The organism is Nitratireductor indicus C115 (assembly GCF_000300515.1).
Lineage (GTDB): Bacteria > Pseudomonadota > Alphaproteobacteria > Rhizobiales > Rhizobiaceae > Nitratireductor > Nitratireductor indicus.
The window spans coordinates 1-56,613 of record NZ_AMSI01000002.1 but is presented as its reverse complement, the minus strand read 5'-3'; the positions used below and the strand labels follow the sequence as shown (position 1 = coordinate 56,613).

55 protein-coding genes, 1 tRNA gene and 1 pseudogene (1 of these 57 only partly in view) are annotated in these 56,613 nt (G+C 59.5%); 22 read left to right on the top strand and 35 right to left on the bottom strand.

The genetic code is table 11. The features are described 5' to 3' along the window. Positions 1-151, bottom strand: partial view of a UbiH/UbiF family hydroxylase gene (locus tag NA8A_RS02890; protein ID WP_009755853.1) — the beginning only. The gene continues 1,070 nt to the left of window position 1, outside the view; 151 of the gene's 1,221 nt are visible here — the first part of the coding sequence; it begins with the start codon at positions 149-151; its stop codon lies off the left edge, out of view. A gap of 267 nt (positions 152-418) precedes the next feature. Between NA8A_RS02890 and pcsA the strand changes: the two genes are divergently transcribed. The 6 genes from pcsA (at position 419) to NA8A_RS02860 (ending at position 6,842) form a co-directional block, all read left to right on the top strand. Continuing rightward, complete coding sequence (pcsA, locus tag NA8A_RS02885; RefSeq protein WP_009755852.1) at positions 419-1,165, top strand: phosphatidylcholine synthase; 747 nt, start codon at positions 419-421, stop codon at positions 1,163-1,165. 173 nt (positions 1,166-1,338) lie between these two features. Beyond that, positions 1,339-2,910: an ABC transporter ATP-binding protein gene (locus NA8A_RS02880; RefSeq protein ID WP_009755851.1), complete on the top strand. Its 1,572-nt coding sequence runs from the start codon at positions 1,339-1,341 to the stop codon at positions 2,908-2,910. After that, a complete protein-coding gene (locus tag NA8A_RS02875; protein WP_177203408.1) occupies positions 2,910-4,016 on the top strand; it encodes an ABC transporter permease in 1,107 nt (368 codons plus the stop codon). Before NA8A_RS02880 ends, NA8A_RS02875 begins: the two co-directional genes overlap by 1 nt. Continuing rightward, positions 4,009-4,923: an ABC transporter permease gene (locus NA8A_RS02870; protein WP_009755849.1), complete on the top strand. Its 915-nt coding sequence runs from the start codon at positions 4,009-4,011 to the stop codon at positions 4,921-4,923. The genes NA8A_RS02875 and NA8A_RS02870 overlap by 8 nt, the downstream gene beginning before the upstream one ends. 43 nt (positions 4,924-4,966) lie before the next feature. Beyond that, positions 4,967-6,043 (top strand): BMP family ABC transporter substrate-binding protein, encoded by a 1,077-nt coding sequence (locus NA8A_RS02865; protein WP_009755848.1) that lies wholly within the window; start codon positions 4,967-4,969, stop codon positions 6,041-6,043. 163 nt (positions 6,044-6,206) lie between these two features. Next, positions 6,207-6,842: a glutathione S-transferase family protein gene (locus tag NA8A_RS02860; RefSeq protein ID WP_040671742.1), complete on the top strand. Its 636-nt coding sequence runs from the start codon at positions 6,207-6,209 to the stop codon at positions 6,840-6,842. 91 nt (positions 6,843-6,933) lie between these two features. On the opposite strand, the gene speE is transcribed toward NA8A_RS02860, so the two are convergent. Both speE and speD read right to left on the bottom strand, forming a co-directional pair. Further along, a complete protein-coding gene (gene speE / locus NA8A_RS02855; protein WP_009755846.1) occupies positions 6,934-7,797 on the bottom strand; it encodes a polyamine aminopropyltransferase in 864 nt (287 codons plus the stop codon). Continuing rightward, positions 7,794-8,273, bottom strand: a complete 480-nt coding sequence (gene speD / locus NA8A_RS02850; RefSeq protein ID WP_009755845.1) for an adenosylmethionine decarboxylase — start codon at positions 8,271-8,273, stop codon at positions 7,794-7,796. Before speD ends, speE begins: the two co-directional genes overlap by 4 nt. A 218-nt stretch (positions 8,274-8,491) precedes the next feature. Between speD and NA8A_RS25000 the strand changes: the two genes are divergently transcribed. The 6 genes from NA8A_RS25000 (at position 8,492) to NA8A_RS02820 (ending at position 13,872) form a co-directional block, all read left to right on the top strand. Beyond that, positions 8,492-9,631, top strand: coding sequence for a hypothetical protein (locus tag NA8A_RS25000; protein WP_143088125.1), 1,140 nt, complete (start codon positions 8,492-8,494; stop codon positions 9,629-9,631). Continuing rightward, positions 9,628-10,062: a toxin-activating lysine-acyltransferase gene (locus NA8A_RS02835; RefSeq protein ID WP_009755842.1), complete on the top strand. Its 435-nt coding sequence runs from the start codon at positions 9,628-9,630 to the stop codon at positions 10,060-10,062. Before NA8A_RS25000 ends, NA8A_RS02835 begins: the two co-directional genes overlap by 4 nt. Before the next feature lie 193 nt (positions 10,063-10,255). Beyond that, positions 10,256-10,486 carry a hypothetical protein gene (locus tag NA8A_RS24995; protein ID WP_074896937.1) on the top strand — a complete coding sequence of 77 codons (231 nt, stop codon included), beginning with the start codon at positions 10,256-10,258 and terminating at the stop codon, positions 10,484-10,486. A gap of 52 nt (positions 10,487-10,538) precedes the next feature. After that, complete coding sequence (locus tag NA8A_RS02830; protein WP_009755841.1) at positions 10,539-10,766, top strand: hypothetical protein; 228 nt, start codon at positions 10,539-10,541, stop codon at positions 10,764-10,766. A gap of 108 nt (positions 10,767-10,874) precedes the next feature. Then, on the top strand, positions 10,875-12,557 hold the full coding sequence (locus tag NA8A_RS02825; RefSeq protein WP_009755840.1) for a peptidase domain-containing ABC transporter: 1,683 nt from the start codon (positions 10,875-10,877) through the stop codon (positions 12,555-12,557). Further along, the gene (locus NA8A_RS02820; protein WP_009755839.1) at positions 12,544-13,872 is read left to right on the top strand and encodes an HlyD family type I secretion periplasmic adaptor subunit; all 1,329 of its coding nucleotides are present in this window, start codon (positions 12,544-12,546) and stop codon (positions 13,870-13,872) included. The genes NA8A_RS02825 and NA8A_RS02820 overlap by 14 nt, the downstream gene beginning before the upstream one ends. A 15-nt stretch (positions 13,873-13,887) precedes the next feature. Here NA8A_RS02820 and NA8A_RS02815 read toward each other — a convergent pair whose 3' ends face one another. Together NA8A_RS02815 and NA8A_RS02810 are read right to left on the bottom strand one after the other, a co-directional pair. Then, on the bottom strand, positions 13,888-15,681 hold the full coding sequence (locus NA8A_RS02815) for a PHA/PHB synthase family protein (protein ID WP_009755838.1): 1,794 nt from the start codon (positions 15,679-15,681) through the stop codon (positions 13,888-13,890). A gap of 154 nt (positions 15,682-15,835) precedes the next feature. After that, positions 15,836-16,435 carry a TetR/AcrR family transcriptional regulator gene (locus NA8A_RS02810; protein WP_040671668.1) on the bottom strand — a complete coding sequence of 200 codons (600 nt, stop codon included), beginning with the start codon at positions 16,433-16,435 and terminating at the stop codon, positions 15,836-15,838. A gap of 68 nt (positions 16,436-16,503) precedes the next feature. On the opposite strand from NA8A_RS02810, the gene NA8A_RS02805 reads away from it, so the two are divergent. After that, positions 16,504-16,932 carry a VOC family protein gene (locus NA8A_RS02805; protein WP_009449485.1) on the top strand — a complete coding sequence of 143 codons (429 nt, stop codon included), beginning with the start codon at positions 16,504-16,506 and terminating at the stop codon, positions 16,930-16,932. A gap of 23 nt (positions 16,933-16,955) precedes the next feature. Here the strand turns inward: NA8A_RS02805 and NA8A_RS02800 are convergent, their stop codons facing one another. The 3 genes and pseudogenes from NA8A_RS02800 to NA8A_RS02790 form a co-directional block, all read right to left on the bottom strand. Further along, positions 16,956-17,750 (bottom strand): hypothetical protein, encoded by a 795-nt coding sequence (locus NA8A_RS02800; protein WP_009449483.1) that lies wholly within the window; start codon positions 17,748-17,750, stop codon positions 16,956-16,958. Beyond that, positions 17,747-18,661: an ABC transporter ATP-binding protein gene (locus tag NA8A_RS02795; RefSeq protein ID WP_009449482.1), complete on the bottom strand. Its 915-nt coding sequence runs from the start codon at positions 18,659-18,661 to the stop codon at positions 17,747-17,749. The genes NA8A_RS02800 and NA8A_RS02795 overlap by 4 nt, the downstream gene beginning before the upstream one ends. Before the next feature lie 122 nt (positions 18,662-18,783). Next, a pseudogene (locus NA8A_RS02790) lies at positions 18,784-19,226 on the bottom strand (DUF1801 domain-containing protein). A gap of 85 nt (positions 19,227-19,311) precedes the next feature. Between NA8A_RS02790 and NA8A_RS02785 the strand changes: the two are divergent. Further along, the gene (locus NA8A_RS02785) at positions 19,312-19,941 is read left to right on the top strand and encodes an FMN-binding negative transcriptional regulator (RefSeq protein ID WP_009449479.1); all 630 of its coding nucleotides are present in this window, start codon (positions 19,312-19,314) and stop codon (positions 19,939-19,941) included. A gap of 181 nt (positions 19,942-20,122) precedes the next feature. On the opposite strand, the gene NA8A_RS02780 is transcribed toward NA8A_RS02785, so the two are convergent. The 8 genes from NA8A_RS02780 to NA8A_RS02745 all read right to left on the bottom strand — a co-directional run bounded on the left by NA8A_RS02780 (position 20,123) and on the right by NA8A_RS02745 (position 28,493). Next, positions 20,123-20,593: a YbaK/EbsC family protein gene (locus NA8A_RS02780; RefSeq protein ID WP_009449478.1), complete on the bottom strand. Its 471-nt coding sequence runs from the start codon at positions 20,591-20,593 to the stop codon at positions 20,123-20,125. A 17-nt stretch (positions 20,594-20,610) separates the two neighbouring features. Continuing rightward, positions 20,611-21,429: an MBL fold metallo-hydrolase gene (locus NA8A_RS02775; protein WP_009449477.1), complete on the bottom strand. Its 819-nt coding sequence runs from the start codon at positions 21,427-21,429 to the stop codon at positions 20,611-20,613. Next, positions 21,426-22,232: a TatD family hydrolase gene (locus NA8A_RS02770; RefSeq protein WP_040671664.1), complete on the bottom strand. Its 807-nt coding sequence runs from the start codon at positions 22,230-22,232 to the stop codon at positions 21,426-21,428. Before NA8A_RS02770 ends, NA8A_RS02775 begins: the two co-directional genes overlap by 4 nt. A gap of 5 nt (positions 22,233-22,237) precedes the next feature. Then, entirely contained in the window at positions 22,238-23,839 is a 1,602-nt protein-coding gene (metG, locus tag NA8A_RS02765) for a methionine--tRNA ligase (protein ID WP_276274352.1), read from the bottom strand. 69 nt (positions 23,840-23,908) lie between these two features. Beyond that, entirely contained in the window at positions 23,909-24,952 is a 1,044-nt protein-coding gene (locus NA8A_RS02760) for a DNA polymerase III subunit delta' (protein WP_009449474.1), read from the bottom strand. Next, positions 24,945-25,628, bottom strand: a complete 684-nt coding sequence (gene tmk, locus NA8A_RS02755; RefSeq protein ID WP_009449472.1) for a dTMP kinase — start codon at positions 25,626-25,628, stop codon at positions 24,945-24,947. Before tmk ends, NA8A_RS02760 begins: the two co-directional genes overlap by 8 nt. A 198-nt stretch (positions 25,629-25,826) precedes the next feature. After that, positions 25,827-26,981, bottom strand: coding sequence for a D-alanyl-D-alanine carboxypeptidase family protein (locus NA8A_RS02750; RefSeq protein ID WP_009449471.1), 1,155 nt, complete (start codon positions 26,979-26,981; stop codon positions 25,827-25,829). A gap of 276 nt (positions 26,982-27,257) precedes the next feature. Then, positions 27,258-28,493: a septal ring lytic transglycosylase RlpA family protein gene (locus tag NA8A_RS02745; RefSeq protein ID WP_143088123.1), complete on the bottom strand. Its 1,236-nt coding sequence runs from the start codon at positions 28,491-28,493 to the stop codon at positions 27,258-27,260. 405 nt (positions 28,494-28,898) lie between these two features. Here NA8A_RS02745 and NA8A_RS02740 point away from each other — a divergent pair, with 405 nt between their 5' ends. Continuing rightward, a complete protein-coding gene (locus NA8A_RS02740) occupies positions 28,899-29,897 on the top strand; it encodes a DUF808 domain-containing protein (protein ID WP_009449469.1) in 999 nt (332 codons plus the stop codon). 11 nt (positions 29,898-29,908) lie between these two features. Here NA8A_RS02740 and NA8A_RS02735 read toward each other — a convergent pair whose 3' ends face one another. From NA8A_RS02735 to pdxR, 4 genes are all read right to left on the bottom strand, one after another. After that, entirely contained in the window at positions 29,909-30,979 is a 1,071-nt protein-coding gene (locus NA8A_RS02735; protein WP_009449468.1) for a linear amide C-N hydrolase, read from the bottom strand. A gap of 111 nt (positions 30,980-31,090) precedes the next feature. Further along, complete coding sequence (locus NA8A_RS02730) at positions 31,091-31,846, bottom strand: Stf0 family sulfotransferase (RefSeq protein ID WP_009449467.1); 756 nt, start codon at positions 31,844-31,846, stop codon at positions 31,091-31,093. Positions 31,847-32,049: 203 nt separating this feature from the next. Next, positions 32,050-32,139, bottom strand: a tRNA-Ser gene (locus tag NA8A_RS02725). 109 nt (positions 32,140-32,248) lie between these two features. Then, positions 32,249-33,697, bottom strand: a complete 1,449-nt coding sequence (pdxR, locus tag NA8A_RS02720) for a MocR-like pyridoxine biosynthesis transcription factor PdxR (protein ID WP_009449466.1) — start codon at positions 33,695-33,697, stop codon at positions 32,249-32,251. A gap of 97 nt (positions 33,698-33,794) precedes the next feature. Between pdxR and NA8A_RS02715 the strand changes: the two genes are divergently transcribed. From NA8A_RS02715 to mazG, 5 genes are all read left to right on the top strand, one after another. Further along, complete coding sequence (locus NA8A_RS02715; protein ID WP_009449465.1) at positions 33,795-34,499, top strand: glutamine amidotransferase; 705 nt, start codon at positions 33,795-33,797, stop codon at positions 34,497-34,499. Next, positions 34,496-35,215: an MOSC domain-containing protein gene (locus NA8A_RS02710; protein ID WP_009449464.1), complete on the top strand. Its 720-nt coding sequence runs from the start codon at positions 34,496-34,498 to the stop codon at positions 35,213-35,215. The genes NA8A_RS02715 and NA8A_RS02710 overlap by 4 nt, the downstream gene beginning before the upstream one ends. After that, entirely contained in the window at positions 35,212-36,507 is a 1,296-nt protein-coding gene (gene glyA, locus NA8A_RS02705) for a serine hydroxymethyltransferase (protein ID WP_009449463.1), read from the top strand. The genes NA8A_RS02710 and glyA overlap by 4 nt, the downstream gene beginning before the upstream one ends. A 2-nt stretch (positions 36,508-36,509) precedes the next feature. Beyond that, positions 36,510-37,355, top strand: a complete 846-nt coding sequence (pdxY, locus tag NA8A_RS02700; RefSeq protein WP_240532726.1) for a pyridoxal kinase — start codon at positions 36,510-36,512, stop codon at positions 37,353-37,355. A 169-nt stretch (positions 37,356-37,524) separates the two neighbouring features. After that, complete coding sequence (mazG, locus tag NA8A_RS02695; RefSeq protein ID WP_009449460.1) at positions 37,525-38,343, top strand: nucleoside triphosphate pyrophosphohydrolase; 819 nt, start codon at positions 37,525-37,527, stop codon at positions 38,341-38,343. 28 nt (positions 38,344-38,371) lie between these two features. On the opposite strand, the gene hflX is transcribed toward mazG, so the two are convergent. From hflX to dusB, 9 genes are all read right to left on the bottom strand, one after another. Then, on the bottom strand, positions 38,372-39,682 hold the full coding sequence (hflX, locus tag NA8A_RS02690; RefSeq protein WP_009449459.1) for a GTPase HflX: 1,311 nt from the start codon (positions 39,680-39,682) through the stop codon (positions 38,372-38,374). 57 nt (positions 39,683-39,739) lie between these two features. Then, on the bottom strand, positions 39,740-39,988 hold the full coding sequence (gene hfq / locus NA8A_RS02685; protein WP_009449458.1) for an RNA chaperone Hfq: 249 nt from the start codon (positions 39,986-39,988) through the stop codon (positions 39,740-39,742). A gap of 151 nt (positions 39,989-40,139) precedes the next feature. Continuing rightward, positions 40,140-41,006 carry a D-amino-acid transaminase gene (locus NA8A_RS02680; protein WP_009449456.1) on the bottom strand — a complete coding sequence of 289 codons (867 nt, stop codon included), beginning with the start codon at positions 41,004-41,006 and terminating at the stop codon, positions 40,140-40,142. A 105-nt stretch (positions 41,007-41,111) separates the two neighbouring features. Then, the gene (trkA, locus tag NA8A_RS02675) at positions 41,112-42,488 is read right to left on the bottom strand and encodes a Trk system potassium transporter TrkA (protein WP_009449455.1); all 1,377 of its coding nucleotides are present in this window, start codon (positions 42,486-42,488) and stop codon (positions 41,112-41,114) included. Between the two features lie 237 nt (positions 42,489-42,725). Beyond that, positions 42,726-44,087, bottom strand: a complete 1,362-nt coding sequence (ntrX, locus tag NA8A_RS02670; protein ID WP_009449454.1) for a nitrogen assimilation response regulator NtrX — start codon at positions 44,085-44,087, stop codon at positions 42,726-42,728. 3 nt (positions 44,088-44,090) lie between these two features. After that, the gene (locus NA8A_RS02665) at positions 44,091-46,364 is read right to left on the bottom strand and encodes a sensor histidine kinase NtrY-like (RefSeq protein ID WP_009449453.1); all 2,274 of its coding nucleotides are present in this window, start codon (positions 46,362-46,364) and stop codon (positions 44,091-44,093) included. A gap of 156 nt (positions 46,365-46,520) precedes the next feature. Next, positions 46,521-47,969 (bottom strand): nitrogen regulation protein NR(I), encoded by a 1,449-nt coding sequence (gene ntrC, locus NA8A_RS02660; protein WP_009449452.1) that lies wholly within the window; start codon positions 47,967-47,969, stop codon positions 46,521-46,523. Then, positions 47,966-49,111, bottom strand: coding sequence for a two-component system sensor histidine kinase NtrB (locus NA8A_RS02655; protein ID WP_009449451.1), 1,146 nt, complete (start codon positions 49,109-49,111; stop codon positions 47,966-47,968). Before NA8A_RS02655 ends, ntrC begins: the two co-directional genes overlap by 4 nt. Continuing rightward, positions 49,108-50,151, bottom strand: a complete 1,044-nt coding sequence (gene dusB / locus NA8A_RS02650) for a tRNA dihydrouridine synthase DusB (RefSeq protein ID WP_009449449.1) — start codon at positions 50,149-50,151, stop codon at positions 49,108-49,110. The genes NA8A_RS02655 and dusB overlap by 4 nt, the downstream gene beginning before the upstream one ends. Positions 50,152-50,276: 125 nt before the next feature. On the opposite strand from dusB, the gene NA8A_RS02645 reads away from it, so the two are divergent. Then, positions 50,277-51,503, top strand: coding sequence for a bifunctional 2-C-methyl-D-erythritol 4-phosphate cytidylyltransferase/2-C-methyl-D-erythritol 2,4-cyclodiphosphate synthase (locus NA8A_RS02645; RefSeq protein WP_040671728.1), 1,227 nt, complete (start codon positions 50,277-50,279; stop codon positions 51,501-51,503). Next, positions 51,500-52,009: a CinA family protein gene (locus tag NA8A_RS02640; RefSeq protein ID WP_040671658.1), complete on the top strand. Its 510-nt coding sequence runs from the start codon at positions 51,500-51,502 to the stop codon at positions 52,007-52,009. The genes NA8A_RS02645 and NA8A_RS02640 overlap by 4 nt, the downstream gene beginning before the upstream one ends. 4 nt (positions 52,010-52,013) lie before the next feature. On the opposite strand, the gene NA8A_RS02635 is transcribed toward NA8A_RS02640, so the two are convergent. From NA8A_RS02635 to NA8A_RS02610, 6 genes are all read right to left on the bottom strand, one after another. Further along, positions 52,014-52,472 carry a type II toxin-antitoxin system RatA family toxin gene (locus NA8A_RS02635; RefSeq protein ID WP_009449446.1) on the bottom strand — a complete coding sequence of 153 codons (459 nt, stop codon included), beginning with the start codon at positions 52,470-52,472 and terminating at the stop codon, positions 52,014-52,016. A 7-nt stretch (positions 52,473-52,479) separates the two neighbouring features. Continuing rightward, a complete protein-coding gene (lipA, locus tag NA8A_RS02630; RefSeq protein WP_009449445.1) occupies positions 52,480-53,442 on the bottom strand; it encodes a lipoyl synthase in 963 nt (320 codons plus the stop codon). Positions 53,443-53,449: 7 nt separating this feature from the next. Next, a complete protein-coding gene (locus NA8A_RS02625; protein WP_009449444.1) occupies positions 53,450-53,734 on the bottom strand; it encodes a GlsB/YeaQ/YmgE family stress response membrane protein in 285 nt (94 codons plus the stop codon). Between the two features lie 71 nt (positions 53,735-53,805). Continuing rightward, entirely contained in the window at positions 53,806-55,251 is a 1,446-nt protein-coding gene (lpdA, locus tag NA8A_RS02620; RefSeq protein ID WP_009449443.1) for a dihydrolipoyl dehydrogenase, read from the bottom strand. Between the two features lie 108 nt (positions 55,252-55,359). Further along, complete coding sequence (locus tag NA8A_RS02615; RefSeq protein WP_009449442.1) at positions 55,360-55,911, bottom strand: HdeD family acid-resistance protein; 552 nt, start codon at positions 55,909-55,911, stop codon at positions 55,360-55,362. A 16-nt stretch (positions 55,912-55,927) separates the two neighbouring features. After that, complete coding sequence (locus NA8A_RS02610) at positions 55,928-56,566, bottom strand: SGNH/GDSL hydrolase family protein (RefSeq protein WP_009449441.1); 639 nt, start codon at positions 56,564-56,566, stop codon at positions 55,928-55,930. Positions 56,567-56,613 lie beyond the last annotated feature (47 nt).

Below are 56,613 nucleotides of genomic sequence, written 5' to 3'. Positions count from 1 at the left end.
GCCGCATCAGCGCGACGGTGCGCCGATCCTTTGCCGTGGGAGGCGGACCTGCAAGGATGACGTGATGGCCGCTGCGCGCCAGCATCAACGCCGCGATCAGGCCCGCGGGGCCGGTTCCGGCAACGAAAATATCGGCATCGTTCTGGCTCATGGCATTCTTCCATCCGTGGAACCGGTGACGGGGATTCCCATCGACCGCTCTTTCTCATGATGGTGCATGCGCGGGCAAGGTTCAACGCGGCGAAAGCACCCAACCCGCCGCAATCTGGGACAGACAAGGGGTTTCGCACTGGTTTAAGGGCCTGCCTGCTTGTGCGCATCTTGTGTCCGGGCGCGCCCTTCCTGTAATCTTTGCCACCGATAACAAGTTCAACGGCAATCGCCGCAAGGCCGGCAGACAGACGCTCGCGGGGCGCCCATGAAAAAACCGGCACTCAGAAAGCCAGCCATAGGCAAGAAGGTCACTGCGCCGCAGGCGAAAGCCTTTTCCGTTCATCTTCTCACCGCATCGGGGTCGTTTCTTGCCTTTCTTTCCCTGGTTGCGGCAAGCGAGGAGCGCTGGACTGCGATGTTCTGGTGGCTGGGCCTCGCCCTTTTCGTCGACGGTATCGACGGGCCGATCGCGCGCCGGCTCGAGGTCAAGGAAGTGCTGCCCACGTGGTCTGGCGATATGCTCGACAACATCATCGACTACGTGACCTATGTACTTATTCCCGCTTTTGCACTCTATCAGAGCGGTTTCATGGGGCAGGGACTCTCCTTTCTTTCGGCAGCCCTGATCGTGGTCACCAGTGCGATCTATTACGCCGACACAGGAATGAAGACGCGAGAGAATTTCTTCAAGGGGTTTCCAGTCGTCTGGAACATGGTGGTTTTCACGCTGTTCGTGACCCAGCCGGGGGAACAGGTCTCATTCGCGGTGGTGGTGGTTTCGGCAATTCTGACTTTCCTGCCCATCCATTTTCTTCATCCCGTACGGGTGAAGCGGCTGCGCACGCTCAATCTTATGGTTTTTCTGGTCTGGTGCGCTCTGGGCGTGGTGGCGCTCGTGCAAAACATGCAGGCCAATGAGGTAGTGCGCCTTGGGCTGGCGGCAACAGGTCTTTATCTATTTCTGATCGGCGGGGTCATGCAGGTATTTCCGCGCCTTGGCCTGCGACGGTAAAGCCGGCTATCCATGTGGATGGAGCGTGATTTATCACTTCGGGAAATGGACTATTCTGCACTTTTCTGCTGAGCATGAATCTCTTTCAAGCAAAGCATGACTAATACGCGGGAAAACTGTCCGCCTAAGATCGGATCGGGAACAAAAGCAAATTGACCAGAACGGGAGCCGGAGTGGAGGCTGAACGAAACGCGGGCGGCGAACGCCTTCTCGACGTGCAGGGTCTGACCAAGATATTCGGCGCACTCAAGGCTTGCGACGGTATCGACCTGTCTATCGGTAAGGGCGAGATTCACGCCCTTCTGGGAGAAAACGGCGCGGGCAAGTCCACATTCGTGAAAATGCTGTTTGGTGCGCTTGAGCCGGCCGAAGGCCGAATTTTCTGGAAGGGGGAACCTGTCGATATCGCCAACCCCGGGGCTGCGAGGCACCTCGGAATCGGCATGGTTTTCCAGCATTTTTCTCTGTTCGAGGCCCTGACTGCCGCCGAAAACATAATGCTCTCGCTTGATGAGAAAATTCCCATCATGAAAGTGGCGGAGCGGGCGCGGGAACTTTCCAAGACCTATGGCCTTCCACTCGATCCCTTCGCCCATGTGGGCGATCTGTCGGTGGGTGAGCGCCAGCGCATCGAAATCATCCGTTGCCTGTTGCAGAAGCCGGACCTGATCATTCTCGACGAGCCCACCTCCGTGCTGACCCCGCAGGAGGCGGACCGCCTGTTCGAAACCCTCGAGACGCTGCGCGACGAGGGTAAATCCATTCTCTACATCTCGCATCGCCTCGAGGAAGTGAAACGGCTTTGCGACCGGGCGACCGTTCTTCGTCATGGCAAGGTTGTGGCTCATTGCGATCCGCGTCAGGAAACAGCGGCTTCGCTTGCGCGCATGATGGTGGGTGACGAGGTGGCGGCGGTTCGTCGCCTGGAAGCACCCGGCGGGATCGGTGAAGCGCTTCTGGAAGCGCGCAGCCTCAGCAGGCCGGCGGCCAATCCCTTTGCCGTGCCGCTGCGTGAGGTCGATCTGACGGTTCGCGCGGGAGAAGTTCTGGGCATCGCCGGCGTTGCGGGCAATGGGCAGGGCGAGCTTTTCGAGGCACTTTCTGGCGAGATTCAGCAAGCCGATGCGGCAAGCGTGCGCATACGGGGGCGCGACGCAGGGCGTATGGGAATTTCCGGCCGGAGACTGCTTGGCGCGGCCTTCGTTCCCGAAGAGCGTCTCGGACACGGCGCTGTGCCGCAGATGCGGCTATCGGAGAACCTTTTCCTGTCGCGCTTCAAGACCGATGCCCGTTCATTGCTGGGGCCACTCTGGACCGTGCGTGCGGGCGCGCTGACGAAGGCTGCCAAACGCATCGTGGAGATGATGGATGTGCGCAAAAGCGGCGAGGACCCCGAAGCTGCAGCACTTTCCGGCGGCAATCTGCAGAAATTCATCATTGGACGTGAGCTGGACCGGCAACCCTCGGTGATGATCGTCAATCAGCCGACATGGGGCGTGGATGCGGGCGCTGCCGCGCGCATTCGCCAGGCCCTCATCGATCTCGCGCGAAGCGGATCGGCGGTTCTTGTCATAAGCCAGGATCTGGATGAGCTGTTCGAGATGTCCGACGCGATAGCCGTCATGCATGACGGCCGCCTTTCGGCGCCGGTGCCCATCAGTGAGGCGACTTTCGAGAAGATCGGTCTCCTCATGGGCGGTGCCATGCCCGAACGCCATGCAAGCGAAGCACTGGAGAAGGCATGATGCGGCTCCAACTCGTCAAGCGCCCGCAACATTCTGCATTCTTCAGTGCCGTATCGCCGCTGATCGCGCTTGCCCTGACGATGATCGCCGGTGCGATCATGTTTTCCGTGCTCGGCAAGAACCCGCTCGATGCGCTCTACTACTATTTCATAGACCCTTTGCGCGAGACCTGGTCCCTGCACGAACTGGCCATCAAGGCTGCGCCACTCATACTCATAGCGGTGGGGCTTTCGGTCTGTTTTCTTTCCAACAACTGGAATATTGGCGCCGAAGGCCAGTTCATCGCGGGCGCCATTGCCGGCGGCATCCTTCCGGTGGTCTTTCCCGATTTCCAGAATGTACTCGTTTTGCCCCTCATGCTTATCATGGGCATGATCGGCGGGGCCGCCTACGCATCCGTACCCGCTTTCCTGAAAGCACGCTTCAACACCAATGAAATCCTGACCAGCCTGATGCTCGTCTATGTGGCTCAGCTCTTTCTCGACTGGCTCGTGCGCGGGCCCTGGCGCGATCCGGGGGGCATGAATTTTCCCGAGACACGGGATTTCCACGCCTTTGCCATCCTGCCCGAGTTGATGCCGTCCGCTGGCCGTGCGAACTGGGGCATCGTGTTCGCGCTCCTTGCTGCGGTTATCCTGTGGTTCGTGCTTCGCAAGACGTTGAAGGGATTTGAAATCCGGGTTCTTGGCCAAAGCCCGAGGGCAGGGCGCTTTGCCGGGTTCAGCGCCTCACACATGGTGATGGTGTCGTTCCTGATTTCGGGGGCGCTTGCGGGGCTTGCAGGCATTTCCGAGGTTTCGGGCGCCATCGGGCAGCTTCAGCCCGCCATCTCGCCGGGCTATGGTTTCACCGCCATCATCGTTGCCTTTCTGGGGCGTCTCAATCCGCTCGGCATCGTCGCGGCAGGCTTCGTTCTCGCGCTGTCCTATCTGGGGGGGGAGGCTGCACAGATATCCATCGGCCTGTCGGACAAGGCTGCACGCGCCTTTCAGGGCATGCTGCTCTTCTTCGTTCTGGGATGCGATACGCTCATTCACTATCGTATCCGGCTTGTTGGCCTGTCAGTGGCGAAGACAGGCGAGACGGGAGCCGAAACCAATGCTTGAATCCGTCCTCATAACGATTGCCACCGCCGCGACGCCGCTCCTGATCGCCGCTATAGGCGAACTGGTCGTCGAACGCTCCGGCGTGCTCAATCTTGGCGTCGAAGGCATGATGGTCATGGGGGCCGTCACCGGGTTCGGCGTCGCGGTGACGACCGGCTCGCCATGGCTGGGTGTGCTGGCGGCAATTCTTGTGGGAGCGGCTTTTTCGCTCCTCTTCGGTTTCCTCACCTTGTCGCTCGTGACCAACCAGGTGGCGACCGGCCTTGCGCTGACGCTTCTGGGGCTTGGCGTATCCGGCATGATCGGCGAAGCCTTCATCGGCATGCCGGGCGTAAAGCTTGGCACGATCTCCATTCCGGTTCTGTCCGAAATTCCCTATGTGGGACGGTTTCTGTTTGCGCAGGATCCCTTGTTCTACATCTCCATCGTTCTGGTGGCAGGGGTGTCGTATTTTCTGTTCTTCACAAGAGCCGGCCTCACCTTGCGTTCGGTCGGGGACAATCACGATTCGGCCCATGCATTGGGCATTCGCGTGATCGCGATACGGTATGCGGCTGTCGCCTTCGGTGGTGCCTGCGCGGGGCTGGCCGGGGCCTATCTGTCGCTCGTCTACACACCACAATGGATCGAGAACATGACGGCGGGCAGGGGCTGGATCGCACTTGCGCTCGTGGTTTTTGCCTCTTGGCGCCCATGGCGCGTTTTGGCGGGCGCCTATCTCTTCGGAGCCGTGTCCATCGGCCAGCTTCATGCACAGGTAATCGGGGTGTCCATTCCCTCGCAGTTCCTGACAGCGCTTCCCTATCTGGCAACGGTCGTGGTTCTTGTTCTAATCTCCCGCAACAGGAGGCTGACGATGGTCAATACGCCAGCCTGCCTCGGGCGACCATTCGTTCCGGCACGATGACGGTTGCCGGGGGCTCAGCAACAAACCAAAAGGAACGTCAAACATGAGAAAACTGCTTCTAGCCCTGGCCGCGAGCACGGCGGCTCTCGCTTTTGCGGCATCGCCTTCGCTTGCGCAGGACAAGACGAAAGCCTGCTGGATCTACGTCGGTCCGATTGGCGATTTCGGCTATTCCTACCAGCACCACCAGGGGCTTCTGGATGTGGAGAAGCATTTCGGCGACAAGGTGGAGACGGCCTATCTGGAGAGCGTGCCTGAAGGCGCCGATACAGAGCGCGCGCTTGAGCGCTTTGCGCGTTCGGGCTGCGATATCATCTTTGCGACCTCCTTCGGCTTCATGGATCCGGTACAGAAGGTCGCCGCCAAGTTTCCGGACATAAAGTTCGAGCATGCGACGGGCTTCAAGCGCGATCATCCAAATGTCTCGACGTATAATTCGCGCTTTCATGAAGGCCGCTACGTGCAGGGTGTGATTGCCGCGAAGATGTCCAAGACGGGCGTGGCCGGTTATATCGCCTCCTTCCCGATCCCCGAGGTCGTGATGGGCATCAATGCCTTCATGCTAGGCGCGCAGTCGGTCAATCCCGACTTCAAGGTGAAGATCGTGTGGGCCAATACCTGGTTTGATGCGGGCAAGGAAGCTGACGCAGCCAAGGCGCTTCTCGACCAGGGCGTCGACATCATCACGCAGCACACCGATTCCACCGCGCCGCTGCAGGTAGCCGCCGAGCGGGGCATCAAGGGCTTCGGACAAGCGTCCGACATGATCAAGTTCGCGCCTGAGACGCAGCTGACCTCGATCGTCGACGATTGGGGGCCGTATTATATCGAGCGTGTGCAGGAGGTCATGGACGGTACCTGGAAGCAGAGCGATGTCTGGGGCGGCATGAAGGCGGGGCATGTGAAGATGGCTCCCTACATGAACATGCCCGATGATGTGAAGGCGCTTGCTGAGGCGACCGAAAAGAAGATCAAGGATGAAGGCTTCAACCCCTTCACCGGTCCCGTTTACAAGCAGGATGGAACGCTCTGGCTCGAGGAGGGCAAGGTCGCACCGGATGGCGAAGTTCTCGGCATGAATTTCTACGTTAAGGGCGTGGATGGCGAACTGCCGAAGTAACTCTTTGCAGAACGCGTGATTTCGAAAGGCGGTCTGCGGGCCGCCTTTTTTTTGCCTCGTGAATCAGTGCTCGATCAGCTTGCATCCGCATTTCGCGGATCATGTGGGGGGCCAGTATTTCGCGCCGACTGTTGGGGTTGGCGCGCGTTATGCGAGGCTCCGCTTGATACGCTTCTACCATGCGCCCTGGTCGCGCTCGTCTGGCATTCTCTGGCTGCTCGAGGAAATCGGCGAGCCTTATCGGATCGTGCTCGTGGATGTGCGCGCCAAGCAGGGCGTGCCGGAGGCCTATCGCAAGATCCAACCAAGCAAGAAAGTGCCCGCCATCGAGGATGGAAACATCGTCGTGACCGAAAGAGCGGCGATCATTCTTTACCTGGCCGATCGGTTTGCTCATGCGGGGCTGGTTCCACCGGCGGACAAACCGGCCGAACGGGCTGCCTATTACAGGATGATCGTCTATTGCGACGCCGTGCTCGACCCCGCCGTAACGGCGCACGGTCTTGGGTTATCCTATGATAGGAGGAACTACCCTTTCGGCTCCTATGAGGAGGCTCTTGCTTTCATCGAGGCGCATCTGGTCCGCAATCCCTATGCGGCTGGCGCACGCTTTTCGGCAGCCGATATCCAGCTTGCGAGCTCGATCAACTACATGATGAACTTCCTGAACACGCTGCCGCGCAAAAGGATTTTTCTGGACTATATTGCGCGCGTGGAGAGACGCCGTGCCTATTGCCGTATGCAGGAAAAGGACCTCGCCATGGCGGCGAAACTTCCCTATTTCGTCGGCGCTGCGTGAACTTATCCTCGAAAAAAGGGCGGCTGGTGAACTTCCCACCGCCCTTATGTTGTTTTCCCCGCAGGGTTCGCAAGGGTTGGCCGCAGTGCACTCACGCGCGAACGGCTTCTGCCCTCAGCATCTCGATGAAACGGGGCAGGGCGAACGCAGCCTTGTGAACCGCTGGCGTATAATAGCGGGTCTCAATGTCTTTCGACCGTTCGGCCAGGATTGCCTCATCGATGTCGAGGGAAGCCCGATCATCCGAAGACCATCCCAACGTCATGTGACCGCCGAAATATGTGGGAACAGCGACAAGGTAACAGCTGGAGACCGGGAAAATATCGGAAAGCGATGCCATGGCTGTCTGGAATTCCCCGGGTTGCAGAAAAGGAACGCCGTTCTGCGTCACCAGAATTCCGCCCGGACGCAGGATGCGCCGCATGTTCGTGTAGAACTCAGGCGTAAAAAGCACGGCACCAGGCCCGCTCGGATCAGTCGAATCGACCAGAATGACATCGAAGCGCTCGCTAGTTTCGGCAGCAAATGCCGCTCCGTCGGCGATTTCCACACGAAAGCGGTCATCGGAGAAAACAGGAGCGTTGAATTCCGAAAAATGCTCGCGCGAGAATTCGACAACGGAAGCATCGATCTCGATCTGCGTCAGCGACTTGACCCGCTCATGCTTCAAGACTTCTTCGGCCAGACCGCAATCGCCACCGCCGATGATCAACACGCGAGACGGATCGGCATGCGCCGTAAGCGGCACATGGGCCATCATCTCGTGATACATGAATTCGTCGGCGCTGGTGACCTGCACCGCCCCGTCAAGCATGAGCAGCTTGCCGAACAAGCGGTTGCTGATGAGTGACAACCGGTGGTGACCGGTTGTCTCCTCGTAAAGCACTTCGTCTGCCTCGAAGGTGACGCGCACGCCCTTGTGGAGCGTCTCGGAAACGGCCTTCTTGTCCGTCATGCGCTTCGTCCCCGCAGGAGTTCCTGCACCTCCATGCGCCCGGGCACGAACGCCTGGCGCAGCACATCGATGCATAGCTCGGGCTTTGCATCTCCGCACATGAAGATGTCGAGTGCGGCATAGCCGCGCTCGGGCCAGGAGTGGATCGAAATGTGGCTCTCCGCAAGCACCGCCACACCGCTCACGCCGCCATTGGGCTCGAACGGGTGCAAATGAATATGGAGCAAGGTGGCGCCGGCCTCCTCGACACATTTCACCAGAGTTTTCTGGATATAGGGCAAATCATCGAGGCGCTCCGCCTCGAACAGGTCAACGATGAGATGGGAACCGGCGCATAAGACACCGTCCTTCTCGATAAAGTGATCTTTGTCTTCGCAGACCGCCAGAACGGGCTGCGGAGCGACTGTTTCTTCCTTTTGGGCGGTGTTCAGTACAACTGAATCCATCCCCAATTGGAAAAGGGCGTCGTGCGACATGGCGTCCTCTCCAACCAGCAGATGTGGCCTGACCATTCAGGCGCGGCCCGTATATAGGATAGCAGTCATAGGGTGCAACCCCAATTCGCAAATTGCGGGCGATATTTTTTTCTCTTTCATCAAAGTATTAATTGAGAAACATTCGAAATTAACGCTTCTGTATTTGTCATTCTCCTTGAATTTTTAATTTTCTTTCGCTATTCATTGAGCATCGAGATTTGATATTTGATTATATTTTAATTTGTATTTGTTTTGCGAGATATTTTATGGTGTCGAATATAGATTCTTGGTGCCAAGAGAATTTATTTGCCAGATGCTCCCTTCTGTCTCTGCTGTTAAGGCTGAAGGCCTGCGGGTGGTGCGGTGATTGCGCACCTGCGGCACCTCTTTATCGCGTCGAACTGGATGCAGAGCAGGCGTGGAAACTGGCCTCATTGGCTTTAGCTGACTTAATCCCGGGGCTCACACATATCATACAGCGGGTAGAGCGCTCGACGCCACGTTGCCTTCTCGATCTGCCGGGTAAACAGTCTCAACCATTCACCTATCACAGAGGAGCGGGAAGACTTGCTTTCGTCAGCTGTCGCTATCAAGGCAGAGCAGGTGACCTTCTCGCGGTGGCGCACGAATTTGCGCATGCGGTTCAGTTGGCGGCGGCTCGAAGTTCTCCACCTGCTGTAGCCAGGGAAGTATGCGCTTTTCTCGGCGAGTATGCACTGCTCACCTGGCTCAACCGGAACGATTCCTCTCTTTATGCTGTTGTAGAGTGCGCATGGCATCAGGAAAATGCTGCCTATCTTGGCGGCGATGCACAGGGTTTGCTGGATGCTCTTAATGATGATGCCAGATGCGTGAATTATCGCTGGAATTATCCCCCCGCCCGATTGCTCGCACACGCGTTTAGAGATCGCAGCGCTGCTTTCCTTGAAGACTTGTTTCGCTGGCGGGGCAGGGGAGAGTTTTCGTTTTCTGCGATCATCGCAGATCTATCCCCAAAGGAATTTCCCAGATTGCTGCCGGCCCTGCCGACGCAGAGTGACAAACTCTCTGCCTATCGCCAGATCGGTGCGATGGTCCTTCTGGACATCTTCGCTTGCGAACACCTGGCCAATGAAAACATCCTGATACGATACACAACTGTGTTCGACCAAATGCGCCAAGGCAGTGTCTTTATCGCTGTAACGCCGTTTGGAAATCCTCTCGGATATGCCACGTGGCTTCGCTCGGATGAAGGATGCCTGAGTATCAGCGAGACGTCGCTGCCGGATCGGCAGGAAACGCTGCGCTCCGCATTTCGCAAGCACAAGCCGGAGATTGCCGCCGCATTGATGGCTGCTCAAGGGGGGACGATGTCATGAAGGGACTCGACCTCTATCTGGCAACCGGCTTTGCCTTTGAATTACTGGCACGCTCGACTTATCACCGGCAGTTTTCCATTGGGCCTTATTTCACGACTGAAATATTGCCGGCACTTCGGTGTGGTCAAAGCCGTTTCTATGTCAACGATAACGGTGTTCCCACAGGCATGGTGACCTGGGCGCGTTTGAGCGATGCCGTTGAAGCAGATGTGCTCAAGACGGGGAGGGCACTTGGTTCCGATGAATGGGCTTCTGGCCCAAACCTTTTTTTCAATGACTTTATCGCGCCATACGGAACGAAAAACGAAATCATTCGCGATTTGCGAAACGTATTTCCCGGCGAAACAGGGAGTAGCGTGCGACGCAGTGAGGGGGCGGCCGTCCGCAAGACGAACCGTTGGTTCAACCTGCCCCGTAGCGCGCCAAACTAAGAACTCAACCCAGCCTGACGCATCGAGAACAGCAGTCAGGTGGTACCCGATGCATATGAGGTCTGATGGCCTCAGTGCATGCAGATGAGATGTACAGGAAAAATTTCATCTGCTTCGCACCGGATAATAGTATCCGGAATTTCACCAGGGAAGAAAAAATTTCAAGCTTCCGAAAACAGAAAGGAAAGTACAAATGACTAACTTTTCGAAAGTCACTACAAGTATCTTCCAGGAAAATCTGAGCTTTGGTGGAGGAGCAAGCGGTATGCAAATTGGACACGACATTGGACAGCTTCTTGGTGCGACTATCGGTGGGGCCGTGGGTGGACTTCTCGCCAATCTTCCTGGCGCAGGCGTTGGAATAGGTATTGGGAATACTATTGGAGGAACCATCGGCGGTGAGCTGGGTGCCTTATTTGACTGATAAGAAATTATTATAATTCAATTACTTGAATAGATATTTATGTGGATTTCAAATGAATATTGACACCAATTTTGAGAATTACGCTCAGGCTGACAGGATTAGTTTGGGCGGAGGTGCTGCAGCAAATGCAGGAGCGGGCATCGGTCAGTCCTTAGGAAGTGTCATCGGCGGAGCGATCGGCAATTACTTCGGAAGTGCTGCGGGTGCCGAAATTGGCGAAAGTATCGGGTCGACGATGGGCGGCTTCATCGGTAGTGCGGTCGCAGGCTACTTTGCCTGAGGTCTGAACTCCAAGTCAGCCTGTAGGTTAAAATCGAGGCGATCGGGGAGCTTCCCCCGGTCGCTGTTCGATGCCCTCTACCGACTTTTGGATCGGTTGGTTTTTCCCATGCTTTTCAATAATCTAAACGCATCACGTGAAATACCGCTGAGCTGGTTTTCTGAAACATTGCGCCGGTATATTCCGCTCTATGCGGAATTGCTTTTTCTGGCTGCTTGTCTGCGCCTGGTCGGCCTGATCCAGCCATTCATTATTCAAGTGGTTATCGATCGTATTTTGCCCTTCCAGCGCGAAGCGTCGCTGCTGGTTGTCGTGATTGTTCTCGCGGGCGCTGGGTTGTTCCAAAGCCTTTTCACGGTCACTTCGAACGTGTTGGGGATGCTCACCGCAAATCGCGTCACCAGAGAGTTGGGCGGGCGCATTTTTGAGCATCTTTTCAAGTTGCCGTTGGCGCATTTCAGGCATTGGCCGGTTGGTCAAACCATGACCAGGGTTGGCGAAACCGACACAATCCGCGCCTTCATTGTTGGTACCACAACAGGAATTGCGCTTGATGTGGTCTTTGTTGGTATTTACCTAGTTATTTTGTTGACGTTGTCATCCAAATTGACACTGATCGTTCTTGTTAGTCTACCTTTGCAGGTGCTCATCTATCTCTGCTTTGGCCCGTTCTTGCGGAAGCGATTGCGTGCCCAGTTCGATGCTGGAGCTGCACACCAGGCTCGGATCGTGGAGAGCCTGTCGGGTTCAGTCTCCGTTAAGGCACTCGGTGCCGAAAAGGTCATTCTAAAGCGCATCGAGGCAACATTGCAGCGTTCGCTTGAAGCCATTCGCAGTGCGCAAATACTCAATATTTCCAGTAGCGAACTGACCCAGACCTGCGAGCGTGTCGTTACCATCGCGATCATCTATGTTGGGGCGATGCAGGTTTTTGCCGGGGAACTGACTCTCGGGCAGCTTATTGCATTCCAGTTGATCGCAGAGAAGATCGCGGGACCTGTGGCGGGTTTCTCACGCCTGTGGCAGGATTGGCAAAATCTCAAGGTCTCGCGGCAACGTCTTGGCGATATTGTCAATGAGCCGACGGAACCCTTCGGCAAAAAGCCAAGTTTGCCACACGATATCGAAGATCGTCTCGTTTTCGAGAATGTGGGTTTCTTCTATGGGCCGGACGCACCCGTTCTGAAGTGCTTCAATTTTACTGCGGAACCAGGGTTCTGCACGGTGATCGTCGGTCCTTCAGGTGTTGGAAAATCGACTTTTGGGAAGCTGGCCTGCGGTCTTGAAACACCTTCCGGCGGACGAATCTTGCTCGGCGGTGAAGATATTCAGCGTTACGACCCGGAAAGCGTGCGCTCCCGCATCGTCTATGTACCTCAGGAGCCTTACCTATTTTCGGGAACACTGCGCGACAATCTCCTGCTCGACCGGCTTGACGCAAGCGATGATGAATTGCGCAGAGCGCTTTGCGTGGCTGCTGCCGCAGACCTTCCTGAACAGCTTTCCGGTGGTTTCGATGCTCAGGTGGGTGAGCGAGGCAGTGCGCTTTCCGGTGGGCAAAGGCAGCGCGTGGCAATTGCCAGGGCGGTTCTTCAGAAGCCGTCCGTTCTCATTCTGGACGAGCCGACGAGCGCATTGGACGAGGGCGCGCAGCGTCGGATGGTGCGTGAATTGATGGAACTGAAAGGCAAGACGACGGTGATTATCATCACACATCGACCGGACGTCTTTGAGCGGGCCGATGCTGTCTTCGATTTTGCCGCAGAGGGGGCGTTTCATGAGGCCGGATGAAGCAAAGACCATCGGATCCCCTACGCTTCATGTCACGATTTTTATCTCCATTGCGATCTTCATCATCTGTCTTACGGCGTCGATGATATTGAGGGTCGAGATAACGGCTCAAGGAGAAGGGCTGATCATCCCTGTCGAGCGTGTTCAGGTGGTTCAGCCGGAGGTTTCAGCGCCGGTCACCGCGATTTTAGTGCGCGATGGAGCAAGCGTCACGAAGGGCGATCTCCTAGTGACGCTGGACGCGACGGAGGTGAATGTTGAGCGTGAGTTGATTGTCGAAGAACGGCAGCATCTGCGCATTGAAGCTGCCCGCTTGCAAAACCTGCTCGAAAGCCTCGATAAAATAGATATCGCCACAGGAAAGATGCCGGAAATTCCCTTTAACCCTCCTGTCCTGAATGGGATCGGGAACAGAGAGAGAAATTTCTCCGCCGAGCAGGCGCAGTTGCTCACTGCAGAGAAAGCCGATGTCATGATCAATCTGCGCCGCTTGAGTGCGCGCATCGAAGAAACCGACAAGGCGGGCTTGGCGACGGAAGCCAACATCGCACGCGCGGACGCTCTTATTGACATTCGCGGCGAGAGGAAAGAAGCGGCTGAAAAGCTGGCGCGCAACGGCACGGCATCGCGGGCAAATGTGTTGACGGCGCTGGAATCTTATGAGGACGCATTCCAGCAACGCAATGTCCTTTTGAAACAACGCGAACAACAGGCGGCCGCGGTTTCGGCTCTGGTGGCAGAGCGTCGTGCGCTCGTGACCGCCCAGAACAACCGCATCCGGCAACGTCGCAGTGAGATTGATGCACGCTTGGCGGCGCTTGCTCAAAAGGAACGCGCGGCCGAACGCCAGATCAATGGATCAAGGCTTTTGGCTCCCGTCTCAGGCACCGTGGCGCAGATGTCACTTTTCACGGTTGGCGGCATTGCGCGCGCAGGGGAGGATCTGATGACAATCGTTCCGTCTGATGGCGGACTGGAAGTGGAGGCCTATTTTTCCAATCAGGACAGCGGTTTTCTGCATGTCGGGCAAGAGGCGCGCATCCGTCTGGCGGCATTTCCTGCTGAGCGGTTCGGCGCGATCCGCGCCCGTGTTCTGGAGGTGTCGGCAAATTCGGTAGAGCGTCAGCCGGGCCGATGGGACTATGTGGTGCGGTTGCAGCCGGAAACCGGCTATCTCGATATGCCGGCGGGACGCAAATCATTGCGGCCCGGCATGACCGCCGCAGTCGACGTGATAACGGGTGAGCGTACCCTGATCAGCTATTTCTTCGCTCCCATCGTCGATCAATTGTCGAAAAGTCTGGGGGAACGATAAGGCTGCAGTCCTCCCTCACTTCATCAAGACATAGGAGCCGGGCGCTGGATCAAGGGGTGGATATCCGGTTTCCTCGTTGCCCGGAGCGCGGGCAGCCGAGGGGCCTGTGGATCGCTGCTTCAGCCAGTTCGCCCATTCAGGCCACCAGGAGCCCGGTTCTGCCTCGGTTTCGTGCATCCACTTCTCGGCCTCCGGGTGCGGTTCGCCATGCCTGTATTGCAGGCTGCGGTAGCTGCGGTGCGGGTGGCCGGGTTCGGAGACGATGCCGGCATTGTGCCCGCCAGAGGTTAGGACGAAGTCCACATCGGCGTCGAAGAGATGAATGAGCTTGAACACCGAGCGCCACGGCGCAACGTGATCGGTCACGGTTCCAACTGCAAATACGGGGAGGCGGATATCTTCGAGTTGAACGTTGTGTCCGTTCACCTCGAAGCGTCCCTGCGCAAGATCATTGTTCAGGTAGAAGCGTCGCAGATACTGGGTGTGCATGCGGTAGGGCATGCGCGTTGCATCCGCGTTCCATGCCATGAGGTCGTTCATCTGTGGTCTCTCGCCGATCAGGTATTCGCGCACCATCCGTGACCAGACGAGATCCTGCGAGCGCAGCATCTGGAAGGCTCCGGCCATCTGCTTCTGGTCGAGGTAACCCTGCTGCCACATCACATCCTCAAGGAAGGCGAGCTGGCTTTCGTCGATGAAAAGGCCCAGTTCCCCCGGCTCGTCGAAATCAACCTGTGCCGCGAGCATGGTCAGGGTTTTGAGGCGATCATCCTTATCGCGCGCCATGGCGGCGGCCGCCGCCGCGAGCAAGGTGCCGCCAAGGCAATACCCTGCGGCGTGTATATGCAGTACGCCGGTGATTTTCTCGACGGCATCAAGCGCGGCCATTACCCCGCGCCGGATATAATCGTCGAAGGAAACATCGCGATGGCGTTCGTCGGGATTAACCCAGGAGATGGCAAAGACGGTGAAGCCCGCATCGACCAGATAGCGGATCAATGAGTTTTGCGGAGACAGATCGAGAATATAATATTTCATGATCCAGGCAGGCACGACCAAGAGGGGCTCGGTCATGACCGTGCCTGTTGTGGGGGCATATTGGATCAATTCGACCAGATCGTTGCGAAAGACGACCTCGCCGGATGTCGTTGCGACATCCCGGCCGGGTTGGAAATTGCATTTTTCATGGGGCGTTACATGGGCGGCGTCCTCAAGAAAATAGGCAAGGCCGCGCATCAGGTTGGCTCCTCCCTCGCGCATGGTGGCGGCGATTACTTCCGGATTCCCAAATGCGAAATTGCTTGGCGACAGCATGTCCAGGAACTGGCGCGCGTAGAAGGCGGCAAGTCGTTCGTGATGCGTGGAAACACCCGCAACGCCGGTCGTGGCGTTGTGCCACCATTGCTGTGTGAGAAGGAAGGATTGCGCCATGAGGCTGAAGGGGATTTTGCTCCAGCCCGGATCGGAAAAGCGATGATCCTGGGGCAGGGGTTCGATACAGGGCTCAGCCTTCTCTCCCTCAAGGGCGCAGTCGCTAACGAAACGCGTCAGGCGCACCTGCTTGCTCAGGAGCTTGTTCAGGATTTGATGTTGCTTGCCGGGCGAGGCGGCCAGATGGAGTGCCCAATCCTGCCAGGCCTGAAACAGGCTGATGGGTGAAATGCCCAGTGTTGCCGAGGCGATCGTGGCGTGATGCATGCGATCAGCGATCCGGAATGGATCATCGCGGTCCAAAGGTTCGTCTGGATGCGGTGGCGTGGCGGAGATGCTGCGCTGGGGTAGGCGTGGTGTCTGCTGCAGGTTCATCATCGGAAGTCTCCGTCACCTGTTTTGCTCTCCCGCTCTTGCCCAGATTTGCCGAAGAACGCGTCAGATTCGTGACGTTGCGCGGGTTACCTTGGCGGCACAGAGTTGCGGTCTGCAGGGATATATGTCCTTGACGCAGATCAAGCCTGCGGTCCTGTCAGGTTTTTCCGAGCAGAAGTGCTTTCAGAAGCGATCTGGCGGCATCGCGATAGGGAGCTTCACGGGCCCCGCCCGCGATAGCGAGGGCCGCCCTGTCGAAGGCCGCGGACAGCATCTCCGAGAGCTGTTTCAAGGGGACGCCCGCCAGCCGGCCGTCCCGATCCGCCAGACGCAGGCCGTCAAGCAATGTCTGCCCGCCGGAGGCGCTGTCTATTGCCGCCATCTCATCGATACCCAGGACGACAGGGCCCTCAAGAAGCAGCAGGCGCGCACGGCCCGGTGTGCGCATTGCCTCGAAATACGCGTCGGCGCCTTCCGTGAGTGCGTCCAGGGGTGTTTCGGCGTCCCGCGTGGCGTGTTCTATCGTGGATGCAACCTCTTTCGCTTCGGCTTCCACGATGGCGCGAAGCAAGCCCGCCTTGTCGCTGAAGTGATGATAGAGCGCTCCGCGCGTCACCTTTGCTGCTGCGACGATCTCGGGTGTGCCGGTGTCTGCATAGCCTTTTTCAATGAAAAGCGCGCGAGCGGCCTTGAGGAGGGCAGCTCGCGTCGCGGCCGTGCGGTCGCGATTTGAGCGGCGTTCCAGTTTCTCTTGCATACATGCAGCCTGTTTGTTAATAAAAAGATACATGCAGAATGTATCTTATATGAAGCGAGGTGAAAACCATGAAATGCACCCAGTTCTATCCGGTGCTGATGACGGAGGATGTCGGGCGAACCGCTTCGTTCTATTGCGAGCATTTCGGGTTCCGAGCGCTGTTTGAAAGCGACTGGTATGTCCATCTGCAATCCAGCGGGAACGAGGCGATCAACCTTGCCGTTCTAAACGGTGACCATGAAACGATACCCGCATCCGGGCGAGGGCTAACGAGCGGGTTATTGCTCAATTTCGAGGTCGAGGATGTGGATGCGGTCTACGACCGGCTTTCGCAGGCAGGGCTTCCGATCCTGCTTAGTCTTCGCGATGAAGCATTTGGACAGCGGCACTTCATCACCAGCGATCCGAACGGTGTGATGATCGACATTATCAAGCCCATTCCGCCGAGCGCTGAATTTGCGGCGCAATATTCCGGCGAGGCATTGCCGCAGGAATGACGCCGGCCGAAGACCGGCATCATTCACTCCGAGGAAAGCTGCTGGCGCCAGAAGGCGACACCGCCGATGGCGGCGGCCACAACCAGCCAGGCTGAGAGTATGGCAAGCCCGCTCCAGCCAAGGAAGGCCGGTCCGCCCGACAATATCCAGTCGCGCAACGCTTCGGAGGCGGGCGATGGCAGGGGGATGACATTTCTGGTGGGGCCGACATAGAGCGCCACCAGAGAGGCACCCAATGTCAGCATGAATGCAGGAATGACGGCAGCTATCATCGAACGCGTGAGTGTGGTGATGGCTGCGACGATGGCTGTCAAAACGGAGAGTTCGAGCAGCGATGCCATGAATGCCAGAAGAAGCGTCAGAAAGCTGTCGGGGCGGATTGCCATGTTGGGCAGGCGCTGTTCGAAAAGCAGGGTGGTCACGATGTGCAGAAGCGCATTCGATATCATCACCAGAACCAGGCTAAGGCAGAGGAAAGCAAGGCAGGCAAGATATTTCGCGGCCCATAATTGAAAGCGGCTGGCGCGCGGCACCAGAATGCGCCAGGTGCTGAAACGGTATTCGGCAAAAAAGATCGAGGCGATGCCTATCGCGTAAAGCAGATGAGCGAGGGAATTGCCCGAAATCCCAAGCGACTTTGCCGCCGACATGAGTATGTCGACATTGTCGGGCGAGACTTGCCGCATGCGTACGAAGACCATGCCATCGAGCAGAATCTTGAAGATCATTGCGAAGACAGGCACCGAAAGGAAGCCCCAGAAAAGCAATGACGGCTGCCTGACGAGCTTGAACAGCTCGGCGCGGAAGAGGGCGCTCATGATCGGTTCTCCCGCGTTTCGGACAGAAATACGGTTTCAAGATCCGGTTTCACCCATTTGGCCTCGTGAATGCGAATACCGGCCGCAACCAGGGAAGCGATGAGCTCGGGAACATCAGCTTGCTTGACGGCGATATAAAGCCCGCCATTGGCGGGTTCGGCCCGCGCACCCAGTTTTTTTGAAACGGCTTCGGCACCGTCAACATTCAGCCAGAACCGGCCGTTGCGCCCAAGCAGTTCCGCCACGTCGCCTTCAGCAGCCAATGCGCCGCGGCGCAGGATGGCGATGCGCCGACACACCCGCTCCACCTCGTCCAGCAGATGGCTTGAGAGGAGTACCGTGATGCCGTCCCGCTCCGCAAGTTCGCGGATAAGCGCGCGCATCTCCAGAATGCCGTCGGGATCAAGCCCGTTGGTTGGTTCGTCGAGCACGATGGCTTCGGGCTGTCCGACGAGAGCACAGCCGATGCCGAGCCTTTGTTTCATGCCGAGCGAGAAACCGGAGACCTTCTTGTCAGCTGCATGCAGAATGCCGGTGCGCTTGAGAACGGCATCCACAGGCAACGGAGTGTCAGCCATACGCGCCAGCATTTCCAGATGCTCACGCGCCGTCAAAAAGGGATAGAAGCCTGGAGCTTCGATCAACATGCCGAGCCTGCGCCGCGAAGCAGGGGCTGCAGGCTCGCCCAGAATCTCGATATGCCCGCGGTCAGGCCGTACGAGGCCCGCAATGATCCGCAGAAGGGTGCTCTTGCCAGCGCCGTTCGGGCCCAGGAGACCGTAGACTTGGCCGCGCGGAATATGCAGCGTGAGGTCGTCAAGCGCGAGCACGGCTCTGGCACCGAAGCCGTAGCTCTTGCGGATGCCGTTGACGGCAATGGCGTTATTCGCTGCGCGAGCGGCGACGTTCATGGCAATGCGGCTCCGGGATTCTTCATACGGGTTCTTATGCGGCTTCGAGCGGCGATTTTGTGGTCATCGGGCTGCATTTGAGGTCGTGACAGGTGCTTGAAGACGGCACTGGCGATATCCGATCACAGTCTCACCCCGGGCAGCCTGATTGTCTGCTCGATCCAGGCAGAAATCTGCGCTTCGTCGAGCCCATCATCCTCGTCAATATCGAGGTAACGCGTGCCTTTCACCTTGGAGGCCCTGGAGGGCATGGGGAGGAGGGCTGTTCCGCTCATGAAGGTAAGCTGGACATATTTCCTGTAGCATACATGGCCAGAAGCCAGCCATCTTCCTTTCCGTAGAGCGGCGTGTTCCATTTCACGGCCTTTCGAACCTCGGGAAAGATACGCTCGGCAATGGCATCCAGGCGCTTTCCAATGCCGTTCTTCCACCCGGGCATGGCCGCGATATACATCTGGACAGGCGCATTTCCTTCGCCCTTGGGGATTTGCGGATTGCCGCTCGAAAGCAGTTTTGGCTCGCTTTTCTCACTCATCGCGCAACTATCGCAGATGTCTGGCCCCATCGAAAGGCCGGGTTGGGCGCACCAATGCCTCTCTTGGCAGATATCCTGCCGGCGATCTGCAGGGAGCCGAACCCAGGAGCCAACCATGTATCTTCCACCGCACTTCAGGGAAATCGATACGGACGAGATCGAAACGGTGATCGAGGCCGCGCCGCTGGCCTGCATCGTCGCCCAGACTTCCGACGGCCTGATCGCAAATCATATCCCGGTGCTTTCCGCTCCCGGGGACATTCTGGTCGGTCACGTCGCTCTGGCAAACGACATGCACAGGCTGATCGCCCAGGGGCAGGAGGTTCTGGCCATCTTTCGTGGCGAAGATGCCTATATCTCCCCGAATTACTATCCGACGAAGCCCGAACACCACAGGCATGTTCCGACATGGAACTATCAGGTGGTTCACATCTACGGAAACATTACTTTCCAGCACGACGAACGCGACAAGCGCGCGGCGGTGGGGCTGCTCACGCGCAATCACGAGCGGCGATTGAATGGAAAGGATGCCTGGCGGATGGCCGATGCACCTGCTGACTATATGAAAGACATGCTGGGCAGCATCGTAGCCTTCAAGGTGGCTGTCACGAAGGTTGTTGCGAAATCCAAGCTCAGTCAGAACCGCGAGAAGCGCGATTACGCCGGCGCTATCTCGGGGCTGAAGGCTTCGGGTGAAACCGCACTGGCGGAGCGCATGGAGAACAAGCGTTCAAAAGCCGTATGATCTGCAGAGCAGGCGATGATAAAACGCCTTCCTCCTGGCGCTGATAAAGATCGCATAAGATAGATTATGGAACTATCATTCTAGTCAGAAGGCCAAAACCGCGCCTTGCAACCTCGGTTTCCCGCTATGCGAAACTTGCTGAACCCGCACGCATGGTCTGGCTGCGAGATGCGCAAACGCCTCACGCAACCAAGTCTGCTGCCTGAACCTTGGCTGCACGAAACAGTGTCTGGGGCTCGGCTGAAAAGACTGCATCATGCGCTCCGGCCGCAGCCCAAACCACATCGAAGCCCAACAGGCTTTCATCGCCATAGCGCGGAACACCGTCCGGCTGTCCGAGTGGTGATACGCCGCCGATGGCAAAACCTGTTTCCTCACGGATGCGCTTGGGATCAGCGCGCTTCAGCGTTTCTCCGACAAGTCCCGCCGCCTTGGCGAGATCGAGCTGTCGGACGCCAGACACGAGGAACAGGTACAGCTTTGCGCTGGTCTCGCCTTCAAAGATCAAGGACTTGACGATCTGTGCAACGCTACAACCACACTGTCGGGCGGCTTCTTCGGCGGTGCGCGTGGATTCTCCCATGCGCTTGATGTCGATGGGAAGTCCTGCGGCTTCAGCGTAAGCCTTTACACGATTGACGCTTTTGCTCACGTGAATATCCTTATATTTCAATCGGATGAAATTGAAATCTCAACCACCATACCATCATAGGCAGGCTCTATGTGATCCGGCGTTTCATTGAGCACGGTCTCGTAATCGAGCGGGATATGCATGTGGGTGAGAATGGCGCGGCGCGCCTTTATGCGCTCAATCCATTCGAGTGCTTCACCGAGCGAGAAATGGCTCGGATGCGGACGGTATTGAAGCGCGTCGATGACGAGGATTTCCGGTGTACCGATGAGCGAGACGGTCTCGCTTGGGAAATCGCTTACGTCTGGACAATAGGCGATGCCTCCAACGCGGTAGCCGAGGGAAATGATATCGCCATGTATCTGCGGCAACGGCCGGAAGGTCAGGGGACCGCCCTCGCCTTCGATGGTGAAATCCACTTCATGACTGATAGGATGTGCCTGGAGAATTGGTGGATAGCTGCTGCCGGGCGGCGTTTCAAAGCAATAGCCAAAGGCCTCATGCAGGCGCTTGAGCGTCGGCCGGTCGGCATAGATATCCATCAGCCGGCGCTGGTCGATGACGAAGCCACGCAGGTCATCGATCCCGTGGATATGGTCGGCATGCGGATGAGTGTAGACGACAGCGTCGAGACGTTTCACGCCGGCATCGATCATCTGCTCGCGGAAGTCGGGTCCGGTATCCAGCGCCACGCGGGTGACGCCGCCATTGGCGGCGATGCGCTCTATCATGGCAGCGCAGCGCCGCCTGCGGTTCTTGGGATTTTCCGGGTCGCAGGCGCCCCACTCGCCGGTGATGCGCGGCGTTCCCGGCGATGAGCCGCAGCCGAGGATCGTGAGACGCAGCCGGTCGCTCATTGTTCCTTCATGCCCTCCGGCAGCAGCGAACGCGGCACCTTGGAGAAAAGGCGGAAGAAGTTTTCCGTTGTCTGTTTTGCGAGCGCGTCTTCTTCGAGGCCGACGGTTTCAGCCAGGACCCGAGCCGTATACGCCACGAATGCCGGTTCGTTGCGCTTGCCACGCTTGGGAATGGGGGCGAGATAAGGCGCATCTGTCTCGACCAGCAGCCGATCCCGAGGGACAGTCTCAGCGATCCGACGCAATTCCTCGGAATTGCGGAATGTCACGATGCCGGAGAAGGACACATAACCTCCGAGCCGGATACCGGCGGCGGCCAGTTCGGCCCCGGAAGAAAAACAGTGCAGCACGAAGGGAAAGGCTCCCTTGCCCGTTTCCTCCTTGAGGATGGCAATCATGTCGTCATCGGCATTGCGTGCATGGATGACCAATGGAAGACGTGTTTCGCGCGATGCCGCGATATGGGCACGCAGGCCTTGTGCCTGTGCGCCGCGCGGTGCCTTGTCATAGAAGTAGTCGAGCCCGGCTTCACCGATCGCCACCACCTTGGGATGTTCGGCGAGCCGCACCAGATCGGCGGTCGTGACGTCGAGTTCCTCATCGGCATTGTGGGGATGGGTTCCCACCGAGCAGAACACGTTGTCATAGGTCTCGGCTATCGCGCGGATACGCTCGAACTGGCGTACCCGCGTCGAAATCGTGACCATCAGTCCTACACCTGCCTCGCGTGCCCGCTCAATCACGGCGTCGCGCTCTTCCTCGAAATCGGGGAAGTCGAGGTGGCAGTGGCTGTCGACCAGCATTGCGATCAAGCCCCCTCGCCTTCGGCCTTCTGCTCCACATAGCGCGGGAAGACCGGCTGCGGCGCCGGCAAATCCGCTCCCGGGACAAGGGTTGCATCATCCGACACTTCGGCGAAGGAGCGCTTATCCTCCGGCACTGCAAGGATATCGAGCAGCTTCGCCGCCGAGCCCGGAATGAAGGGCTGGCAGAGGATCGCCACGCGCCGTATCACCTCGGCGGTCGTGTAGAGCACGCTTTGCATGCGCTCAGGATTCGTCTTCTTCAAGGCCCACGGCTCCTGCCCCGCAAAATAGCGGTTTGCATCCGCCACAACGGCGAAGATTGCCGCCAGGGCGTGATGGATGGCCTGGGTCTTCATGGCCTCGCGAGCCGTCGACAGAGCGTCGCTCGCCGCCTTCAGGATGGCGAGATCCGCCTCGGCAAGGGTGCCTTTCTGCGGTACCTTGCCTTCGCAATTCTTGGCGATCATCGAAAGCGAGCGCTGGGCCAGATTGCCAAGATCGTTGGCAAGGTCGGCATTGGTGCGGTTGACGATCGCGTCGTGGCTGTAGCTGCCATCCTGACCGAAAGGCACTTCGCGCAGCAGGAAATAACGCACTTGGTCGAGACCATAGTGTTCCACCAGCGAGAACGGGTCGATAACGTTGCCAACGGACTTCGACATCTTCTCCCCGCGATTGAACAGGAAGCCATGGCTGTAGACGCGGGCCGGAAGATCGATGCCTGCCGACATCAGGAAGGCAGGCCAGTAGATGGCGTGGAAACGGGTGATGTCCTTGCCGACCACATGGAGGTCGGCCGGCCAGAAGCGCCAGCGCGGGTCCTCTTCATCGGGATAGCCGGCAGCGGTGATGTAATTCGTGAGAGCGTCGACCCATACATACATCACATGTTTCTCATCGCCGGGAACAGGAACGCCCCAGTCGAAAGTCGTGCGCGAGACGGACAGGTCCTTGAGGCCGGACTTCACGAAGCTGACAACCTCGTTACGGCGCTCGACGGGGCCGATGAACCCAGGATTGGATTCATAAAGCGCGAGCAGCTTGTCCTGATAGGCGGAAAGACGGAAGAAATAGCTCTCCTCCTCTACCCATTCCACAGGTGTGCCCTGCGGGCCGTAGCGCACGCCGTCCTCGCGCAGCTCGGTCTCGTCCTCCGCGTAATAGGCCTCATCGCGAACGGAATACCATCCCGCATAGGAATCGAGATAGATGTCACCGCGCTCCGCCATGGCCTTCCAGATAGCCTGGGAAGCCTTGTAGTGACGCTCTTCCGTGGTGCGGATGAAATCGTCGTTGGAGGCGTTGAGGACGGTTGCCATACGCTGAAATTCGAGCGCGTTGCGATCTGCCAGTTCGCGCGCGGAGATGCCTTCCTTGCGCGCGGTCTGAAGCATCTTGATGCCATGCTCGTCCGTTCCCGTCAGGAACATCACGTCCTTGCCATCGCACCGCTGGAAGCGCGCCAACGCATCCGTGGCGATCAGCTCATAGGCGTGGCCGATATGCGGTCGGCCGTTGGGATAGGAAATCGCTGTCGTGATGTAAAAAGTATCGCGGGCCATCTGGGAGAATATCCGGAATGTCATTTTCTTTGAGGCCCAGATAGCGCATCGCAGGCGCGCATGCCAGCCCGAGATGCGGTTACTTCATCCCCGTTTCCGTCTGCCGGCATTCTAGCCGCGAAATGCGGTATTCAACCGGGCAGCCAGTCCGGCAGCGTGCTGCTTGCGATCGAGGTTGAAGGTCTCAGCCTCGCGGATGGTGGTGTTGACGTCCTCCCACAGCTCCGCTGCGCGGGATGCCCCGATCCCATCTCCAGATATGGCGAGGCTCGAGGCTCGCTCGGCGATCATGTCGAGAACCGCGCGATTGAAGATCGCGAATTGCACATCGCGCTCACGCCCGCTCACGGCATCGCCCAGACGCAAAGCTTCGGCCGGATCGAAATCGCGGGCATTCACCAGCTTGTGCAGGATGTCCGTGATTTCCGCGCCGCCGAACTGCGAGAGAAGGATTGCATTGCGCACACTTCCCTGCGAGCGGGAAGCAAGCTCTGCGCCGGTACTTTCGTCGGCCGCGCCCAACTCAGAAAGAAGCTGCATCAACTGCCGATCCTGAAGCGGTTGAAGTCTCAGAACCTGGCATCTGGAGCGGATCGTGGGCAGGAGACGTCCGGGCGAATGGGTGATCAGCACGAACACCGTACGCGGCGGCGGCTCCTCGAGGCTTTTCAGAAGTGCGTTGGCGGCACTGATGTTCATGTCGTCGGCGGGGTCGACGATCACCACCCGATACCCGCCATCATGCGGCGTCAGGGACAGGAAGCGCTGAATGCGCCGGATTTCATCGACCGTGATGACGGTCTTGAACTTCTTGTCCCGCTCCACGAAAGGCCGCGTCAGATGAAGAAGCGATGGATGGGCATCCTGCGCGATCAGGCGGAAGGTCTGTGAAGCCGGATCGGGCGCAACGAAACGCTCGGGAGCTGAAGAGGGATCGGGATTTGAAAGGAGATGATTTGCCAGGTGGAAGGCAAGCGTTGCCTTTCCGATCCCCGGCGGGCCAGCCAGCAGCAGACCATGGTGCAGTTTTCCGGCACGGTAGGCGCTCGCCAGAAGAGACGCGGCCTCATCATGGCCGATGAGAAGCGGGTTCTCTGAGGGCTCGGGTATCTCCGGCAGGGAATCGAAGCGTTCCGGCGCAACGCGTTCATACATTGCCCCTGCCCCCCCGCGCAGCAAGATTGTCATCCCGCTCCCTGCGGGCCATTGCCGACAGAGCCGCTTTCAGCACATTGGCCGCTACTTTCTCTGGAGCGTCGGACGCATCCACCACCACGCAACGATCTGGCTCCTTCTTGGCGATTGCCATGAAAGCCTTACGGCGCTGGCGATGAATGGAGAGCGTTTCCTTTTCGAAACGGTCGGGGGCTTCGGCTCCACGCCGCGCCCCTGCCCGGCGAAGCCCCTCCTCCGGGTCGATGTCGAGAATGACTGTCAGATCCGGGAGCATTCCGTTCACCGTCACACGTTCAAGCTCGGCCATGAAATCCGCATCCAGATTTCCGGTCACGCCCTGATAGACGCGGGTGGAATCGTAAAATCGGTCGCACAGGACAATCGCACCGCGTTCCACCGCCGGGCGGATCAGCTGTTCGACATGATCGGAGCGGGCAGCAGCAAAGAGGATCGCCTCCATGGCAGGGCCGAAGGTTTCGGCTGCGCCCGACAACAAAACATGGCGCACTGCTTCCGCTCCGGGAGAGCCACCAGGTTCCCGGGTTACGATGACTTCGCGGCCCTGCTCGCGCAAAGCTTCTGCAAGCCTGTCGATCTGGGTCGACTTGCCGGCACCGTCGCCTCCTTCGAATGTGATGAAGAAACCGCGCGACAAAACGATCGCATCCCTTCGTTCGGTCCGGTGAGCCAGAATTGACGGGCGGCGTGCCCGCTCGCCGCTCGATTCCGAACGGCAGTTCAATTGCTATAGGCCCTCGGCACGCAAAGGTCCACGGTGAGCGAGGCTTCTCAACATGCGGCAAACGCAGTTACGGTTAAATAAGCCGGCTTTACCGATGGCAGGCTGCCGGGGCTATAGATGGTATTTGCGCAACCATCCCGTCAGAAGTTCGCCGACGGCATCCAGTGCCCTGTCCTGCAGACGCCCCATCCCCACATTCTCGGCGGCATAGAGCGGTGTTTCCTGACTGAGCGTGTCGCCAATCCAGACCTTGAGCGTTCCGATCCGCGCGCCTGCTTCCACCGGAGCTTCGACGGGGCCCATATAGACGATGCGCGCGGTCAGCCTGTCGGCATCGGTGATCGGTCGAAAGATCGCCACCGGCCCTCTGGCCGTCACCGCAAGGTCGGGCCTGTCGCCGCCGAACACGGCGACCCGCCCCACGGTTTCGCCCGCTGCGAATATCTCGGTCTTTTCGAATGCACGAATGCCCCAGTCGAGCATCTTGCGCGCTTCTTCCGCGCGCTCTTCGTCGCTGGCGAGGCCATTCATCGCCACAAAGAGACGGCGGCCTTCGCGCTTGACCGCGCCCACGATCGAATATCCGTCTTCCTTGGAATACCCGAGAGCCAGCCCTTCCGCACCGATATCCATCTTCAACAGCGGATTGCGATTGCGCTGGAATATCTTGTTCCAGGTGAAGGCTTCCTGGGCATAGAAACCGTAGAAATCGGGATACGTGGCAGCAATGTGGGAGGACAGCGTGACAAGGTCACGCATCGTGACATGCTGCCCTTGCGCGGGGAGCCCTGTGGGATTGACGAAAACGGAATTCCTCATTCCGATCTCGCGGGCGCGCTCGGTCATGACACGGGCGAAATTCTCTTCCGAACCCGCCATTCCTTCCGCGATGATGATGCAACCGTCATTGGCGGATTGCACCGTAACCGCCTGGATAAGCGCTTCAAGTGGAACTGACGACTTGACGGCCGCAAACATGGTTGCAGTGCCGGAAACCGCACCGCCCGTCCGCCAGGCATGTTCGCTGACATAGAACTCGTCGTCGAGCTTGAGTCTGCCGCTTTTGATGGCATTGAAGGCCACTTCGGCGGTCATCAGCTTTGCCAGCGAAGCCGGTGGGACGGGATCGTCGGCATTCTTGGAAAAGAGAACCGTGCCGGTTTCGGCATCGATCATGAACGCCTGCTTGGCCCGCGTTTCGAACAATTGCGCGGAGGCCCCATGAAGGCCGGACAGGAAAATGAGGGCAATTAGCAAAAGGCGCATCGCGGACTTCTTAATGCTAAGCATTAGGACCCCGCATAAAGTCTCACCCGGAAAGGTTTGTTTTTTATTAACCATACCGGTTCGCGGCGCAAAAACGCGCATCGCGGAAACGCAAAACCCGAACACAACACCGCCCACCCAATTCAATCTAGGCGACGAGTTTACAGGAGAGGCCCCGGTTCAATCAACCGGCTGCATGGAATTGGCTAGGCTAGGAGGGATTTGCGGCAGATGAATTATCTTGCCGCATTATGAGGTCGCGCGTGGACGCTGTCACTACCGGACAGCAAAGGCATCCGTCGCGCCGGCAGCCCATGCCGTCTGGAGCATTCTATCCAGGGGCATGCGTCCGTCCGGCTGGACATTGAGAGCAAAGAAGACATTGCCCTCATCATCGACGACGGCTTGGATTTCGCTAGCGCCGATCTGCGAGAGCTTGTCAGCCATGTTCGCTGCTTCGTCGCGGGTCTGCCAGGTGCCGGCATTGAGATAGCCGTCCGCAGCAGTCTCTTTCTTGCCCGACGTAGCGCCCTTCCACCAGATTGTGAGATCGGCCGAGTTCAAGTCGCTGTCGAGGACCGTATCGAAGGCGCGCGCTGCGCCGGCGATCCGCCTGTCAGCATAGGACAATGCCGCAACTTCGACACCGCCAACATCTGACGGCGGCACCGCATGCGGGCGTGCCGGAACAATCGGACCTGTGGATGGAAGCACGAATTCGGCTGCGGCTGGAACAGCGGCGGGAGGCGTCAGCCCCGGCTGGCTGGCAAAGGCGTTTGCGGCAGTCACGCCGGGCAGCGATGATGTGGGTGTCGCGCCGTTCATGGCGACCATCACGCCGCTCGACAATCCATCGGACGGATCGGGCGCAGCATTGCCCGGCCTGTATGACGCCATCAGATACTGGTCGTCACGACCTTCGATCGGCGCCGGGCCGACATATTCGACCTTTACCTGTGCAACACCGCTGCTCTGGTAGTCGAGAAGCTCGGCAGCGCGTTTGGAAAGATCGATCAGACGATTGTGCGCAAAGGGCCCACGGTCGTTGACACGCACGACCACGGAACTGCCATTGGAAAGGTTGGTGACGCGCGCATAGCTGGGCAGCGGCATCGTGGGATGTGCAGCCGTCAAATGCGTCATGTCGTAGACTTCGCCATTTGCAGTCAGGCGCCCATGAAACGCATCGCCATACCAGGAGGCAGCGCCCGTCTTCACATAATCGGGGTCTTCCTTGGGCTTGTACCACTTGCCCTTCACCTGATAGGGCTTGCCGACCTGATATCGACCACCGCCGCGCGGAAGGTTCGAGCGCAGGCTGGATATACGGGGGCTGGCTTTCACGCCATATTCCGACTCGGCAAAATATTCTTTGCTCTTGGTTTTGTTGACGGCCACTTTGGGCGTCGTGGAGGTGCAGGCGGAAAGCAGAGCGAGACATGTCGCACCGGCAATCGTCGCGTACAGGCGGCGCATGGAATTCCGGCCGCTTAAAGACGTAACAAGGCTCATGCGCCTTACTTCCCCCAGACAATTCAAATGACCGACTGAACAGCCCCCGACGGCCTGCTTCACCGGCACCATGGCAATCCACGCAAATATGCCCTCCGCACTTTGCGCGCTACAGGTTAGCACGGTGTAAATCCAATGTGGCGGGAAATGGGCAAAAATGTGAGAAATGCATCTGGCGGACAATTTGACGCCCTGTGCGCATCAACCAAACAGCTCTTTCGCCATCAATTCCGGGCGATATTGGGAAAAGGCCTCCGGTTTCCTGGGAAAAAATTGGCTTCGCTCTGGCGTTGTCAGCGGTTCGTCACCACAATCTTTCAATAAAACAGCTTATCCCTGCAGACATCGCTGGATGGCATCGAGCGATGATTCTCTTGCCTCCAGCCAAAATGAACCGGAAACCCAATGAGCGGATTGCTTGCCCTACTCGACGATGTCGCAGCGCTGACGAAGATCACGGCGGCGCAATTGGACGATGTGGCTGCGCAAGCTTCCCGGGTTGGCGTCAAGGTTGCAGCTTCCGTCATCGATGATACCGCCAAGGCCGGCGCAAAGTCGCTCGGCGCGGTGATCGACGATACCGCCGTCACTCCGAAATATGTGAAGGATTTGCCGGCTGCTCGCGAACTTCCCATTGTCTGGCAGATTGCCAAGGGATCGCTTTTCAACAAACTGGTCATCCTGTTGCCGCTGGCGCTTCTTCTGAGTGCATTCGCCCCGTGGCTTATTACCCCTCTCCTGATGTTCGGCGGCGCCTATCTTTGCTTCGAGGGCGCTGAAAAGCTCGTGCACGTCTTTCATCCGGAAAAGGGGCATGAAGACATACCTGCCTCTCTCGATGCCGCGCATCTGGAAAAGCAGCGCGTGGCCGGCGCGATCAAGACGGATTTCATCCTGTCTGCCGAGATCATGACAATCGCCCTTGCCGCGATCGAGGCGACCGGCCTGTTCATGGAGGGGCTTGTGCTTGCCCTGGTTGCCATCGGCATCACCGTGCTCGTCTATGGGAGCGTCGCACTCCTGGTAAAAGCTGATGACTTCGGCCTTCACCTGTCACAAATCGGACGGCTTGCCGGGACCCGCTCCGTCGGCCGGTTCATCGTGCGTGGCATGCCGAAGCTGATGGCATTCATTTCGGTAGTCGGAACCGCCGCCATGCTTTGGGTCGGCGGGTCAATCGTCATTCACGGTCTGGAAGCCCTGGGTTGGCACATGCCGGGCGATGCGATCCATCAGCTTTCAACGGCCGCCGCAGATGCGGTCACGGCGGCAAAAGCCGCCGTGGAATGGGTTGCCAAGGCCGTTCTCGACGGCATATTCGGCCTCTGCCTCGGGCTTCTTCTTTTCCCGGTCGTGCAGTATCTGCTTATGCCGCTGCGCAACGTGCTTGCGCGCGACAAATAGCAGCCACCCGCTCAAAGCCCCTGGAACTTGAAAGGCTCAGCCTCGCTGAACTCAGCGGAAGCGTCGCCGGAATAGGTGTGGTCCTGATCCTGCCCGAGATCGAGCTTCATCACCTTTCCGGTTTCGGCGGAGAAGTCGAGTTTCTTCAGATCGACCCAGAATGTGTTGGGCGTCATGGCGGATTCGAAGAAATAGAGCTGGCGCTTGTGATCGAAAACGGTTCGCCAGCGGGTCGAGGAAATTTCCGGCTGATCGGGCGCAGCAATGCCCAGCGGAACCGACACGTTCCGAATGACACCGAAAACGCTCGCCAATGCCCGGTTCGGCTGAGCATCCTGCGGGATCGCGTTGACATAGAAAGCCGCACGAACGAAACGGTCCGCTGCGCGATTCGTCCCCGGCAACATGACTGTGCCGCCAATATCCTTCCAATAGGAAGACAGGGCCAGTTGCTGATCGAAGACAGGCGAATTGGTCATCACCTGATATTTGCGACTGTGGTGAATGACCTGCTTACCATCGATATATTCGACGATAGCGCTATCGCCGCTTGTATCGGAAAGAGACAGATGCAGCGTGGTCAGGCGCTCCTGGCCCGGCACCATATCGGTCACAACCGTAAATTCTTCCTTGGAAAGCGCCTCGACGGCCTCTTCCACGGTTGCGAAATTATCAAGCACATATTGCGCCCAGGCAGCGATTGTCAGGCCGGGTTTGCTGCTCTCGTCGAATTTCGGATATTCGGATTCAGCCAACCACAATACGTTTGCGACAAGCCCCGCCTCGTTGGCCCCGTCCGTGGTCGAAATATCGTATCCGGTTGCGACCACGGAGCCGTATTTTGCCGTCCAGCGCAGGGAATTCGGACCGGCCTCGCCGCTGCGTTCCATGCCCCGCGGCAGGACATAGAGATTGGTCCCTATATCGTATTTCCAGTCCATCGAGCGGGCGGTGATCGTGTCGCCGTTCTCCCCCAGATACACGAAACGCGTGCAGGCGTCCGCGATCACCGGGGACAGGGCTGTCGAGGCCGCTATGGCTCCAATCGAGAGGAGTCTTTTAAAACGGAAATACAGGGGCATAGTGCATTCCTTTAAGCCAGTTTATCAGAGTGAATCGATGCGCTCGATCCACTGCTCCGCGGACCCTATCCGACCAGCAAGAGGAAGTCGACGCGCGAGCAGAGAATACGTTTAGAGAACCTGAATCCGCCCCTTGAGCGGCTCCTTCTTCAGGAAGCGGCGCATGTTTTCAAACGTCCTTGGCGCCGGAGCGTCGATCAAACCGAGCACCAGCCCACTCTGCTGCGCTTCCTCCTGAAAGCGCCGCATCCACTCCTCGGTGCGCCCGTCGCGCTGAATGTTAAGCTCGGTTTTGAAATCGCCCTCGAACGCTACGCCTTGAAGAGATGCCATTGCATCCAGGAACGGCTTCGGATCGGCGAGCAGATCCTCGTAGAAGAAATGCTGATGTTTCAGCCCCATAAGGCGCAGATAGGCGTGCCAGAAGGCATAGCCGCGTTCGATGTAGAAATAGGCCCTGTAGATGGCCGCGAAATCGTAGCTTTCAGCGCCGGTCGTTCGAACGGAATTGCTTTTCCAGCGCCCGGTCATGATGGCGCGGGCATAGGAGACGGCCTGCCGCAGACGATCGCGACGCTCCAGAAAAATGAGCTCCACCTGATGGCGCTTGCGCAATGCCTGAAGGAAATCACCTCCGTAAAGCTCCTGTGCCCAGCGCAGATGACGTGCAAAGAGCTTTACGGCGAAGCGGTCATTGGGTGTGGCGCCTTTCTCGATCACCGCATCAAGGAGCTCATCAAGGCTTGCAGGCAGGAATCCGAGATCCGGCACTCCGAGCCATTCAGCGGATTTGCCCATTCTGCCGGTATTGTTTGTCAGGCTTCCCAGCCACTCCGAGCCGCTGCGCGCCTCGGTTAAAATCGCCACTCCGCGCAAAGACGCCTCCCCTAGCCGGTTAATAAACGCTAGCCACAGGCGGCAGTGCGGGTCAATGTTGCCTATCAGGAAATAAGCACAGGATACCCGCTACTCTGAGGCTGATGCTTGAAGGTAAGGCCATTCACGTTCTTCAAAGGGATTGCCGCAACGGGGACGGCCCGCTCACCATTTCACGGATGTTCGGCGATGAATGGCGGAGGCGGTGGGATTCGAACCCACGAGACGGTCACCCGCCTGCCGGTTTTCAAGACCGGTGCCTTCAACCACTCGGCCACACCTCCGCGGACGGAAGGCCGGATTCGCATGCGAAGCAACCTGACCGTCGGATCGGCTTTTACAGCCCGTGCGAATGCAACGTCAACTCGTTCCGCAACCCGTAGGCGCTTTCCTTCAGCGCAAACTCTCTCTCGCCCTCTTCAAAAGTACAACGGCATTCGCAGCTTCCCGCTCGTCGAGATTGGCAAAGCCGATGCGGAAAGCCTGCGGAGCGCCGGTCACCTCGATGCAATGGTTCATGCCCGGCATGACCGAAAGTCCCATCCGTCTCGCCGCCCGGCTCCACTGCTCGGCATTCAGCCCCTGCCCGATCCGCGTCCAAAGCGCCAGTCCACCTGCGGGAAGCGAAAAGGAGAGCTCGTCCGAAAGCTCGCGCGAAAGCAGTTCGGCCATCCGGTCGCGCCGGGCCTGATAGATACGGCGTGTCTTGCGCGTGTGGCGACCAAGGTCGCCTTGATGCAGGAGCGATGCAACGGCCTGCTCCAGAACCACATCTCCCTGACGGTCGATCGCCTGGCGCAGATCGGCCATCCTCCGAATGAGTTCGGTCGGGCCGGTTGCGTAACCGAGCCTCAGGCCGGGAGCCAAAACCTTGGACAGAGACCCCACATAGACAAGCCCCTTTTCGTGCCCCATGCGTGCGGCAAGAGGCAGGACCGGGCGCCCATCGAAACGATATTCGTGATCGTAATCATCCTCGATGATCGTAAAATTGTGTTGTCGCGCAAGTTCGGCAAGCCTGATACGCCGCGCTGCGCCGAGCGTCACGGTCGTCGGATACTGGTGATGCGGGGTAACGTAGACGGCGCGAATATCCGGTTCTCCAGAAGCGATCCGGGCAAGATGTTCGACGGAGATCCCCTCCGCATCCACCGGGACTGGAACCACCCGGGCGCCTGCCGCCCGGAAGGCCGACACCGCCAGCGGATAGCCCGGCTCCTCCACGGCGATCACCTCGCCCGGCTCGATCAAGGCTGCAGCAGCCAGGAAAAGCGCCATCTGGCTGCCCCGCGTGACGATCAGATCGTCAAGATGAACCTCGAGACCGCGCTCGGCAGACAGGTGCAGACAAAGCGCTTCCCGCAAGGCCGGAACGCCGCGTGGATCCCCATATCCGGCCCCGTTGAGGAGATCGGGCCGGTGGAGGGCATTGCGCAGAGCCCGCGCCAATTCGGCGGCTGGCAGCAGGCGGGCATCCGGCGCTCCATCGGAGAACTCCAGTAGCGGCGGGCCGTTATCGGCCCGCAACTCCTTACGGGTTCCGGTGGCGAGAAGAGGTTTGGACCTGCGCCCGGCAGGAACCGGATCGAGCGGCAGATCGTCGGCGACAAAAGTTCCTCGTGCAGGTTGCGCCGTCAGCCATCCCTGCATCGTTGCCTCATGATAGGCGGCATCGACCGTGTTGCGGTGTAGCTTCAGCGTCTTGGCAAGCGCTCGGGTGCCCGGCAATCGCTGTCCCGGTTTCAATCTCCCGGCCTCGATGGCCGCGATGATCTCGCGCGACAATTGAAGGAAAACGGGTTGGCCCGTGCCTTCACGGATTTCGAATGCAATCTCACGCACCCAACCGGCCTATCAATATTTTCAAAACTGGCCATTTTTGACCATCCGATACACCTGTATCCGAACAGGCACGAAACGATCAAGCAAAGATACGCCGATGCCCAGGACAGCCGTGGCACTGCGCCATGTACATTTCGAAGATTTAGGATCTTTCGAGGCAGCACTCACGGCGGCTGGCTACAAGGTCTATTACTACGATATCGGCGTTCATGAATTGTGGACGCTCGATCCGATCAAGACGGACCTTGTCCTGGTGCTTGGGGGACCGGTGGGCGCTTATGAAATCGACGCCTATCCCTTTCTGGGAGAAGAACTCGATTTTCTGCGCATCCGGCTTGCGGCTGACCGACCGACCTTCGGAATTTGCCTTGGCGCGCAGCTGATGGCGACAGCGCTCGGTGCGCAGGTCCGGGCATCCGGCATCAAGGAAATCGGGTTTGCCCCCCTCACCCTTACCGATACAGGCAGGGAAAGCGCGCTTGCCCGCATCGACGGGCTTCCCGTGCTGCATTGGCATGGCGACATGTTCGATATTCCCCACAACGCCATTCGGCTTGCCGAAACAGTGACCTGCCCAAACCAGGCCTTTGCGTGCGGGCGCAATATCATGGGGGTTCAGTTTCACCCGGAGGCCGATACGACTTCGGGCTTCGAGCGCTGGCTTATCGGACACGCGTTCGAAATCGCTGCCGCCGGTATCGATCCGCGACAGCTTCGGTCGGATGCGCAAAAGCATGGGGCCAGGCTTCGCGATGCCGGGCGTGCAATGTTTGCGCAATGGCTGCAGGGGATCGAGACGTGAAAATCGCCCTTTCAGAGTTGCTGACCGGGCAGGTCCAGCCTTTCGGCCCTCATGATGTGCCAAGCGGCATATTGAAATCCCCGGCCAATAGGCCGCTTTGGCTCGGTCTCGAAGGATTTGAGGGCGATGCACAGGGCGACCGGCGGCATCACGGCGGACCGGACAAGGCGGTGCATCACTATCCATTCGAGCATTACGATGTCTGGCGGCTCACGATCGGGCCCTGCCGGGCGCTCGATGCAGCTGGCGCATTCGGTGAAAACCTCTCCACCCAGGGGCTAACGGAAGCGGATATCGCCATCGGAGACGTTTTTCGCCTCGGCGAAGCCGTCATTGAAGTCTCCCAGGGGCGCCAGCCGTGCTGGAAGCTCAACCATCGCTTTGGCGTCGCGGATATGGCCTTGCGGGTTCAGCGAAGCGGTCGGACGGGATGGTATTATCGCGTGCTGCAGGAAGGGCTCGTTCGGCCAGACAGCGCACTCGAACGGATCGAACGCCGGACGCCGGACTGGCCCCTCGCCAGGCTCTGGCGGGTTCTTTACGTCAATACGCTCGACATGGAGGAGCTCTCCGCCATGTCAGCCCTTCCGGACCTGCCGGGCAGCTGGCGCCGTCTTGCGGAACGCCGCCTTTCCAGCCGCAAGGTCGAGGATTGGACCAAGCGCCTTTCCGACACCGCGACAACCATTTCTTCTCCACCTGAAAGCCGATCATGAATATCGAGAATCACAGCCGAACCATCACCGCCATGAGCGCTTTGCCTGACGCCCTCATCGCTTCCGCAATCGCGGCGGAGGAAGAGCGCCAGCAAAACGGGCTCGAACTCATTGCCTCGGAGAACATTGCAAGCCGTGCTGTGCGTCTGGCGCAGGCTTCCGTTTTCACCGACAAGTATGCGGAGGGCTATCCCGGTCGCCGCTACTACGGCGGCTGCGGCCCCTCCGACATCATCGAACGGGCGGCGGTGGAGCGGTTGTGCAGGCTTTTCGATGCCGGTTGGGCCAATGTGCAGCCCCATAGCGGTGTGAATGCCAATCTGGCCGTTTTCTTCGCCCTGCTGCAGCCCGGCGATACGATCCTGGGGCTGGATCTTGCCTGCGGCGGGCACCTTACGCATGGCGCGCCCGTCACCGTATCGGGCCGCTGGTTCAATGCTGTCACCTACAAGGTCCGCCGCGAGGATGAACTCATCGATTATGACGAACTTGAACGAGTGGCGCGAAAGGAGCGGCCGAAGCTGATCGTCGTCGGCGGATCGGCCTATGCGCGGCGTATCGATTTTGCACGGGCACGCGCAATCGCCGATGAAACAGGCGCCTATCTGATGGCCGATATCGCACATTATGCCGGCCTGGTTGCTGCGGGCGTCTATCCCAATCCCGTGCCGCACGCCCATATCGTTACTTCGACCACCCACAAGACGCTGCGCGGCCCGCGCGGCGGTGTCATCATGGGCATGGATCCCGAAATCGGACGCAGGATCGACAAGGCCGTTTTCCCCGGTGTGCAGGGCGGGCCACTGATGCATGTGATCGCAGCCAAGGCCGTTGCATTCGAGGAAGCATTGCAGCCGGAATTCAGGCATTATGCGGCTGCCGTGCGGGACAATGCTCAGGCGCTTGCGCAGACTTTGTCGGATGGCGGACTGCGCCTCGTCACCGGCGGCACCGACTGCCATTTATTGCTCGTCGATCTCTCGCCCTTCGATATCGACGGACGGGCTGCTGCCGACATTCTCGAACAGGTCGGCCTCACCATCAACAAGAACACGATCCCTTTCGATGCGCGGCCGCCCATGGCGCCTTCCGGAATAAGGCTCGGCACGCCTTCAGCCACATCTCGCGGGCTCGACCAGCGCGACTTCCGTGAAGTGGGCGGGACGATCTTGAGCGTTCTTTCGGCGCTTCGTGCAGCTGACGGCAGGGTTGACGATGTGGCTCCGGCGGTTCTGGATGCAGCGCGCGATGTCGTAAGCCGACTTACGATTGCGCACCCGATCCTTCGCTGATCATGAGTAAGGTAGCTGATATGCGCCAGATCATCTCGATCCAGAGCCAGGTGGTGCATGGCCATGTGGGCAACAGTGCCGCCGCCTGGCCCATGCAGGCGCTTGGAGCCACGGTCGCGGTCGTTCCGACCACGCTTCTATCCAACCACCCGCATTATCCCACAATGCGCGGTCGTGTTCTGGAGGCGGACCTCGTCGCCGATCTTCTGCGCGGTGTCGAGGAGCGCGGTCTGGTCGAAAATTGTGCCGTGCTTCTAACCGGATATCTGGGTTCCGTGGAGGTTGGCCAGGTGGTTTCGGCCTTTGTCGAACGGGCATTGCGACGCAATCCTGATATTCATTGTGTTTGCGATCCCGTCATCGGCGATAACGGGATCGGTGTTTTCGTCGCTTACGGTTTGCCCGAGCTGATCCGCGACAGGCTTCTTCCTCAAGCGCGCTTGGCAACGCCCAACCAGTTCGAGCTCGAATGGCTTGCAAAACGACCTGCCCGTAATCTGGAAGGAATTGTTGCGGCCATTCATGAGGTTCGTGCAGGGCGATCCGTGGATTTCGCGGTAACGGGCTGCGTTCTGGAAGACACGCCGGAAAGTCAGGTGGAGACCATCGTCGCGGAGGGCGACGCGGTAACGCGGATCTCTGCTCCGCGCATTCCCGTACGCCCCTGTGGAACCGGCGATCTGTTTACGGGCGTCCTCGTGGCGCATCGCAGCGCCGGCCTTTCGCTGTGCGCCTCCGCCCGTCTTGCCGTGCAAGCGGTGTCGGCGGTTCTCACGCAGACGCAAATCCGCCAAAGCGGCGAAATGGTCATCACGCTCGATGCACTGACAGCGAAAGGCGAGGCATAACCTCACCCCGGACGCGGTCCGGACCAGACACGCTTGCAGAGGCTGGCCGTCATGCAGAACGTCTGTGGACTGCCTCAATAACGCCTGGTCCGGTCTTTCCCGATCCCTCATCCGTGCTATCAAACTCGCGGATATTTCAAGGCACCATCCAGGGAAAGGGACAGGCCCCATGCAGCCTTCCAAGGACATCGCGAGATTGTTGGAGATCATGGCTGCGCTGCGCACACCGCAGACCGGCTGCCCCTGGGATGTCGAGCAGGATTTTGCCAGCATCGCCCCCTACACCATCGAAGAAGCCTATGAAGTTGCCGATGCGATTGAACGGGGCGACCTTGAGGATTTGCGCGACGAGCTCGGCGACCTGCTTTTGCAAGTTGTCTTCCATGCCCGCATGGCCGAAGAGGAAGACCGTTTCGATTTCGGTGACGTGGTGCACGCCATCACCAAAAAGATGATCCGCCGGCACCCCCACGTCTTTGGCAGTGAGGAGGCCCGCGGCAAGGGCATGGCGAAGGGCATGTGGGACCGCATCAAGGCGGAGGAAAAGGCCGAGCGTCTTTCCCGCCGCGCAGCACTTGGTCTCGAGGAAACCCCACCTGCCTATCTTGATGAGGTACCGCGCGCCCTGCCCGCCTTGATGCGTGCGCTCAAGCTGCAACAGCGCGCTGCCCGCGTCGGCTTCGACTGGGGAGCTGCCGGTCCTGTCCTCGACAAGATCGAGGAGGAAATCGGCGAGTTGCGCGAAGCCATGGACAGCGGCAATGAAGCGCATATCGGAGAAGAATATGGCGATCTGCTTTTTGCGCTCGCCAATCTCGGTCGGCATCTGGGCAAGGACCCCGAAGCGGCACTTGCAGCCGCCAATGACAAGTTCCGCACCCGTTTCGACCATGTCGAGCGCATGCTGAAGGAACAGGGCCGAACGCTGGAAGAAGCCAGTCTCGAAGATATGGAAGCGCTCTGGCAAGACGCCAAGAAGCTCGGATAGTTTCCAGCCTCGACGGGCTGGGCGCGCATCATGACTTGCTGTCGCCCGTTAGTTTTTCCAGAATTTCGTTGCGCGCCATATCGGTCGCACGCACCGTAATGGTGATGCTGCCGTCGTCATTGTCCTTGCGTTCAACGACATCGCCATGGCGATAGACCCAATCGAGGAACTGCATCTGACGGGGCGACAGGGTCAAAGTGAGTGGAGCAAGCGCGCCTGAAATGCGCTGTTCCACCGTCGACAATAGCGTGTCGATCCCCTCGCCCGTCACGGCTGAAATGGCGATGGGCGCATCGGGACCATGGGTTATCTCAAGCTGAGCGTGGCGCTGTTCGTCGGCGAGATTATCGATCTTGTTCCAGACTTCGAGAACACGGGTCTTGTCGGCGGCATCGACGCCCAGATCGCCAAGGATTGACGCGACGTCGTTCGCCTGTGCGCTCGAATCGGGATCGGAGATGTCGCGCAGATGAATGATCAGATCGGCCTCGACAACCTCTTCGAGCGTCGCGCGAAACGCCGCCACCAGATGGGTCGGCAGGTCGGAGATGAAGCCGACGGTGTCCGACAGGATGACGGTGGTACCATGGGGTAGCTGCACGCGGCGCAATGTTGGATCGAGCGTCGCAAAAAGCATGTCCTCCGCCATGACCGAGGCACCGGTCAGCCGGTTGAAAAGGGTCGATTTTCCAGCATTGGTGTAGCCGACGATGGCGACGATCGGAAACGGTACCTTGCGCCGCTTGGAGCGGTGCAGGTCGCGCGTACGCCGCACGGTCTCGAGCTCGCGCTTGAGACGCACGATCTTGTCCTGCAAAAGCCGGCGGTCGGCCTCGATCTGCGTTTCACCGGGACCACCCATGAACCCGCCGCCGCCGCGCTGACGCTCCAGATGGGTCCAGCTGCGCACCAGACGGCCTCGCTGGTATTCCAGATGCGCAAGATCGACCTGCAGGCGACCTTCCTTGGTGCGCGCCCTGCGTCCGAAAATTTCCAGAATGAGACCGGTGCGATCAAGCACCTTCGCGTTGAGCGCCTTCTCCAGATTGCGCTGCTGAACCGGTGTCAGGGGGTGGTCGACGATGACCACTTCCGCTTCCGCTTCCGCGACACGCGCGGCCAGTTCATCAAGCTTTCCTGTTCCAAGGAGGGTGGCTGGTCGCGGCTGGTTGACCGCCACGATCTCGGCGGCGATCACATCGAGGTCGATCGCTTCGGCAAGCCCCACCGCCTCCTGTGAGCGCGCATCGGCGGAACGGATAGGCGCGCCCTTTTCGGCTGCCCGTCTTTCCGCAGCAAGAATGGGCGTAACGACGAAAGCGCGCGTGGGCTCTGCCACGCGCGCTATAGGGTCTCGCCTGTGCCCTTTGCCTTCAGGCTCGTTCGGTTGTGTCAATCAGGATTCCCGATTGCTGTCCTCGGCTTCATAAAGCTGAACCGGCTGACTCGGCATGATCGTCGAAATCGCATGCTTGTACACAAGCTGCGAATGCCCGTCGCGGCGAAGAAGCACGCAGAAATTATCGAAGGAAGTGACAATGCCCGTCAGTTTGACACCGTTTATGAGAAAGATCGTGAGGGGGTTCTTGCTCTTGCGAACGGTATTCAGGAACAGGTCCTGCAAGTTTTGTGATCGTTCCGCCATTTCTTGGTCTTTCACCCATTCGCTGCCCTAGGGGCAGCCAGTAGCGCAAATAACATACCCTTCTGTCAAGAAAGCACCCCGACAGAAAACGCATATCAGAATTGCGCCAGGAGCCCAGGATGACCCGGGCCGCTACCACCATGCCCGTTGGTTAACAGGTAGGACTTTTTTCCGCAATCTCAAAAAACGCTTCCCGCAAGGAACGGGCGACACTGCCCGGATGTCCATTTGCAACCGGCTTGCCGTTAATGCTGACAACGGGGCTCACCAGCGATGTCGCGCTGGTAACGAAGGCCTCGCGGGCGGCCTGTGCCTCTTCCACACTGAAAACGCGCTCCTCGACCCTGAGACCGAGCTTGTCGGCGACCTTCATCACCGTGGCGCGGGTGATTCCCCGCAGAATTCCATGATCGGCCGGGCGTGTCACAAGCGATCCATCCTTGGTGACGATCCACGCATTGGTGGAAGCGCCTTCCTTCACCGTTCCGTCCGGATCGACGAACCAGGCCTCACCGGCGCCCGCTTCCACGGCAGCCTGCTTGGCCAGAACATTGGGAAGAAGGCCGATGGTCTTGATATCGACGCGCTCCCAGCGGTTTTCGGGTACCGTTATCACGGCCATGCCCTTGGCCGCCTTTGCCTCCACGGCGCGCGGGTCCATCCGCTTGGCGGTCACCACCAGCGCGGAACGCACGGGCTTGGTCGGGAAAGCGTGATCGCGCGGCGCAACGCCACGCGTCACCTGCACATAGACCATCCCATTGCGCACGTGATTGCGGCGAATGACCTCGCGCAGGATCAGCTCCATAGCTTTTCGTTCCACCGGCCAGTCCATGCGCAGTTCCCGCATCGATCGGTCGAGGCGATCCAGATGCCCCCTCTCATCGACAATGTAGCCACGCTTGATTTCGCAGACCTCGTACACGCCGTCGGCCAGCTGATAGCCGCGATCCTCCACATGCACAGCAGCGTCGGCATGACGCACATAGCGGCCGTTCACATAGGCAATGCGGGGCATTTCGTATCTCCGTTCTGACGATGACCGAATCAGGACCGATCCGGATGCGGGCAAGATGATGAGCCATGGCTTTTGTTGCAGGCGCCAAGCCTCAAATCAAGCGGCTCAGAAGAACTCCAGACTGACGCGGAACATCTGTTCGACCTGGCGCACCGCGCTGTCCAGCGCGAATATGACAACACGGTCCTTCGGCTTGATGCGCAGAGAACCGCTCGGCTTGATGACCGCGCCGTCACGATAGACGGCGCCAATGCGCATGCCGTCGGGAAACTCCACTTCGCTCAAGGGCGGCCCCACCAGCGGCGATGTCTCCAGAGCTTCCGCCTCGATCACTTCAGCCGCGCCGCGTTGAATGTTGTGGACAGCGCGGATGCGGCCGCGACGCACGTGCTGCAAGACCTTCGAGATGGTCACCGAGCGCGGGTTCACATGGGCGTCGATACCAAGTGTCTTGGCGAAGTCGTGATAGGTCGGATTGTTGATCAGAACCAGGTTGGAACGACAGCCCAGACGCTTGGCGATGACGCTCGACAGGATGTTGACCTGATCGTCGTTGGTCAGCGCGACCATGAGGTCCGCATGCTGTATATCGGCCTCAAGCAAGAGCTTCTGGTCGAGTGCGCTGCCATGCAGAACGACGGTGCGGCGCAGGCGGTCGGCCAGTGCCACGGCACGCTCGCGCGTGCTTTCAATGATCTTGACCTTGGTGCGGCTGTTCTTCTTCTCCATGGCGCGTGCCACGTAGAGCCCGATATTGCCGCCGCCGGCCACCACGATACGGGTTGCCTCGCGCTCCTCGTGACCGAACAGGCCAAGCGTGCGGCGCACCTGATCGCGGGTGGTGACCACATAGGCGAGATCGCCCGCTATCAGCTGATCACGCGAATGAGGAATGAAGAGTTTTCCCTCCCGCGATACGCCGACAACCGTCGAAGGCAGGTCTGGAAAGAGCTCCGTCAGCTGCGAGAGCGGCGTGTTGATAACCGGGCATTCGTCAAGACATTCAATCGCGACCATGGCCACGTGATCGTCGGCAAAGCGCACGACATCGGTGGCTCCAGGAAGCGCTATGCGGCGCATGACCATCTCGCCAACCTCGACTTCTGGCGAGATGATGACGTCGATGGGCAGATGATCGCGCGAGAAAAGATCCATGTAATGGGACTGCAGATAGGACTGCGAGCGAATACGCGCGATCTTGGTGGGCACATTGAAAAGTGAATGCGCCACCTGACAGGCCACCATGTTCACCTCGTCGAACAAGGTGACGGCAATGATCATATCGGCTTCGCTGGCGCCAGCCGATGCCAGAACGTCGGGGTGCGCACCATGGCCGACGAAACCGCGCACATCGAGCGTATCGCGTACGGCGCGAATGAGCTCAGGGGACGTATCGATCACCGAGACGTCGTTCTGTTCGGAGGCGAGACGCTCCGCGATGCCGTAACCGACCTGCCCGGCGCCGCAAATGATGACCTTCATCGTCCACTCCCTGCCCCGCAACGCGGGGTCTTGGCTGAGGCATTGCTCTAGCCGTTTTTCACTTGCAAGGAAACAGGCGGGATCATGTTCGGGCAGCGGTAATCGCGCCCTCGCGGTCCGTTATGAACCCGCAATGAGAAGCGCGGTGAGACCTTCCGGGCGCACCAGGGCGCTCAATCCTTTTGCCTTTCCGCTTCGATGCGAACGTCAGGTGGCGCCAACTGGCTGAAAATCGCCCTAGACTCCCAGCGATTTGAGCTTGCGATGCAAGGCCGAGCGCTCCATCCCCACGAATTCGGCCGTGCGCGATATGTTGCCACCGAAGCGGTTGATCTGGGCGAGAAGATATTCCTTCTCGAACATCTCGCGTGCCTCGCGCAGCGGCAGGGCCATGATGTGCTGGTCCGACTGGGTGGGCAACTTCGGCATTACATCGCCGATTTCGGCCGGCAGAAGATCAGCCGTGATCGGCGTGTCGGGATTGTCGCTGCGCGTCAGGATCATCAACCGCTCAACATTATTGCGCAGCTGGCGGACATTGCCCGGCCAGTTGTGTGCCTGGAGCACTGCCATGGCATCGTTTCCGAGCGGGCGCGCCTTGATGCCGGCCTGTTCCCCGATGGTCTGCATGAAATGATTGACGAGCAACGGAATGTCCTCGCGCCGCTCGGCGAGCGGCGGCACGCCAACCGGGACCACGGCCAGACGATGGAAAAGGTCCTCGCGAAACCGCCCCTCGGCGATCAGCGATTCTATGTTTTGGGCGGTCGATGAAATGATGCGAACATCCACCTTGACCCGTCTCGTGCCGCCCACGCGCTCGAACTGCTGGTCGACCAGAACACGCAGAATCTTGCTCTGCGTGCCGGAGGGCATGTCGGCCACTTCATCCAGATAAAGAACGCCGCCATGGGCCTCCTCGAGGGCGCCGACCTTGCGTTCATTGCCATTGGACTCCGTCCCGAACAATTCGACTTCCATGCGTTCCGGCGTGATCGCGGCGGCATTCAGCGTGACGAATGGCCCGTTCTTGCGGGAGGATGCTGCATGAATGGCGCGAGCGACGAGTTCCTTTCCGGACCCTGACGGCCCGGTCAGCATGATGCGGCTGTTGGTCGGCGCAACGCGCTCAATGGTCTGGCGCAGCTGGTTCATCGCGGCGGATTGGCCGACGAGATCGAAGGTCGCGCCGGTGCGCTTCTTCAGATCGTTCATTTCGCGCTTGAGTTTCGAAATTTCCAGCGCTCGCTCGCAAATGAGGATCAGCCGGTCGGTCTTGAAAGGCTTCTCGATGAAATCATATGCGCCGCGCTTGATCGCGGAGACGGCGGTTTCGATGTTGCCATGGCCCGAGATCATCACCACGGGCATGTGTGGATAGAGCTCCTTGATGCGGTCGAGCAACGCGAGACCGTCGAGCTTCGATCCCTGGAGCCAGATGTCGAGCAGGATGAGGCGCGGAACGCGTTCGGCAATCGCGGCCAGCGCGCTATCGCTGTCGAAGGCGGTACGCGCTTCGTGGCCCTCGTCGCTCAGTATGCCGGCCACGAGTTCGCGAATGTCTTCCTCGTCGTCTACGATCAGAATATCGGAGGCCATGTTCTACCTTTTTGTCGTCTCTCTGGCCCTGTCGGCGTCCTTTTCGGGGGCCGATTGGGCAGCGGGAAGGATCATGCGGATCATCGCGCCAACCCCGTCATGGAAATCTTCCGGAGCATCGTGCAGCTCCAGCCGTCCCCCGTGGTCCTCGATGATCTTCTTGACGATGGCGAGACCAAGGCCGGTGCCCTTGTCCCGCGTCGTCATATAGGGTTCGAGCAGTCTCTGGCGGTTTTCCCGCGGAAGGCCCTTGCCGTTGTCGATGACATCGACCTGGATAAAGCGGCCGCGCGGCCGCGCCACGACACGGATCGCGCCAGGCTGCCCGTGCGCACGTTCCGCGGCCTCGATGGCTTCGGCAGCATTCTTGATGACATTGCCGAACGCCTGCCCCATCAGACGGGCATCGAAATGCCCCATCAGCGGCTCATCCGAGAAGTCGCGTTCGAACTTGATGTCGCTGCGCGCGACTTCCACCAGGAACGAAGCCTCGCGCAAGGGATCGCGCAGGTCCAGAAGCTGGATATCGGGCTTGGGCATGCGCGCGAAGGATGAGAATTCATCGACCATCCGGCCGATATCGCCCACCTGGCGAATGATCGTGTCGGTGCACTGGTCGAATATCTCGCGGTCCTGTTCGATGACCTTGCCGAAGCGCCGGCGGATGCGCTCAGCCGAAAGCTGGATGGGCGTGAGCGGGTTCTTGATCTCATGCGCGATGCGGCGCGCCACATCCGCCCAGGCCATGGAGCGCTGCGCCTGCATGAGGTCGGTAATATCATCGATGGTGACGACATAGGAATGCTCGTCCGCCTCGCCGACACCCTCTTCTGTGGTGATCTGGACGTTGAACGTGCGCTCGACGCCCGCGCGATAGAAGGTGGTCTGCTCGCGGTAGACCGGCTTGCCCGACTTCCGCCCGGCCTCGAAGATCCGTCCCACGTGCGGCAGCACGGCGGAAAGGTTTTCGTCGACCGCCGAATGCGCATCGATATCGAGCATGGCCTCCGCCGAACGGTTGACCATGGCGACGGTTCCTTGCGAATCCACACCAATGACGCCCGCCGTCACGCCTGAGAGTACTGCTTCGGTGAAGCGGCGGCGCTCGTCGATCATATCCTTGGCGGTAATCAGCTGGTCGCGCTGCGACTTCAGCTGCTGCGTCATCTTGTTAAAGGTGTCGCCCAGAAGGGCGACATCGCCATCGGAAGCGCGCACCGGAACGGACACTTCAAGGTCGCCGGTCGAAACATCGGCGGCGGCGCCAATAAGCTGTCGGATGGGGCGCACCAGCCGGTCGGCCACGGCAATGCCGGTCCAGATGGCCGCGAGCACGATGGCCAGGGTGACCACCAGATAGAGCAGCGCGAAGGCAAGCTGCGTGTTACCGCGATTGTCCTCCAGCGAACGATATTCATCCGTGTTGGAACGCACGATCTGGCGGGCCTTCAACACTTCAGGATCAAGCAGCGCGCCCGTATAGAGATAGGCGTCGGGTATTTCCTGAAGCTTGTAGACGGCCGTCACGAGGTTCGTGCCTCCGATCTCCTTGAAGGCGATCTCCGAACGGTCGGCCGTTTCGATATCCGCATTGCCCGGCCTGGGTAAGGGAATATCCTCCCCCATCTGGGCGCTGATGATGACCGACCCGTCGGCGCGCACCAGTTCCGCATCGGCAAGGCCGCGCAGAACGGCTTGCCGCGTCATGAAATCACGAAAACCGTAACGATCGAGATTGTAGAGCGTGCGTGCCTGATCGAGACGCACGGCCATGCTTTCGGTCGTGCCCTGAAGACTGCGCGCATTCTGCTGAACGTAAGCGTCGGCAATCGACAGGGAGGAATAGATGATGACCTTAGTCCGCAATTCGAACCAGCGGTCGAGACCGAGCTCCAGTGTTACAGAAGCTATGACAGCAACGAGAATGGCCGGGATTGCCGCCACCAGCGAGAACATCGCGATGATGCGCACATGCAGGCGCGATGCCGCGCGCGCGCCTTTGCGGCTCCGGTAGATGCGCATCGCCTCCGAAAGGATCAAGCCGAGGAGAAGCAGGATGAAACCGACATTGATGGCAATCAGAAACAGCGTCGCGCGGGCATCCGGCGTAAACGGCGTCAGACCAAGCAGGACCGTGAAGGACACCGCAGCCGTCACCAGCGCACCGACCGCTGCCGCGATGCCAAGATAAAGCGACGCCCTCCGGTCTCGCCGTGGCGTTGCCGGCAGTGGAGCTGGCAGGGGATCTATCCCGGAACTTTCCGATACACTCGCCATCGACCTGAAGCTCGTCCCCGAACGGTTGTACAGTTGTTGCACATATGCAACGACTGTAGCGATCATGCAACAGTTTGATCGGCCAATCGTGGCAATGCTGGGGCAGAACGGGGATTAAGCGCCGCGATCGAGACTCGTGGATGCGTTCTGGATGCGCTAATTCGCGCCACGGTAGATGTTGATGGCGTATTCGCGGATTTTCTTGCGCAGCGTGTTGCGGTTCAGGCCAAGGAGATCGGCGGCTTTCAGCTGGTTTCCACCCGTTGCCGTCAGGGCCGCGATGAGAAGCGGCTGTTCCATCTGGGCAAGCACGCGCTGATAAAGACCGGCGGGTGGCAACTGGTCTCCGAACTGCGCGAAATAGCGCTGCAAATGCTGCTCTACCGCCTGTTCCAAAGTGACGCTTTGCGGAGCAGGTTCGGCCTCGCCCTGGCGCATGGAGCCCGCCGCGCGCAGTTCCTGCTCGATCACTTCCGCCGAAATCTCGTCCTGCGGATAAAGCGCGGCAAGCCGCCGGATCAGGTTTTCGAGTTCACGCACGTTGCCCGGCCAGCGATAGTGCTTCATCCGCGACAGACCTTCCGGGCTGATGCGCTTTGCCTGCAGGCCTTCCTTCTCGGCGCGGGCAAAGAAATGACGCACCAGATCGGGGATATCCTCTGCCCTGTCGCGCAGGGGCGGCAGGCGCAGCGGAACCACGTTCAGCCGATAGAACAGGTCCTCGCGAAACAGGCCCTGATCGATCAGCATGCGCGGATCCTTGTTGGTGGCCGCCACGATGCGCACATCGGTGCGGATCGGCGTGCGGCCGCCGACCGTTGTGTATTCGCCCTGCTGGAGGACGCGCAGAAGGCGCGTCTGCGCCTCCATCGGCATATCGCCAATCTCGTCCAGGAAGAGCGTGCCGCCCTCCGCCTGCTCGAAACGGCCGAAAGATCGTGACTGCGCGCCGGTGAAAGCGCCCTTCTCATGACCGAACAGTTCCGATTCGATCAGGTCACGGGGGATGGCAGCCATGTTGATGGCAACGAAAGGCCCCTTGCGGCGACGGCCATATTCGTGGAGCGCCCGCGCAACCAGCTCCTTACCGGTTCCCGATTCGCCGCTGATCATCACCGTCAGATCGGTCTGCATCATGCGCGCCAGAAGACGGTAGATTTCCTGCATGGCAGCGGAGCGTCCGATCAGCGGCAGGGTGTCGGGGGCCTCCGGGATCGGGGCTTCGCGATTGCCCGATTTAGGCTCCGACAGAGCGCGGCCGACGATATTGACGAGCTCCGTCAGGTCGAAGGGCTTGGGCAGATAATCATAGGCACCGACCTCCGAAGCGCGGATCGCGGTCATGAAGGTGTTCTGAGCGCTCATCGCGATAACGGGCAGGTCGGGACGTGCCTTGCGAATGCGTGGCAGGAGATCGAAAGCATTGCCGTCAGGCATCACAACGTCGGTGATGACCAGGTCCCCCTCGCCCGCCGACACCCAGCGCCACAATGTCTCGACATTGGACGTCACACGGACTTCGTAACCGGCACGCGACAGCGCCTGATTGAGCACCGTGCGGATTGCCGCGTCGTCATCGGCGATGAGAATGCTGCCGCTTTTCATGTCTGGATTTCCTGTTCACCGGTCAGGAGTGCATCGCCCCGCGCCTCGCGCCAGGCCGGCATCAAGATGCGGAAGACCGTGCCGCGTTGTCCGGACGATTCGCATTCGATGACACCGCCATGTGCGCCGACGATCTTTGCAACAAGTGCAAGCCCAAGGCCCGAACCGTTCTGCTTCGAGGTCACAAAGGGATCGAAAATAATCGGGCGCATATCCTCGGGAATGCCGGGCCCATTGTCGTAGACGCAAAATTCGAGAGGTAAGGCCACGCGGTCCGGAGAACCCGGCACGGACAGGCGAATTCCCGGCCGGAAAGCGGTGGTCAGACGGATTTCACCGTCCTCGCGGTCGCCAATTGCCTCCGCAGCGTTTTTCACAAGATTGAGGAAGACCTGAACGAGCTGATCCCTGTTTGCCCAGACTGGCGGCAGGGAAGGATCGTATTCCTCGACGAAGGCGATCTTTCGGGCAAAGCCATTGCGGGCGGCAGCCTTCACATGATCGAGAACGAGGTGGATGTTGATGGGGGCCCGCTCAACCGGTCTTTCATCCGAGAAGACCTCCATGCGGTCGACAAGGGCCACGATGCGATCCGTCTCTTCGGTAATGAGCCGCGTCAGCGCGCGGTCCTCGTCGGTCACCGCGTGTTCGAGAAGCTGCGCTGCGCCGCGAATGCCGGCGAGAGGATTCTTGATCTCGTGAGCCAGCATCGCGGCAAGACCCGAAACGGAGCGCGCGGCTCCGCGGTGAACCATCTGCCGGTCGATCTTGTCGGCCATGGAGCGCTCCTGGAGGAGCAGCGCCACGGCCCCCGGCAATTCGGAAACGGGCGCGGCATGGATATCGACCATGCGCTCGGAGCCGAGCCTCGGGGATGAGATGTCGACCCGATATTCGTTCATGGCAACGCGCTGGGCACGCACCTGCTCCACCAGCGCGACAAGCGGGCTGCCGAACGGCACGAAATCGGAGAGACGGCTGCGCGCCAGTATGGTAGCGCCGGAGCGGAAGAAATCCTCGGCTTCCGCATTGGCGTGGACCATGAAGCCGTCCTCGTCGATCATGACGACCGGATGACGCAGCGTGTTGAGCAGCGTCTGCGCCGCAACCGCCTCCGATAAGCCAGCCCCATTCTGTTTCATGCCGCCAACTCGCCTTCGCCCGCACGGAGGACGCGATGCAGCCGGTCGATGACGCCGCGATAATCCGTGCCGGTCATGATTGATTTCCGATCCTGTACCCCGACCCAGGGCGCGTGCCGATCCAGATACCAGCCCAGGTGCTTGCGCGCATGGCGCAAGCCCTGCTCCGCGCCGTAGAGGCCAAGCATTGCCTCATAGTGATCCACCACATAGGCGGCGAGAGCGAGCGGCGAACGGGGCATGTCCTGCGCTATCCGGCCAGCCGCCTGCGCGACGATGCGGCCTGCCGTCCAGGGAGCACCGTAATGGGCGCGCCCGATCATGACGGCGTCGGCGCCCGACTGCTCCAATATCTCCGCAGCATCCTCTGGCGAAGAAACGTCGCCATTGGCAACGACGGGAATGCTCACCGCGTCCTTGACGCGTGCAATGGCGCGCCAATCGGCCTTACCCTTGTAGAATTGGCATCGCGTACGCCCATGGATCGTGACCATGGATACGCCTGCTTCCTCGGCGCGCCGGGCGATGGCGGGCGCATTCAGTGCGTTTTCATCCCAGCCAAGGCGCATTTTCACCGTAACGGGCACGGTAACGGCCCCCACCACCGCCTCGATCAGGCCAAGTGCATGGTCGGGCTCGCGCATCAGGGCGGACCCGCAATAGCCGCCCGTCACCTTCTTGGCCGGACACCCCATATTGATGTCGATTATGTCGGCGCCCTCATCGGCTGCAATGCGCGCCGCTTCAGCCATCCAGCGGGCCTCACGGCCTGCAAGCTGCACCATATGCACATCCACGTTGGGGCGGCGCAGGCGACGCGCCGATTCGGCGCGGCCACGGGCCAGTTCCCCGCTTGCCACCATTTCTGAGACAACCAGGCCGGCGCCATGGGCATAAGCCCTTTCGCGAAAGGCAAAATCCGTGACCCCGGACATGGGTGCGAGAAAAACCCTGTTGCGGATAGTCACCGGGCCAAGCCGGAGCGGTTGCGTCAACATGTCAACCGAAGATGTGCACAAAATTGAAGCACCCGTGATCATTGCTCATTCTTTAGCCACTTTACGACGGCCCCGCAACAGCGTTTTCTTGCCGCAGCGCATAATCGACAAATTCGGCTGGCCTTTCTGCGCCCCAATTATTATGCGTCTGAGGCATGGACAAGCAGATGACACGGCAAGAGAGCGTCATGCAGGCCGCGAAGGGCGAAGTCGCCGCAGTTATCGTGGCCGCCGGACGGGGGGAGCGGGCCGGCCAATCCGCCGAGGGACCCAAGCAATACAGGCTGGTGGGTGGCAAGCCCGTGCTTCGCCACACGCTTGAGACCTTCCTGTCGGATGCCCGTATCGGGCGCATCGTCGTCGCGATCCATCCCGATGACGAGGCGCTGTTTGCCGAAGCTGCCGAAGGCCTGACCGACCGTGTGATGGCCATCCATGGCGGCCCCACGCGCCAGGCATCCACGCGCCTCGCACTTATCGCGCTCCACGATCCGGATCCGCAGGTCGTCCTCATCCATGATGGCGTACGCCCCTTCATCGACAGAGAGCTGATCGGGCGTGTCATAGGCGCCGTCGAGGCGGGCACCGGCGCCCTTCCCTCTCTGCCTGTGGCGGAAACACTGAAACGGGCCGGACACGCGGGCCTCATCGCAGAAACTGTCCCGCGCCACGACCTGCATGGCGCACAAACACCGCAAGGTTTTCCCTTTTCTCTGATCGCGGCTGCGCACGACCGCGCATTCCATCTTGGTCGAGACGATTTCACGGACGATTCGGCCATTGCCGAATGGGCCGATATTCCGGTTCGGCTCGTTGCCGGCTCTGTTGACAATATCAAGCTCACCTGGGCCCGCGACATCGCTCTCGCTGACCAGCGCATGAACCGCGCGAGCGCCTTTCCCGATGTGCGCACCGGCAATGGCTATGATGTGCATTCCTTCACCGACGGCGATGCGGTCGTGCTCTGCGGTGTGCGCATTCCCCATTCCAGGCGGCTTTCGGGCCATTCCGACGCGGATGTCGGCCTTCATGCCCTGACCGACGCGCTTCTGGCCACCTGCGGCGCAGGCGATATCGGCACTCATTTCCCGCCTTCCGATCCGCAATGGAAGGGTGCGGCCTCGTACATCTTCGTGGAGCATGCGGCGCATATCGTGCGCGCGGCGGGCGGGCGCATCGCCAATGCGGATGTCACCCTCATCTGCGAAGCGCCGAAGGTCGGCCCGCATCGCGCGGCCATGACCGCCGCCATGGCAGCAATGCTCGGCATTGCCGAACACCGCATTTCGATCAAGGCGACGACCAACGAGAAACTCGGTTTCGTCGGACGCGAGGAAGGCATTGCAGCCATTGCCACCGTCAGCGTGATCTATCCCGGCGAGGTTCCCGCATGAGTGGGTATCAAGCCCGGCAAGAGGCTTTGGCGCGAGCCGTACTGGCGGCATGCGAGGCACGCGGCATCATGCTTGCGACAGCCGAATCCTGCACTGGCGGAATGATTGCAGCCGCACTGACCGATATTGCCGGTTCCTCGACCGTGGTCGACCGGGGCTTCGTCACCTATTCAAATGAAGCCAAGATGGACATGCTCGGCGTTTCGGCAAATACGCTGGACGCCCATGGCGCGGTATCGCGCGAGACGGCGCTGGAGATGGCGCGCGGTGCGCTGGAAAACTCACGTGCCAGCATTTCTATCGCCGTGACGGGTGTTGCCGGCCCCGGTGGCGGATCGGCAGAAAAGCCTGTCGGTCTTGTCTGGTTCGGGCTTGCGCTCGAGGGGCACGAACCAGTCGCGCAATCGCGCATTTTCGAAGGTCTCGACCGCGCGGGTGTGCGCTCCGCAACCGTTGAGACCGCACTCGGCATGGTTCTGGAAGCGCTCAGGCAGACGACGAACTGATAAATCAGGCCGCGCCGCGATTATAGACCTGATCGGCGCGCCGCTCGAAAGCTTCGGCAAACATGCGGAAAGCGCGATCGAACATCGCCCCCATCAGGGCACCCAGCATGCGGCTCTTGAATTCGTACTCGATGAAGAAATGAATGTCGCACTTGCCTTCCGCGGCAGGCTCGAAACGCCATTCATTCTTCAGAAAGCGGAAAGGCCCATCCACATAGCGGACGTCGATTGCCCGTTCGGCGGGTTTCAGGGCCACCTGGCTCGTAAAGGTCTCCCGTAGCGCCTTATAGCCCACGGTCATGTCAGCAACGAGCAGGGTAACCCCGTCGCGTTCCTTGCGGGTGCGCACCGCAAGCGCCTCGCACATGGGCAGGAACTCGGGATATTTCTCCACATCCGCCACGAGCGCGAACATCTCTTCGGGCGAGTGCGCAACGTGCCTTACGGTCTCGAATTTCGGCATGTCTTCTTCAGGCCGACTGCAGACGCGCCTCGCGCGCAGCCTTGAGCTTGGCGAAATCCTCACCCGCATGATGCGAAGACCGCGTCAGCGGGCTTGATGAAACCATGAGGAAACCCTTGGCGTAAGCAACGGTCTCGTAGGACTTGAACTCGTCGGGTGTCACGAACGCCTTGACCGGGTGATGCTTGCGCGTCGGCTGCAGATACTGGCCGATGGTCATGAAGTCGACATCGGCCGAACGCAGATCGTCCATCAATTGGAGAACCTCGTTCCGTTCCTCGCCCAGCCCCACCATGATGCCGGATTTGGTGAACATGGTCGGGTCGAGTTCCTTGACCTGCTGAAGCAGGCGCAGCGAATGGAAATAGCGCGCGCCCGGACGCACCTTCAGATAATTCGACGGTACGGTTTCCAGATTGTGGTTGAAGACATCCGGCTTGGCCTTCACCACCACTTCCAGCGCGCCATCCTTGCGCAGGAAATCCGGGGTCAGGATTTCAATGGTGGTTGCCGGAGACGATGCGCGGATCGCGCCGATCACGTCGGCGAAATGCTGCGCGCCGCCATCGTCGAGATCGTCCCGGTCGACCGAGGTGATGACCACATGGTTCAACCCCATCTCGCGCACGGCCTTGGCCACGTTCTCCGGCTCGTTGGCATCGACGGGACCGGGAATGCCGGTGGCGACATTGCAGAAGGCGCAGGCGCGCGTGCAAATCTCGCCGAGGATCATGAAGGTCGCGTGCTTCTTGTCCCAGCACTCGCCGATATTTGGGCAGCCCGCTTCCTCACAAACCGTGACCAGCTTGTTGGACTTCACGATCTCGCGTGTTTCGAGATACCCCCTGGAGGTCGGCGCCTTGACGCGGATCCATTCGGGCTTGCGCAACACTTCCTGATCGGGCCGATGAGCCTTTTCCGGATGCCTTACGCGCGGGCGGTTGCTGACGGTATCGAGTACGGTGACCATTTTTGTCCTATCGCGTCCGGCGGGATTCCGAACGACCGAAAATCCAGAGGATCAGGATGGCACCGACGATGGCGACAACCAGATTGCCCAGGAATCCATAAAACGAGATGTTGACGAGGCTAGCCAATGTCCCGCCAACGAAGGAGCCGGCAATGCCGACGAGTATGTTGGTCAGGAAGCCATGGTTCCTGTTCATGGTCTTTTCGGCCACGTAACCGGCGATGAAGCCGATCAGAAGCAAACCGAAAAAGCCGACTCCCGGCATTCCCATGATTCCGTAGCCGTGTTCCATGACTGGCTCCTTGCATTGTTCCGCCCCGCATATAGTTCAGAATGCGGGGCGGATACAGGGGTAAAGCCCGATCAGGCGTTCAGTGTCCGCCCATAGGCGTCGAGAACGCTTTCCTTCATCATCTCCGACAGCGTCGGATGCGGGAAGACCGTGTGCATCAGTTCTTCCTCGGTGGTCTCAAGGTTCATCGCCACGACAAAACCCTGGATCAGTTCGGTGACCTCCGCGCCGATCATATGGGCGCCGATGAGCTCGCCCGTCTTCTTGTCGAAGATGGTCTTGATGAACCCCTGATCCTCGCCGAGCGCGATGGCCTTGCCGTTGGCGGCAAACTGGAAGCGGCCGACACGGATGTCGCGGCCCGCAGCCTTTGCCTTTTCTTCGGTCAGGCCCACCGAGGCAACCTGCGGCTGACAATAGGTGCAGCCGGGGATAAGGCCCTTGTCTAACCCGTGAACGCCGGGCACTTCCGCGATCTTCTCGATGCAGATCACGCCTTCATGTTCTGCCTTGTGGGCAAGCATGGGCGGGCCGGCGACATCGCCGATGGCGTAGATACCCGGCACGTTTGTGCGGCCATAGCCATCGACCGCGACGCAACCGCGGTCGGTCTTCACACCCAACGCTTCGAGGCCGAGATTCTCGATATTGCCCTGAACACCGACAGCCGAGATCAGCTTTTCGGCCGTGATCTTCTCGACCTTGCCGTCCTTGGTCTCGATATGGGCGGTGACCGTATCCTTGCCCTTCTCCACCTTGGTAACCTTGGCTTCCAGGTGGAACTTGATACCCTGCTTCTCGAACTGCTTCTTGGCGAATTTGGAGACTTCGGCATCCTCGACGGGCAGGATTTGCGGCATCAGCTCCACCACGGTCACATCGGCGCCCATGGTGCGGTAGAAGGAAGCGAACTCCATGCCGATGGCGCCGGACCCCATGACGACCAGCGATTTCGGCATGGTCTTGGGCACCATTGCCTCGAAATAGGTCCAGATCTTGTCGCCATCCGGCTCAATACCCGGCAGAACGCGCGGCCGCGCGCCAGTGGCCACGATGACGTGCTTGGCCTTGTAGGTGCCGGGACCTTTCGTGTTTTTCGGCGCAGGCGGCTGCGGCTGCATGGCCTTCTTGGCGCTTTCGGAAACAACGACCTCACCAGGCTTCGAGAGCTTCGCCTCACCCCAGATGACATCGATCTTGTTCTTCTTCATCAGGAAGCCGACGCCGCCGTTCAGCCGCTGGGAGACCTTGCGCGAGCGATCGACAACGGCAGCGACATCGGCCGATACCTTGCCCTCGATGGTCAGGCCGTAATCCTTGCCGTTTTCGGCGTAGTGCTTGATCTCGGCGGACCGCAGCAGCGCCTTGGTGGGAATGCAGCCCCAGTTGAGACAGATGCCCCCCAGATGCTCGCGTTCGACGATTGCCGTCTTGAAGCCGAGCTGCGCGGAACGCACAGCCGTTACATAGCCGCCGGGGCCCGATCCGATAATGATGACGTCGTAATTTTCAGCCACGGCTGCTTTCTCCTTTGGTCACTTTACGGCTCCCGGAACCGCTCTTGGGAAAGCGGACCCGGGAAACAATTTCGATCAGGCCCGGCCAGTGTCCGGGCGAGTGAAGCCTCAGCTTCGGCCCACCGAACGCAATCCGAATGCGACGAGCAGCAGGAAGATTCCGTTCGACAGAAGTTCAATTGCAAGCAGAATGCCCAGGACAGCGGCTGCAGACCAGGGCATATCGGACAGGATCATCACCCCCAGCACAATCGAGATCAGGCCGGAAGCGAGCACCCACCCCCAACCCGGAAGCGGACGCAGCGCGAAGCCATACATCAATTTGACCACGCCGAGGACAAGAAAAATGACGGCGACGAGAACGGTCAACGAAACGATGCCCGGCCCTGGACGAACCAGTATGGAAATACCCACCGCAAGCGTTAGAACGCCAAGCAGCAGGGACCACAGAAAACCGGACCAGCCACGGACGCGAAACGCCTGAATGATCTGAACCACGCCGAAAAGCACAAAGGTCCAGGCAGCCAGAAGCGCTGCTGTCAGGGTTGCGGCAAAGGGATTGGCCAGCGCCAAAAGGCCGCCGATCAGCGAAATCGCGCCGAGCAGGGCGAGCCAGCCCCAGGATGTATGTACGGGTGTATTTCCTGCCGTGTTGGCCATGCTCATTCCTCCTTTATCAAAGTCCAAGCATGTCTTTGACGATCGGCGCGAGCCCCGCGCCGATGGCACGAGTGTTGTCGGCGTCAAGATGCACACCGTCAAGTGGGCTGGTATGCGCCACTGAGCCGGCGTCGAAAAAGCCTGTGCCCGCCTCTTCCGCCAGGCGGTCGTAAAGCCGTGCGAGCTTGGCCGATTCCTCAAGCGCGCCTTCGAAGACGAGCGAGAAATCCGGATTGTCGGTTTCGCAGGAGGGCGGAGGAGAAACGATCAGAATGGCAGGGGCGGCCTCCCCCATCGGATAATCATGGCCTCGAACGATGTCGATCAGCCTGCGCATGCCCTGTTTGGCGCCAATGGCTTTGCCGCACAGGAACGGCTTCATGTCATTCGTGCCGAGCATGATGACGACCAGTTCGAGCGGTGAATGGCTCATGAGGATCGTCGGCAGGATGCGGGCGCCATTGCGATCGGAGCCTGCAGCAAAATCATCAAAGGCCGTAGTGCGCCCGTTCAGCCCCTCGGCGATGACGCGGACTCCTTTGCCGAGCGCTTCCTTTAAAGCGCTCGGCCAGCGATCCTGAAAAGCGTGACGCCCGGGGCCCGATGGGTCGTACCCCCATGTCAGCGAATCGCCGTAGCACAGGATGGTCTTCATCATCGCCCCCGGACCGTATCCGCTTGCCCCCTACACCAGCATGGCCA

Excerpts from the sequence above, each read along its gene's own strand:
- pcsA (WP_009755852.1), top strand. The coding sequence starts at position 419 with ATGAAAAAACCGGCACTCAGAAAGCCAGCCATAGGCAAGAAGGTCACT.
- NA8A_RS02875 (WP_177203408.1), top strand. The coding sequence starts at position 2,910 with ATGCGGCTCCAACTCGTCAAGCGCCCGCAACATTCTGCATTCTTCAGT.
- NA8A_RS02870 (WP_009755849.1), top strand. The coding sequence starts at position 4,009 with ATGCTTGAATCCGTCCTCATAACGATTGCCACCGCCGCGACGCCGCTC.
- NA8A_RS02865 (WP_009755848.1), top strand. The coding sequence starts at position 4,967 with ATGAGAAAACTGCTTCTAGCCCTGGCCGCGAGCACGGCGGCTCTCGCT.
- speE (WP_009755846.1), bottom strand. The coding sequence starts at position 7,797 with ATGACGGACAAGAAGGCCGTTTCCGAGACGCTCCACAAGGGCGTGCGC.
- speD (WP_009755845.1), bottom strand. The coding sequence starts at position 8,273 with ATGTCGCACGACGCCCTTTTCCAATTGGGGATGGATTCAGTTGTACTG.
- NA8A_RS02835 (WP_009755842.1), top strand. The coding sequence starts at position 9,628 with ATGAAGGGACTCGACCTCTATCTGGCAACCGGCTTTGCCTTTGAATTA.
- NA8A_RS24995 (WP_074896937.1), top strand. The coding sequence starts at position 10,256 with ATGACTAACTTTTCGAAAGTCACTACAAGTATCTTCCAGGAAAATCTG.
- NA8A_RS02830 (WP_009755841.1), top strand. The coding sequence starts at position 10,539 with ATGAATATTGACACCAATTTTGAGAATTACGCTCAGGCTGACAGGATT.
- NA8A_RS02825 (WP_009755840.1), top strand. The coding sequence starts at position 10,875 with ATGCTTTTCAATAATCTAAACGCATCACGTGAAATACCGCTGAGCTGG.
- NA8A_RS02820 (WP_009755839.1), top strand. The coding sequence starts at position 12,544 with ATGAGGCCGGATGAAGCAAAGACCATCGGATCCCCTACGCTTCATGTC.
- NA8A_RS02815 (WP_009755838.1), bottom strand. The coding sequence starts at position 15,681 with ATGATGAACCTGCAGCAGACACCACGCCTACCCCAGCGCAGCATCTCC.
- NA8A_RS02810 (WP_040671668.1), bottom strand. The coding sequence starts at position 16,435 with ATGCAAGAGAAACTGGAACGCCGCTCAAATCGCGACCGCACGGCCGCG.
- NA8A_RS02805 (WP_009449485.1), top strand. The coding sequence starts at position 16,504 with ATGAAATGCACCCAGTTCTATCCGGTGCTGATGACGGAGGATGTCGGG.
- NA8A_RS02800 (WP_009449483.1), bottom strand. The coding sequence starts at position 17,750 with ATGAGCGCCCTCTTCCGCGCCGAGCTGTTCAAGCTCGTCAGGCAGCCG.
- NA8A_RS02795 (WP_009449482.1), bottom strand. The coding sequence starts at position 18,661 with ATGAACGTCGCCGCTCGCGCAGCGAATAACGCCATTGCCGTCAACGGC.
- NA8A_RS02785 (WP_009449479.1), top strand. The coding sequence starts at position 19,312 with ATGTATCTTCCACCGCACTTCAGGGAAATCGATACGGACGAGATCGAA.
- NA8A_RS02775 (WP_009449477.1), bottom strand. The coding sequence starts at position 21,429 with ATGAGCGACCGGCTGCGTCTCACGATCCTCGGCTGCGGCTCATCGCCG.
- NA8A_RS02770 (WP_040671664.1), bottom strand. The coding sequence starts at position 22,232 with ATGCTGGTCGACAGCCACTGCCACCTCGACTTCCCCGATTTCGAGGAA.
- NA8A_RS02760 (WP_009449474.1), bottom strand. The coding sequence starts at position 24,952 with ATGTATGAACGCGTTGCGCCGGAACGCTTCGATTCCCTGCCGGAGATA.
- NA8A_RS02750 (WP_009449471.1), bottom strand. The coding sequence starts at position 26,981 with ATGCGCCTTTTGCTAATTGCCCTCATTTTCCTGTCCGGCCTTCATGGG.
- NA8A_RS02745 (WP_143088123.1), bottom strand. The coding sequence starts at position 28,493 with ATGAGCCTTGTTACGTCTTTAAGCGGCCGGAATTCCATGCGCCGCCTG.
- NA8A_RS02740 (WP_009449469.1), top strand. The coding sequence starts at position 28,899 with ATGAGCGGATTGCTTGCCCTACTCGACGATGTCGCAGCGCTGACGAAG.
- NA8A_RS02735 (WP_009449468.1), bottom strand. The coding sequence starts at position 30,979 with ATGCCCCTGTATTTCCGTTTTAAAAGACTCCTCTCGATTGGAGCCATA.
- NA8A_RS02715 (WP_009449465.1), top strand. The coding sequence starts at position 33,795 with ATGCCCAGGACAGCCGTGGCACTGCGCCATGTACATTTCGAAGATTTA.
- glyA (WP_009449463.1), top strand. The coding sequence starts at position 35,212 with ATGAATATCGAGAATCACAGCCGAACCATCACCGCCATGAGCGCTTTG.
- pdxY (WP_240532726.1), top strand. The coding sequence starts at position 36,510 with ATGAGTAAGGTAGCTGATATGCGCCAGATCATCTCGATCCAGAGCCAG.
- mazG (WP_009449460.1), top strand. The coding sequence starts at position 37,525 with ATGCAGCCTTCCAAGGACATCGCGAGATTGTTGGAGATCATGGCTGCG.
- hfq (WP_009449458.1), bottom strand. The coding sequence starts at position 39,988 with ATGGCGGAACGATCACAAAACTTGCAGGACCTGTTCCTGAATACCGTT.
- NA8A_RS02680 (WP_009449456.1), bottom strand. The coding sequence starts at position 41,006 with ATGCCCCGCATTGCCTATGTGAACGGCCGCTATGTGCGTCATGCCGAC.
- trkA (WP_009449455.1), bottom strand. The coding sequence starts at position 42,488 with ATGAAGGTCATCATTTGCGGCGCCGGGCAGGTCGGTTACGGCATCGCG.
- ntrX (WP_009449454.1), bottom strand. The coding sequence starts at position 44,087 with ATGGCCTCCGATATTCTGATCGTAGACGACGAGGAAGACATTCGCGAA.
- NA8A_RS02665 (WP_009449453.1), bottom strand. The coding sequence starts at position 46,364 with ATGGCGAGTGTATCGGAAAGTTCCGGGATAGATCCCCTGCCAGCTCCA.
- ntrC (WP_009449452.1), bottom strand. The coding sequence starts at position 47,969 with ATGAAAAGCGGCAGCATTCTCATCGCCGATGACGACGCGGCAATCCGC.
- NA8A_RS02655 (WP_009449451.1), bottom strand. The coding sequence starts at position 49,111 with ATGAAACAGAATGGGGCTGGCTTATCGGAGGCGGTTGCGGCGCAGACG.
- dusB (WP_009449449.1), bottom strand. The coding sequence starts at position 50,151 with ATGATCACGGGTGCTTCAATTTTGTGCACATCTTCGGTTGACATGTTG.
- NA8A_RS02645 (WP_040671728.1), top strand. The coding sequence starts at position 50,277 with ATGACACGGCAAGAGAGCGTCATGCAGGCCGCGAAGGGCGAAGTCGCC.
- NA8A_RS02640 (WP_040671658.1), top strand. The coding sequence starts at position 51,500 with ATGAGTGGGTATCAAGCCCGGCAAGAGGCTTTGGCGCGAGCCGTACTG.
- NA8A_RS02635 (WP_009449446.1), bottom strand. The coding sequence starts at position 52,472 with ATGCCGAAATTCGAGACCGTAAGGCACGTTGCGCACTCGCCCGAAGAG.
- lipA (WP_009449445.1), bottom strand. The coding sequence starts at position 53,442 with ATGGTCACCGTACTCGATACCGTCAGCAACCGCCCGCGCGTAAGGCAT.
- NA8A_RS02625 (WP_009449444.1), bottom strand. The coding sequence starts at position 53,734 with ATGGAACACGGCTACGGAATCATGGGAATGCCGGGAGTCGGCTTTTTC.
- NA8A_RS02615 (WP_009449442.1), bottom strand. The coding sequence starts at position 55,911 with ATGGCCAACACGGCAGGAAATACACCCGTACATACATCCTGGGGCTGG.
- NA8A_RS02610 (WP_009449441.1), bottom strand. The coding sequence starts at position 56,566 with ATGAAGACCATCCTGTGCTACGGCGATTCGCTGACATGGGGGTACGAC.